Raw genomic sequence first — 47,724 nt, 5'->3', positions numbered from 1 at the left:
CGCGCAGGCGGGGACCCAAGGTGAGCTTCCGAAGTTTTTCTGGTTCGCGGTAACGCGCACTTGACCGGATCCGGCGCTCGAACTTGGGTCCCCGCCTGCGCGGGGACGACGGGTTGGCGCGCGAACCACGGGTTGGCGGGCGAACCACGGGTTGGCGCGCGAACGACGGGTTCGCGCGCCGGAACCACGTTGGCTTAACGCACCGCCGTCTGGATCGCGTGCGCCGGAATGTCGACCGCCACTTCGGCGCCATCCACCACCAGGCGGTAGCGCTGCGGCTTGTCGGTGCGGTTCATCACCACCACGGCCAGGCTGCCGTCGGCATTCCGGAAGGCGGTCGCGTCCAGCGAGCTGCGGCTGGTGGCGGCGCTCACGCGGCGCGCCTTGGGCCTGATGTAGCGGGTGAAGTGGCCCATGTAGGCATAGCTCGGGGTGAACACCAGCTTGCCGTCGTCGCTCGCGTGCAGCAGCGCGAAGCAGTAGTTGCCGACGTGGTTGGGGCCGCCGCGGCTGTCGAGCAGCATGTTCCAGTCGACCCAGCCCGCCGAGCCGGCGTTCAGGTCGGCCAGGATCTCGCTGCCGTAGCGCTCGCCGTTGGCCCAGGACTGCATCTTCGACGGATCGAAGTGTTCGATCGAGGACTCGGTCAGCAGCAGCGGCACATCCGGGAAGGTCTCGCGCACCGCAGCCAGGTTGCGGTGCATCGACTCGCCGCCGGCCCAGGTCTCGTACCAGTGGTAGCCCACGCCCCAGATGTAGGGACGGGCCTTCCTGTCGGACAGGATGTGGGCGGCGCGCTGCGGCAGCAGGTCGCGGTTGTGGTCCCAGACGATGACCTTCTTGTCCGCCATCCCCGCCGCCTTCAGGGCCGGGCCGAGGTGGTCGCCGAGGAAGCGGGTCTCGTCTTCGGCCGTGTAGATCATCGATTCCCAGGTCTGCTTGGCCATCGGCTCGTTCTGGATCGACAGGCCCCACAGCGGGATGCCGGCCTTTTCATAGGCCTTCACGAAACGGACGATGTACTGGGCCCAGGTGTCGCGGTACTCCGGCAGCAGCGTGCCGCCGTGCAGCATGTCGCCATTCGACTTCATCCACCCCGGCGCACTCCAGGGCGAGGCGAACACGCGCATGTCGGTGCCCTTCGAGCGCGCCGTCGCCAGCGCCTGGCGCAGCAGCGGCACGCGGTACTGCATGTCGTGCTCGATGCTGAACGAGGCCAGCGAACGGTCGCCATCCTTCACATAGGTGTAGCTGGCGCTGCTGAAGTCCGAGCTGTGGATGGTGGTGCGCAGCACACTGTAGCCCAGGCCCTGCTTCGGATCGAAGTAGGCGGTCATGAAGGCCTGCTGCTGGTCCGGGGTCAGCCTGGCATAGGTCTCGGCGGCGGCGTCGGTGATGGCGCCGCCGAAGCCGAACACTTCCTGGAAGCTGCGGCGGGTGTCCACGAATACCGCAGTCTCGGTTTCCAGCGGCTGGCCGGCCGGGCGCGCCGCGCCCAGCGCCTGCGGCACGAAGCGGTCGGCCGCGCCCTGGGCGGTGGTATAGACCTGCCATTGCGGCGCGGCCGGCGCGGCCAGCGCGGCGCCGGCCAGGGCCACGCCCATCACCGCCCGGCACAGGGTCGGCATCGGGTGTCGTCTCGTCATCTCTCTCTTCTCCTTGTTGTTGATCGCCATGGAACGGCGTTCCTGAAATTCAGTGCCAGGTGAAACTGGCGACGCTCGACGCCGGCAGCGTGTAGCGGAAAGCCTCTTTACCCACCTTGACGGTGAAGGTGCGCGGCGCCGCCTCGCCGTTCGCCACCAGCAGCGCGGTCGAGCCGTCCGGATTGCGGAAGGCGACGTTGGCCAGGCCTTCGGCCGCCTCGCTGGACTTGATGCGCCGCGCGCCCGGCAGGACGAAGCGGCTGGCATGGGCCAGCGCGTAATACTCGACGTTGCGGGTGACCGCGCCGGTCGTCGCATCGATGGTGACGACGCCGCGGCAATCGCCGCAGCCGCCCAGGTGCGGGCCGTCTTTCTCGTCCAGCGCCAGGTTCCAGAACAGGACCCCGCGCGCCCAGCCGCGCGTGGTGTCGATCACCAGCGACTTCGTGAAGTACTGCAGGTTCTTGGACCAGTCCGGCGACCAGCCGCCGCCCGAGCACTCGGTGAACCAGGTGTCCTTGGCCGGGAATTGGTCGTGCAGCGCGGCCTGCACATCGGACTGGCCGGCGTAACAGTGCCAGGCGACGCCGCTCACGTACCTGGCGGCCTGCCGGTCGGCCAGCACCGCGGCCGGCGACTCCGGATGGTCCCAGTTGTGGTCCCAGTCGAAGATGGCGGTGCCTGGATTGGCGCGCGCCAGCAGCGGGCCGAGATGGCCGGCGATGAAGGCCGCGCGCTTGGGCGGTTCGACCCGCATGCCGGGATAGTCGGCGGGCTCGAAGTGCGGTTCGTTCTGCAGGGTCAGGGCGGACACCGGGACGCCTTCGGCCTTCATCGCGTCGACGTAGCGGTTCAGGTAGCGCGCGAAGGCATCGAAGGCTTCGGGCTTCAGGGTGCCCGTGACCAGGCTGTCGTTGGACTTCATCCAGCCCGGCGCGCTCCACGGCGAGGCCATCACCTTCAGCTGCGGATTGATCGCCAGCGCCGCCTTCACGGTGGGCAGCACGGTGCCGCGCTGGGCATCGATCGAGAAGTGCTTCAGCTCCGGATCGCTCTGGCCGGGCGGCATGTCGTCGAAGCTGTAGTGGGTGCGCGAGAAGTCCGAGGCGCCGATGGTCAGGCGGGTGAAGGACAGGCCGAGGCCCTGCCCCGCCCCCTTGACCTCGCCGCGGCCGAACAGCTCGCGCAGCAGGGCTTCGCGCTGCGGCGCCGTCATGCGTTCCTGGATCAGGTAGGCCGAGGCATCGGTGATGGCGGCGCCGAAGCCGGCCATCTGCTGGTAGCCGACCCTGGGATCGATCTCGATCACCGGCGTGCCCGCGGTCATCTTCGCCATCGCGGTGCCGAAGCGCGCATCGGCTTCGCGCGAGAGCAGCCTGGCCTGGTCGCCGGTGGTGATCCAGGCCTGGACGGTGGCGGCCGGGGCGGCCACGGCGGCGGCGCCGGGGAAGCATGCCGCCAGCAGCGCCAGCACGGCGCCGCGGCGGCGCAACGGATGGAACATCGACATCGGGTGGGTCTCCTTTGGGTTGGCCGGGATAGAAATTGGAAACGTTGCCAATTTCCGCAGCCACTATAGCAGCAGGGATTTACCGATGTCAAAAACTAAAACCGAAGCCTATTTGCCGTCCAGCTCCACCCCGGTCGCCGCCAGGATGATCGACAGGCAGGTCGTCATGGCTTTCACCATCGGCCCCTTCTCGACATCGATCCATTCGTCCAGCGAGTGCGTGCGGCCGAACTTGTCCGGCCCCATGCGCCCGATGGTGAGGGCCGGGATGCCCAGGCTCATCGGCATGTTCGAATCGGTGGAGCTGCTCCTGGTCGCGAACTTGTAGCCGCCGGCTTCGATGGCGGCCCTGGCGGTCTGCACGAATGGCGCGTCGACCTCGATGCTGCCGGCCGGCCGGTCGCCGACCAGTTTGGCGTCGACCGTGATCCTGCCTTCCCTGGTCGAGCGGGCAAGGTTTTCGCCGTCGGCCGCGTCCTGCACGATCTTCAGCAGGCGGTCTTCCACGCGCTTGAGTTCGGCGACGGATTCGGAGCGCATGTCGACGTCCATCCAGGCGGAAGTGGGAATCGAATTGACCGAGGTGCCGCCTCCGATCAGGCCGATGCTGTAAGTCGTCTTCGGCGAGGCCGGCACCTGGGTACGGGAGAACTCGGACGCCGCCTGGCCCAGCGCGAACATGGGGTTGACCAGGCCGAACGCGCCGAAGCTGTGGCCGCCCGGGCCATTGAAGGTGATGTGGTAGCGCTTGGAGCCGACGCCGGCATTGGTGACGGTGCCCACGTCCGCCGACTCGACCGAGAAGAAGCCCTTGATCCGGTCCTTGTATTGGCCTTTGGTGAACAGGTAACGCACGCCGCGCAGGTTGCCCGGGCCCTCCTCGCCGACGGTGCCGACGAACAGGATATCGTCGCGGGTCCTGATGTGGGCGGCATTCATCGCGCGCACGAAGCCCAGCAGCACCGACAGGCTCATCGTATCGTCGCCGATGCCCGGCGCGCGCAGCTTCGTGCCTTCGCGCTTCACCTTGACGTCGGTCCCGGCGGGGAACACGGTGTCCATATGGGCCGACACCACCACGAACTTGCCGTCGCCCCGGGCGCCTTTGCGGATCCCCAGCACATTGCCCTCCTCGTCGATCTTCACGTCGGCCAGGCCCGCATCCCTGAACATCTGTTCGTAGACCTTGGCGCGCGCCGCTTCGTTCAGCGGCGGGGCCGGGATTTCGGCCAGTTTGATGCCGTCCTCGACGATGCGGCCATGTTCCCTGTCGATGGTGGCCGCGGCCGTCCTGAAAGCCGGGCTGGCCAGCAGGCGCTCGACCTCGGCGGCGGGACTGGAAGATTGGGCAATGGCGCCAGGAGCGCCGAGGACGGCACTGAGCGCGAGCGCCAGTGCGGAAAGACGTGCTGCGGCCTGCATGAAACTCTCCGGATCGGTTCTGGGTTGCAAAAATGAAAGCATTTAATGCTAGCACATGTGCAAGATCCGGCAGGCGGGTGGGACTGCCCGGCAAATGGCGACGCTAAAAAGAAAACGGACCCGACTTGGGTCCGTTCCTGGGAATTCGAGGCGAGGACAGGAATCGAACCTGTCTACGCGGCTTTGCAAGCCGCTGCATAACCTCTTTGCTACCTCGCCGAAGACAATCGTAGCGCTACGGCTGTCCTCCGCCATGCGGCAGCTCAAGCAATGAAGGGCCAGCTGAGAATGCGCTTGGCATGCAGTACCGAGCGCGTGACGAGGTAAGCGCCGGCTAAGCCGATGGGCAGCAGGCAAAGTCCATCGCCCATGACCGCCAGCCAGACGCCGGCGACGGTGGCGAAGGCCACGCCGACCATCAGCCAGAGCTCGATGCTGAGGAAGAAAGGCGCCGCCGCGCGCAGGGCCTGCAGCAGGAGCGCGCGCGCTTCCTTGATGGTCTTGATGTCGTGACCCATGATGTGTTCGCTAATGAATAAGGGAGCCAGAAATGCAAAATCGCCGGCGGGCGGCGATGTGGACAGCACGCATTCTAGCATGCGGCGCCCGGACTCAGCGGGCCCCGGCCAGTTCGGCCGCCACCAGGCGGTCCATGTCGTCCGCAGCCAGCGGCGGGCTCAGCAGATAGCCCTGGCCGCAGTCGAAGCCGAGGTTCTTGACGGCGGTCAGCTGGTCGGCCGTTTCGATGCCGTCGGCGCAGACCGTGATCTTGACGTCGCGCGCGACCCCGACCAGTGCCGACAGGATCGGCGATTCATCGTCGTGGCGCGACAGGCGGCGTACCAATTCCTGGCCCGGCTTGACTATATCGAGCGGAAATTTTTGCAGCGACGACAGGGCCGCCAGCTCGGCGCCGAAATCGTCCAGGCCCAGCCGCACTCCCCGCTTGTGCATGTCCTGCAGCGTGTGCGCGGAGAATTTCGGATCGAGCAACACGCTCTCGCGCATTTCCAGGCGCAGCAGCGAAGGCGGCAGGCCGGTCTCGTCCAGTACCCTGTTCAGCACCGACAGGAAGCGCGGATGGCGCAGCTGTTTCGACGACACGTTCAGCGTCAGCGGCACCACCAGTCCGGCGCGCACCCAGCCGGCCTGGGTCGCGCACGCCGTGCGCAGCGCCCATTCGCCAACCGGCAGCATCAGGTTGGCGTTTTCCACTTCCTGGATGAAATCGGCGGCGGTCAGCAGGCCGCGTTCAGGGTGGCGCCAGCGGATCAGCGCCTCGATGCCGGCGATGCGCCCGGTCTCCAGGTTGTATTGCGGCTGGTAGTGCAGGCAGAGTTCCTCGTCGCGCAAGGCACGCTGCAGCTCGTATTCGAAGCGCTTGGCTTCCTGGGCCGCCGTGCCGAGCGCCTGGCGGTACACCTGGTAGTTCAGGCGCCCCTGGTTCTTGGCTTCGTACAGGGCCAGGTCCGCCAGCTTCAGCAACTGGCCCGGCTCGAGCGCATCGTCCGGATACAGGGAAATCCCCATGCTGGTGCCGCTGTAGACTTCGTGGCCATCCAGCTGGTAGGGAAGGCTCAGCTCCACCACGATCTTGTCGGCCAGGACTTCGGCGGCGGCCGCCTCGGCCAGGTGGGTCTGGACGATCACGAACTCGTCGCCGCCAAGGCGCGCAGCCAGGTCGGTTTCGCGGATGTGGGCCTTGAGGCGGCGCGCGACTTCCTTCAGCAGCAGGTCGCCGGCATGGTGGCCGAGGGTGTCGTTGATCGACTTGAAACGGTCCAGGTCGAGCATATGCACCGCCACCAGGTGCCGGTCACGCTGGGCGTACTTGATCGCATCCTTGAGGCGCTCGTTGAAACTGGCGCGGTTGGCCAGGCCGGTCAGGGCGTCGTGGCTGGCCAGGTGGTAGGAATACTCGACGGCGCTGCGCAAGGCTTCCTCGGCCTTCTTTCTCGCCGTGACGTCCTCGACGATCGCGAGCAGGCGCGGCCCATCGCCGCTGGCGCGCAGCGAGATCGTGACGTTGACCCACAATTGCGAGCGGTCCTTGCGCAGGTAGCGCTGCTCCGCGACCGTCACGGCCTGCTGTCCGACCAGCAGCTTGTGGAAATTCTGGATCGCGGTTTCCTGGTCGGCCGGATGGGTGATGTCCTGGTGCGACAGGTTTTCCAGCTCGGCCATGGTATAGCCGAGCATCGCCTGCAGGGTCGCATTCGCGGCGACGAAGCGGCCATCGGCGGCGCATTCGGCGATCCCGAGCGGCGCATGCTCGAAGGTCGTCCGGTACCGTTCCTCGCTGCGGCGCAACGCTTCCTCCACATGCATGGCATCGGTAATGTCGACGAACAGCACGATGCCGTACTGCGGTTTGCCGGCACCGTCGCGCAGCATCTTGGCGGTCATGCGGATCCAGCGCGTGCTGCCGTCCTTGCGCAGCAGGCGCCGGTCGCGCTGGATTTCGATGGCGCCCGCCAGCAGTTGCTCGGTGAACTGGCGGCTGCGTTCGCGCTCGTCGGGCGGGGCCAGCTCGAGATTGCTGCGGCCGACCAGTTCCTCCGGTGCGTAGCCGGCGATTGCCGCGAAGGTGTGATTGACATAGGTCCAGTGGCCGCCCAGGTCGATGTGGCCGATCGCGATCGGCGCCTGCTCGTACAGGAGCCGAAAGCGCTGCTCGCTCTCGCGCAACTGCGCTTCCGCGTGTTTGCGGTCGCTGATGTCATGCACGATCATGCTGGCCATCGGCTCGCCGCCGTCGTCCGTGAACAGCTTCGAGGCGACGCGCGCGTCGAAGCGTTCGCCGCCGCGGCGCACCAGGCACAGCTCGGCCGCCATTTCGCCTTCCGCCGCCCGGCGCGTCAAGGCCAGCGCCAGGTCGGGATCGCTGCTGTCGAGGAGCTGGCTGACATTGCGCGCCAGCAGTTCCGCCGTCGTATAGCCGAACAGTTGGCAGGCAGCCGCGTTCACGGACAGGATGCGCCCATCCAGGGCTGTCAGAAGCATGGCGTCGGTGCAATGCTCGAACACCGCGCGATAACGGGTTTCGCTTACCGTGCCGTCGAGGATCTCGTCGTGATCGGAGGTGGCTTTTTCTTCTGGCATATCGAAGCTCGGTTCGAACATGCGCGTGCACAACGGCGCGAAGTCAGGATGCCTCATCCTGCCATGATTAACTTGACAACACAAGATTCGCACTACCGAAAGTCATTGATTCAACAGTTTACGACTAACGATGTTTCCCTTGGAGCATCATTATATGCCTGCCAGATGTTTAGCTGGCGATACACGGTCGGGAATTGGGTCAGGCGTCACGGGTACGCGGAGGAATTCTGGAGGCGAGGACGGGAGTCGAACCCGTCTAGACGGCTTTGCAGCCGTTTCTCATCCATATGAATCAACAAGTTAGGCGAGAACCACAGTTTTGCACCACATGAGTTCGCTCAGTGTCGAGAGTTGCGATGTCCGTGGATTGTCCCGGCTGCCGCGGCCCAAGCGGGTTACGCAGCGGACAACTCGAAGATCGCCTGCAGGTCGACTGCGCTGATACCCGAAGCCAGTTCCGCGTCGCCCTCCAGCACAACGTTTGCCAATTCCCCCTTGCGCCGCTGCATGTCCTGGATTTTCTCCTCGAGCGTCCCGCGTGCGATCAGTTTGTAAACAAATACTGGATTCTCCTGGCCGATGCGCCACGCGCGGTCGGTTGCCTGGTTCTCGGCGGCGGGATTCCACCATGGATCGTAATGGACGACCGTGTCCGCCGCCGTCAGGTTGAGCCCGACCCCGCCGGCCTTCAGGCTGATGAGGAATACATCGACCTGGCCGTCTTGGAATGCGGCGATCGGGGCCGCACGGTCGACCGTGTCGCCGGTCAGCACGGCAAACTCTACGGCACGGGCGCACAACGCATCGCCGATCAGTGCAAGCATGCTGGTAAATTGCGAAAACACGAGTACCTTCCGCCCTTCACTCAGCAAGGTCTCCAGCAACTCCATCAGGGCATCCAGCTTGGCCGAGCCCGCATCGCCGCCCCGCTTGAGCAGGCGCGGGTCGCAGCAGACCTGGCGCAGCTTGAGCAGCGCGTCGAGAATCACGATCTGGCTGCGCGCCAGGCCCTTGCGGTCGATCTCGTCGCGCACCTTGCGGTCCATCGCAACGCGTACGGTCTCGTACAGGTCACGCTGGGCGCCGCCGAGTTCGACGGGGAGTACGATTTCAGTCTTGGGCGGCAACTCGGTGGCGACCTTGTCCTTGGTCCGCCTCAGCATGAACGGCTTCACGCGCCGCGCCAGCAATTCCCTGCGCAGACTGTTGCCATGCTGTTCGATCGGTTTGCGGAACTCGCTTTTGAAGCGCTTTTCGTCGCCCAGAAAACCCGGCATAACGACATGAAACTGCGACCATAATTCGCCGAGATGGTTCTGCACCGGCGTACCGGTCAGGCACAAGCGGTGCCGGGCATCGAGCAGACACGCCGCCTGGGCCGACTTGGACCGGCTGTTCTTGATATATTGGGCTTCGTCGAGGATCAGCAGATGGTAACGATGCCGGCGCAGTTCAGCCTCGTCGCGCCCAAGCAAGGGGTAAGTGGTAAGTACTAGATCGGCGTCGTCGATACGATCGAAGCGCGTCGCCCGGTCTTTCCCGTGCAATACCAGCACGCGCAGACTGGGCGCGAAGCGGGCGGCCTCGGCCTGCCAATTGCCCATCAGACTGGTCGGCGCGACCACCAACGCCGGCGCATCGAGGCGTCCCGCCTCTTTTTCGACCAGAACATGGGCCAGCGTCTGGATCGTCTTGCCCAAGCCCATGTCATCGGCGAGGATGCCGCCGAACCCGTACTCGCGCAAAAACTGCATCCATGACAGTCCCTCATGCTGATACGGACGCAACCGGGCTTGCAGTCCCACCGGCACATCGACCTGACGGATCCCGTCGAAGAGGCTCAGTTTCCTGCCCAGTTCACGCAGGCGCTCGCCGCCCATCCAGCGCAGCTGCGCGGCCCGCTCCAGTTCCGCCAGGCGTGCGGCGTCGGTGACGGGCAGCCGCACAGCGCTGCCGATACGATCACTAAAGTACAGTTCGCCGAGCGTGGCGAGAATCGGCTTGACGCGTATCCAGGGCAGGATGACGCGCGTCGTATCGGGCAATTCTACGATGATGTCGCTGGCGTCGTCGCGCCAGGACGGGCCGGCGGCATAGAAGTCCTCGGGGGCTTCTCGTATCATTTTCAGGAGCAAGGGCAACAGGGCATGCCGCCGGCCGTCCACGACGATCCCGAGTTCGAGCGCGAACCAGGCGCTGGCGCCCTCCCCGTCTTCGTTCAGTTCGGCATACCAGTCCTGCACTTCCTCGACATCGTAGCGGTAGTCGCCTTCGATCTCGACCTGCCAGCCGGCCGAGCGCAGGCGCGGCAGGTCGTGGCGCACGAATGCCAGCCAGGCCGCTTCTGTCGGCAACTGCACGGCATCGGGCAACCCGGCCAGCGCGGAGCCGCTTGGAGGCGCCGCGAATCCGAGTTCTGCGAGGGTGCCTGCCGCGCCATGTTCGGCATGCGTGTCGCGTTCGATCAGCTCGACGGCATCCCCCGCCACGCGGCGCAGGACGGTCTCGCTAATGCCCTCGGTCGAAACGCCGTCATAATCGAAGTACAGCAAGGCGTAATCATGCCATTGCAGTTCGCCGAGCACGACGCTCACAAAACTGTTCAACAGCAAGTGCGCGATTGGCGCGATGTCGTTTCGCTGGCGAGTCTCCAACCTTTGCGGCGCGGGCACCATACAATCCATGCCGCGCTCGACCAGGCGCGCCGCCATGCCGGCACACTGCTCCGGACGCAGCGGCGGGGCCTGTTCCACCAGGTTCAGCAATGTAGCCGGCGGCAGCGCCGCGAGCGACTCCGGCAGGACCAGTTCGCCCAACGCGCCTTCGGTCAGATAGCAGGCCGGTTCGGTAGCCAGCACATGTTCAATGGCCGCGCCGTCATCGAATCGCCAGGTTAGCCGGACCGATTCGCCGCCGGCGGCATCGGCATGCCAGCCCAACTGCGCATGGCGCAGCGCTCCAGGGCGTACCGGAAACAATCGTCCACGCTTCAGATCGGCGCGCGTTTCCGCCCACATCAACTTGCCATCGGCGCACAATTGCGCCAGCAAACGGGCACCGAGCGCGCCTACCGGTTGGATGTCGTCGTTGTAGATATTCCCTACTCGCAGTCCGGCCAGCTGTCGGAGCAGGTCTACATCGCCGCGCTGGACAAAACCCGGCTTCGACACCAGCAGCCCGTAAAAATCGTTGTGGATAGTGGATGCGCCAACGCTGCCGTCCTTGCGCAAGCGCGACTTACACAGATGCAAACGCAGCCGGCCGCCGCCCGGCCCGGGTATGAGTACATAGTCCAGCCGGTGCGCCTGACCTGATGTCGGCGTTGCACTGGACCGTACGACCTCATGTGTTTCGACGAGTTGTTGCAGCCAGAATTCGGCACTGGCCGGCAATGCCGTCCCTGACGCATCCGGCGTGTCCCCGGTCTGCTCCAGACTGGTGAGCAAGACTGCGACGACATGCTTGCAGTTATATGTCATGGGGCAACTGCAAGTTCCCTCGAACCCGATGCCACGGCGACTGGCCACGAGATGAATCGTCTGGCGATAGACATTCACGCCGCTTCCCGCCACCCGGCCATCGATCCTGTCGCCGTCGCGGTGGACACTGATAACATGGCCCTTGCGGCTATACGCGGTACCGCGTGCCAAGGTGGTCGAATCGAATTGGCGAACGAGGCATTCCGGAGTGAAGTTCATGTGAGAAACGGAGATAGCACGGGCAAGGGCTTATTATCCTCGAGAGTCCAAAAGACTGTAACGCCGACTACCTACTTGCACCATTAGTCGAACGCGAGAAAATGTTCAACATACTGAACATTTTAAGGTGACGTCATGCGCTTGTCAGAGATCGGCCAACGGATCAGGGAACAACGACGGGCTCTCGGGCTGACGCAGGAACAGCTCGCCAAGCTGTCGGAACTGTCGCGTACGACGATCAACCAGATGGAGAACGGCACTCTGGTGGATCTCGGCTACGCCAAGCTATCCCATCTGCTAGCCGTGCTGGGCCTGGACTTGCAGGCTAAGCCCGCAACTGGCCTCGAGCATGCACTCGTGGTCGCAGCCCGGACTGCCAGCACGAGCTACAAGAAATCTCTCGCGCCCGAGACGCTGGCAGAGATGCTGACGTCCGGCGATGCGCCGGACGAGTATCGTCCGCACCTGATGACCTTGCTGGACGAGACGCCGCTGCCGGTCGTGATCAAGGCAATCCAGGAAGCAGCCCAGCGCTCGCCCGCAACGACACCAAGGAAAGTGATGCAACACATGGCCAAGTGGGCTGAGGAACTGCACAGCTACCGGGCGGTATGGTGACGACCGGTTCGGCAACTGGCCTCCACGAAACCAGGGCCGTTCAGTTGTCCCAAGGCCCGATTGCCTGGGTGATCGTGGCCAAAAGCTGCGGGTATTCGCTGCCTGCGAAAGCCCATGGCACACTGCGGTGACCGCCTTGCTTCAAAAAGATCAAGCATGGAGCCGAATTCGCCGGCCGTTGCCCAATCCAGCATCTAATCAGCGGATGAGCTGTCTGTCGATCGAACAATGATCGCGCGCGTTGACGCAAGTACCAGCCGCACTTCGGTGCTGTCGGTCCGCACCCTGAGCCACTCGCGGATGCGATGCATTTCAGCGGTCTTCGGCATCCTGCGGCATTCGGCGCTCATGATGGGGATCGTCGTCGCCCCCGGGGAACCCGGCAACACGGCCCTTCCGACCACGACGTTCCCACAACCCGGGTACTGCGCTTCGAACTCCCGCGTGACGGCCCCCGCCTGTTCGACCCAGCCACGCTGAACCGCCAGTTGCTCGCGCAATGCGGCAATGGCGCCATCCTTGTCCTGAAGCGCCTGCTGGTTGTTGCGCACGATCTCGGCGAGGATGTCCGCCTTCAGGCTGCCGATATCGATCTTTTCGTTGGTCTCCACCTGGGCCTGGTGCACGATCAGGCGAGCATGCTGCAGTCCGCTTGAACCCAGGCGGCTTTCGATCGCCTTGATCGCCTCCCCGGGCAGCGGCGCACCGATCAGCGTGACTTCGATGTCGCGCGAGCCGGGCGCGACGCGGGTCTCGATCACGTGCACCTGCGCCGCCTTGAACTCTTTCCGCACAAAGTCACGCGCGCGGCTGCTGAACAGCTCATTGTCGACCAGGCGCGCGGCAAGGAAGATGCTCGGCACGCCCGTCAGCAGCACAATGGCAAGCAAGGCGCGCTTGACGCGGCGCTCCTTGGCGCGATCGATGAATTCGCGGTGCGGAAGCCTGAGGAACTCGATGACCAGCACTGCGGCGAAGGCGATAAAGACGCAATTGATTGAAAACAGATAGAACGCACCGCCGAACACCGACCAGTTCCCGTTCGCCAGGCCGTAGCCGGCGGTGCATAAAGGCGGCATCAGGGCAGTCGCGATGGCCACGCCGGGGATGACGTTCGATTTCTCGCGCCGCGTCTGCCCGATGATACCGGCCAGGCCGCCCGCCAGGGCGATCAAGACGTCCCACAGCGACGGCGTCGTGCGCGCCAGCAGTTCGGACTGCGCCTCGGCCAGCGGTGTCACCATGAAGTACAGCGTGGATGTCAGCAGGCTGATGCCGGCAGCGATGGCCAGGTTCGCAAGCGAACGCCGTATCAGCGAAAAATCGAGGATGCCGATGCCGTAGCCCAGGCCGACGATCGGCCCCATCAGCGGCGACACCAGCATGGCGCCAATGATGACGGCATTCGAGTTGGTATTCAAACCGACCGATGCGATCACGATCGCGAGCATCAAGATCCAGGGTGTGGCGCCGCTCAACTCCACCCCTGCACGCAGGCTGCGGTCGATCTCCCCATCGTCCGCCTTGTCCTCGAGGAGGCTGAAGCGGTGCGCGATTGCCGCCCGCAGGGATAGGCGTTGCGATTGGGTGTCGGGTGCGTTCATGGACAATCTTTATTACCGAGAAATGTTCCACGGCAAATTCTTTCAAAACGCAATTCTCACCCGGATTCTGCATTCGCACAAACATTTCGCTGCCACGATCGCACCGTCGGCCTGCCCTCACGCCATCGAATCCGTGTTGGCCTTGGGATTCTGGAAGTACACGGTCTGGGTCGGATACGCGAAGGCGATGCCCTCCGTCTCGAAGCGCTCGAACAGGGCGACGTTAATGGCTTGCTGGATGTCCATGTACACCGCATATTCGGGCGTTTGTACGATGTACACGGTCTCGAAGTCGAGCGAAGATGCGCCATAGGACTTGAAGTGGGCACGATCGAAGCGCGCCAGGGGCTGGGCCTCGACGATTTCGCGCAAGATGCCTGGAATCGCCAGCAGTTGCTGCTTGCTGATGTCGTAGACGACTCCGATACCGAACACGATCCGGCGGGTCTGCATCCGTTTGAGGTTGCGGATGCGGCTCTTGAGCAGGTCGCTGTTGGAAAACACCACCTGTTCGCCGCCCAGTCCGCGGACCCGGGTCGTCTTCAGGCCGACGTATTCGACGGTCCCGGCGATATCGTCCACCGTGATGAAGTCGCCGACCACGAAGGGCTTGTCCAGCATGATCGACAGCGACGAAAAAAGGTCACCCAGGATGTTCTGGAGCGCCAGCGCGACGGCGATACCGCCGATCCCGAGGCTGGCCACCAGGGTCGTGATGTTGACGCCAAAATTGTCGAGGATCATCAGGATAATGATGATCCATAGCGCCGCCCGCACGACGAAGCCCAGTGCCGCCGTCGTGGTCGTGCTGGCCGCATCGAGCGCATTGCGCCGCGTACGGTAGTGGTGCAGCCAGCCATGGGCGCCGACGTCGCCCCAGCGCGCGACTTGCAGCAGCAGCGCCGCGATCGCCAATCGCGACAGCAGCAAGGCGCCTTTCTCCGGCAGGACCAGCCAGTGCGATCCGGCATAGGCCGCCATCGACAGCATGAACAATGGATGGGTCGCTTCCAGCATCTTGGCGGCCAGGTCGTCGAGATGGGTTGCAGTATGTTGTGCAAACGCCCCGAGCCGGCTGACGATCACGCGCTTGAGCCCAGCCAGGATGACGTAGACAGCCAGGCCGATGCCGGCAGCTATTGCCCATGCGGCAAGGTCATTATTCGATATGAGGTATTGCATGTGATCCCTTTCCAGGTAAGCGAGATTCATGCGCGGCCCGGACCGACGATGGGGCAAAAGAAATTGTGGGCGCCGGCGCCGGCGATTACCGTGGGTATGGTGCGTCGACGATGCATGCGGCATCGACGTGGGAGTGCGTGAATCTCGACTGAAGAATTACATGATATCATGCCAACTATATTTGTACAAATATCGAAATATCCTTTCATTGTTGGCATTGCACGTTATAATCCGGCCTGGGTGATCGTGCCGCTCGGGCACGACAGGATTCGCGATGGTCGGGCCGCCACGCGGCTTGATCGCGACCATATGCCCAATTCTCATCCTCCATCCCTTCCAGGTTTCCCCTGGCTTTCGAACACCTTCAAGGAATTCGCGGCATCGGGAAAGGCTGGCGGCATGGTGCTCATCCTGTGCACGCTCGTCTCGCTGGCGCTGGCCAACTCGCCGCTGGGTGGGCAATACCTCCACTTCTGGCACCGGCCCGTTGTCGGCCTGAGCATCGAAAACTGGGTCAACGACGCCCTGATGGCCGTGTTTTTCCTGCTGATCGGGCTCGAACTGGAGCGCGAACTGTACAACGGCGAGTTATCAGACCTGAAGAACGCCATGCTGCCGATCCTGGCGGCCGCAGGCGGCATCGCCTTCCCTGCGCTCATCCATTTCAGCCTGAACCACGGCACCGCCACGCAGTCCGGGCTTGGCATTCCCATGGCCACCGATATCGCCTTCGCCCTGGGCGTGCTCGCCTTGCTCGGGAGCGGCGTGCCGGCGTCGCTGAAGATCTTTCTTACCGCACTGGCGGTCATGGACGACCTTGGAGCAATTGTCGTGATCGCGCTGTTCTACACCGCGGAAGTGTCGGTTGCCTATCTCGCGGCCGCGCTGGCGGTCTTCGCAATCCTGCTCATGCTGAACCGCGTGGGCCGGGTGATGGCACTGACGCCCTATCTCGCCGGCGGCGCCCTGATGTGGTTCCTGATGCTGAAGTCAGGCGTGCACGCGACCATTGCCGGTGTGCTCCTGGCCTTTGCGATTCCCTACTCGGCCAGATGCGATGACGAGAAATCGCCGTCGCACCGCCTCGAGCACTTGCTGCACAAACCAGTCGCCTTCGTGATACTCCCGGTGTTTGCACTCGCGAATACCGGCGTGGCCATCGGTGCCGACTGGCTCGGCGACTTGCTGTCGTCGAACAGCCTCGGCATCGCTTTTGGCCTGGCTGCAGGCAAGCCAGTAGGAATCGTGCTGGCGAGCTTCGCGGCCGTCGCGCTAGGCCTGTGCCGCTTGCCGGCGGACCTCACCTGGCGCCATGTGTTCGGCGCCGGGCTGCTCGGCGGTATCGGCTTTACCATGTCGATCTTCATTACGAACCTGGCCTTCGCCGAGCAGGCAGAACTCATCAACGCATCGAAGATGGCAATCCTGATTGCTTCAGTGGGCGCAGGCGTGGCCGGATTTGTGTGGTTGAAATTTACTTCCCGTAAGGTGGCACGACAGTAAAGGCAGAGGAGCGCCTTGCGCCTTCGGCCAGGATACCAATTGCGGCGGCCGCGCAGTTCCGGCAATGTTGCGCCTGGTGCCGGCCACACGCGTTAGCGCACGCTTTGCATACCTTGGCGCACACCTGGCAAAGCGCCGCCGCATCCCCGCTGCCCCTTTCGATGAACCCGCCGGCGATGTGGAAAGCAGGTCCCACCTGCATTGCGCCCCGCATTTGACGAAAACGGTACACTGCGGTGCATCAATTGTACAAATGTATTCCTTGGCGCTTCCTACCAAATCAGCGGCACGTTCGTTGACGGCAAAGCATTTGAAGCGAGATCCGCCCATTTGAAGAAATCCAATCCATGCCGGAGGCGAACCCATGTCGGAAGAACTAGCGATTGCCTACCAGCGCATGCATGCGCTCGGCGTGCAGGCCATGCGCATGCTCCCGAACATCGTGATCGCTGTGCTGGTCTTCTTGCTCTTCTTGCTGATCGCCAGCCAGATGCGCAAAATCGTTCAGCGCATCAACACCAGGAAGTACCACCAGAATCTGGTCATCGTGCTGGGAAGGATGGTGCAGTGGGGACTGATCCTGCTGGGCGTGCTGCTGTCGGTGACCGTGGCGTTCCCCTCCTTCACCCCGGGCAACCTGATCAGCGCGCTCGGCATCACCGGCATTGCCATCGGTTTCGCCTTCAAGGATATTTTCGAGAACTTCCTGGCCGGGATACTAATTCTGGTGACCGAGCCTTTCAAGATCGGCGACCAGATCGTGTTCGGCAGTTTCGAAGGCACGCTCGAGCAGATCGAGGCGCGCGCGACCAAGATGCGCACCTATGACGGCCGCTTGGTCGTGATCCCGAATTCGGAACTGTACAAGGGTTCCTTCATCGTCAATACGGCCTATCCGACCCGGCGCCTTCAATACGACGTCGTGATTGGCAACGGTGACGACATCGCGAGCGCAAAACGAATCATGCTCGACGCCTTGCGCGGGGTGGCCGACGTGGAGCCGGATCCGGTTCCGGACGTCCTCCTGATGGCGTATGCCGACGCCGGCGTCGCGCTGAGGCTGCGCTGGTGGATCAAGCCGCCGCGCCGGTCCGATGCCCTGGCGATCCAGGACCAGGTTCTGGAAAAGGTCAAGGCGGCGCTGACGATGCACGGCATCGACCTGCCCTACCCGACGCACCAAGTGCTGTTCCACGACCAGACCGAAGAAACCGATGGCGACCGGCGCCGCCAGCGCGAGGGCTGGCCGGCGGGCCAGGACGAAGTGCCCCGCCCGGCCCGCTGCGTTGGCGACGAAACCGCCAGGGATAGGCCCCGGAGCGGGGATTGACAGGAACAAGGAGGCATCATGTTTTTCGAGAGCTGGGATGACATTTTCCGGCTAGTGTCGGTCGGCATGCTTGCCTACGTTGGCCTGGTCATCATGCTGCGCATCAGCGGCAATCGCACGCTCTCGAAGATGAATTCCTTCGACCTCGTCGTCACGGTCGCGTTCGGTTCTACCTTGTCGACGATCCTTGTCAACAAGAACGTGACTCTCGCGACAGGCCTGGCGGCGCTCGGTCTGCTGGTCGTTCTGCAGCTGCTGATCACCTGGTGTTCGGTCCGCTCGCCGCTGGCAAGCAGCATCGTCAAGACCGCCCCGACCGTGCTGCTGCTCGATGGCAAACTGCGGCGCGACGCCATGAGGAGAGTGCGCGTCACCGGCGAAGAAGTCATGGCGGCCGTGCGCCAGCAAGGCCAGGGCTCGCTCGGGGACATCGACGCGGTGATTCTCGAAAGCGACGGCAGCCTGTCCGTGATTTCCGCCAAGCGGGCGGGCGACCGCTCCGCTTATTGCGGACTGGTCCGGGCGGGCGGCGATGCAGTCGCAGACTGAAAGGATGAACAATATGTTTGCTGGAACAGCATTGAATGTCGAACAGGCCGTGAGACGTGGTACCGCCTATTGGACGCTGCTCAATCCGGTGGCCGACAAGGAATACCGCATCACGCTTATCGAAAAAGTATCCGCCCAGCACACGGGTGATCCGGTTTTCGAACGCAGCGTGGCAATCAAGAATCAGCCGGACTGACGCTCCGCCGGACGACCATGCGAGACCGCCTCCGTTTCCTCCTCAGCCGCCTGCGCGAACGGCTCTGGATCAAGCCCCTGATCGCTTGCGTGCTGTCGGTCACCGGAGTGCTGCTTGCCCACCTGGCGGACAGCATGGCAGTCGATGCATCCCTGCCAGAAGTGTCACAGGATTCAGTGATCCAGCTCCTGAAGGTAATTGCGGCCAGCATGCTCGGCATTGCCACCTTCGCGGTCGCGTCCATGGTCTCGGCCTATGCGTCGGCAGGCCAGATGGCGACTGCCCGTGCGTTTCCGTTGATCGTCGCCGACGACGTTTCGCAGAACGCCTTGTCGACCTTCGTCGGCGCCTTCATCTTCAGCATCGTCGGCCTGAGCGCCGCCATGAATGGCTACTACGGGCGCGCTGGCCGCTTCACGCTGTTCGTGCTGATGACCGTCGTGCTGGCCGTCGTGGTCCTGACCTTCGTACGTTGGGTCGACCGGATCGCGCGCCTCGGACGTATCGGCTCCATCACCGGCAAGGTGGAAAAGGCCGCAGCGGCAGCCCTCGCGCGGCGGCGCCGTGCTCCTCATCTCGGCGGAACGGCGCCTTGCGGCAAGCCCGAGGGCGAACCGGTCTACAGCAAAAACATAGGCTACCTGCAGCGGATCGATATCGCGCAACTGCAGCGGATCGCCGAAAAGCGCGGCAGCACGATCAGGGTTGCCGTGCTGCCCGGCGCCTATGTGGGTCCGACACGGCCGATCTGCTTCATCGGGCCGGCGCGCGACCAGAAAGGCGAAGCGGACAATGAAGCCTGCGATAAGGCTTTCACCATCGGCGCCCAGCGACAGTTCGACGACGACCCGCGCTTCGGCCTGCTCACGCTATCGGAAATTGCCTGCCGCGCTTTGTCGCCGGGCATTAACGATCCAGGTACGGCGATCAGCGTGCTCGGATCGTTCGAGCGCCTGCTGACCGAGATGCACCAGGCCGAGAAGACCGATCCGGCGATCTGCGACAGGGTTGCGGTGCCGCCGCTGGCGCTGGATGACCTGTTCGACGATGCATTCAACGCCATTGCCCGGGACGGCGCAGGCACCATCGAGGTTGCCATGCGCCTGCAGCGCCATCTTGGCGACCTTGGGCGCTGCGGCCCCGCCATGCGGGCGGCCGCCTGCCGCCATGCCGGCCTGGCCCTGGCGCGCGCCGAACAGGCAATGCACTTTCACCACGACCTGGTCCAGGTTCGCACCCGCCATGCCGAGTACTGGAGCGGCAGCGCCGGGAAAGCCTGACGAAAACTTCTACTTGACTCCTGGGAGCTAACGATGAGCAGCTACAAACGCTTCGCGGCAATGATCCTGTGTTCCACGGTGGTGATGTTCGGGCTGATGTACTTGAATACCTACGAACCAGCGCACGTCCACTTCAGCCAGACCCGTGCCTGGATGGCCCTCGTCATGGGCGCCGCGATGGCCGTCGTCATGCTTGCCTTCATGCTCGGTATGTACCAGGACCGGCAGCGCAACGCCTGGATTTTCATCGGCGCCGCCGTGGTGTTTGCCGTATCGCTGTGGCTGGTCCGCAGCCAGCGTACCGTCGATGACGTTTCCTACATGCGCGCCATGATCCCCCACCACTCGATCGCGATCATGACCAGCGAACGCGCCCGCATCGTCGACCCACGCGTGCGCAAGCTTGCCGACGGTATCGCCGCTACCCAGCGCAAGGAGATCGCCGAGATGGAGGCCCTGATCGCGGACATCGAGCGCAATGGTCCGCAGCGGTGAATGTCATCCGGCGCAGCGGACCACCTTCCGCACCAGCCTTTCCACGGTCAGGCCCTGCACCAGCACCGAGAACACGACGACGATATAGGTGATCGTCACCAGCACGTCACGTTCCGGTCCGGCCGGCAGGGACAGGGCAAGCGCGACCGAAATACCGCCGCGCAAACCGCCCCAGGTCAGCACCTGCCAGGCGCCGTCCGGGAGGCCCGAGCGCCTTCCCGCCAGCGCCACGGGCAAGCCCGCGGTCAGCAAGCGGGCCCCAAGCGTGACAGCGATTGCTGTCAGTCCTGCCACCAGCAGCGGCACGGAAAATGGCAGCACCAGCGCCTCGAAGCCGATCAGCACGAACAACACCGCATTGAGCATTGAATCGAGGAGCTCCCAGAACTGGTCGACGTGTTCGCGGGTCACGTCGGACATGGCCTGCCTGCGACCCATGTTGCCGATCAGGATTCCGGCCGCGACCATCGCCAGCGGTCCCGACACATGCAGGACATGCGCCAGGCTGTAGCCGCCGATGACCGTCGCTACGGTCACCAGCACTTCTTCCTGGTAGCTGTCTATGCTCTTGAGCATCCGGTAGGCGAGGTAGCCCAGCACGATGCCGTACACGATGCCGCCTCCGGCTTCCCGGACCATCAGCGCGATCGTCTCTTTCACTCCGGGAACGGCATGACGCGATGCCGTCACCGTCATGAAGGTAAAGATGACAATGCCGACGCCATCGTTGAAAAGCGATTCGCCAGAGATCACGGTTTCGAGATTGGCTGGCGCGCCGACCTTGCGCAGCAGACCGGTGACCGAAATCGGGTCGGTTGGCGCGATCAGGGCGCCGAATACCATGCAGTACACCAGCGGCAGGTGCAAGCCGGCCAGCGGCAGCAACACGTAGAGACCAAAACCGACCGCCAGGGCGGCGGCGATGGTGCCAATGATCGCCAGCAGGCCGACCTGCCAGCGGTAGCTCGCCAGGCGCGCCAGGTCGACCTGCAGCGCGCCGGCAAACAGCAGTAAGCTAAGCATGCCTTCCATCAGGATTTCCGAGAAATCGATGGCCCCGAAGAGCTCGGTGGCATAGTCCCGTGGCAGTCCCACGCCCAGGTAGTCGAGGCACATGGCGGAAGCGGACAGCATCAGTGCCGCCGCCATCACCCCTATGGTAGAAGGTAGCCTCAGGTAGCGCGCGTTGAGCCACGCAATGACGGCCGTGACCCCCAAAAATACAGGCACTGCTTCAGGCATGTTTTTCTATTCCTTTGCTGACCGCCAGTGAGACTGCGTAACGGGCGCCTGTTCGACGCCCCAATTCGGATTGGTAATCAAATAAGGAGAGTATATGGGAACCGAGGTGCCTCGCTGCCCGATGGAGTGCATGATGTGCAAGGCCCGCCTGCATGGTGTGAATCGCCACGACTTCGGTAGATAGTCGTTCATGCTCCGCAAACGCCCTTCGATAGCCTTGAACGTCCTCTGCAGCGGCCTGCCAGGCCGCTAACAATGCGTCCACAAACCAATCCCGTTAATGCGGAATTTAGTTTACCGAAGAGCAGGCACGTAAAAACGAAGCGGGCCTCCAATGAGGCCCGAATGTTTATTATTTGGAGGCGAGGACGGGAGTCGAACCCGTCTAGACGGCTTTGCAGGCCGTTTCTCATCCTTATAAATCAAACACTTAGTTGAAAACCACACTTTTGCACCACATGAGTTCGCTAATGCTAGCCTTCAAACGGACCAGTCGCCCTGCCCCTCACTCAACCGCGAAGACGCATCGATACTGTGGCAAGGCTTAGTGGACTGAAAACTCGATATGGCTGTTGCTGAAGCCGAATGTGCGCAGGCTGCCCGCCACCGTCAGGTTTACGGTGTTGGCCTGGTCGGGCAGGAAGTCGGTCATCACGGCATCGTGGATGAACTCGACCCTGGCGCTGGGCGTCTGCACCACTTCCTGGTACACCATGACGCTCTGGGCGTCAGCCGTCATGCCGACCCAGTTCAGGGACAGGCGGCGCTTGTCCTTGTCCGCCAGCCAGAACTGTTTTTTGACGTATTCGCGGAACACGGCCTGGTCCTCGGGATCGGACAGGTCGAACTGGCGCTGGTACAGGTTGGTCAGCAGCGCTTCGACGTCGTGCGTCATATAGGTGTGTACGAGCTCAAGGCTGCCGGTACGCTCGTTGTAGCTGATGTCGGTGATCCCGGCGTGGAAATTATGTGCCAGCAGCGGCCCCGGCGCCAGTGCGCAGAAGCCGACCAGGACGATCACACTCACGCACTGCTTGATAAAGCGTTTGAGACTCATTCGGCCTTCCTGCCTGCTTGGATGGACTGCTCGGCATCCTTCACGACTTCTTTGGTATCCCTCTTGTCGCTCTTCTGAACAGTTCGAAGTGCGATTGCGATCCCGGAAAAGGCGGTGACGCGGGATTTCATGTGCATACTGGGGATGGCATTTTGGTAGGGTGGGCAAAAGCGTGCCCACGCATGTTGCTCGTATCCGCGTGGGCACGGGGTGCTCACCCTACGGTTATTTTGCTACGGATTTTTCTTCTTCCTTAGTCTTCAGCTTCTCGTTGTAGTCCTTCATCATGTCGTCGCCGCTACCACGCTGCGACTTGAATAGCTCGAGACGCGACGGGGTCGCCTTGCGCGGCCAGGCGTTGTCGCTCTGGTCGACGTCGGCGGTTTCCCAGTACGGGTCCTGCACCAGGCTTGTGATCGGCTCGTCAGTAATGATCAGCTTCGTGATTTTTTTAGGGTTGTAGCGCCACACTTCGGCCGGCACGCGTTCGACGTACTTCTTGCCTGATGCCAGGGTAATTTCCAAAATCAGTGGGGTCACCAGGCCACCCTTGTTGGTGAAGTCGACGAGGTACAGGTGCTTGCCTTCCTTCAGCAGCGCCTTTTCCCAATCCTCCAGGCCTTCGACCGTTTCGTTGTACTTGTGGCGGTCCTTGTTCGTGACCGTGAATTCGTCGTGCTCGTTGTAGAAGTCCTTCAGCTCCGGGTGCGAGTCCAGGCGGCGCGGCAGCGTGCCCTTATTGCGCTGGTCGGTGATCGAGACCGGTTCCTCGTCGTGGCGTGCACGCTTCCAGGCCTTCTCGATTTCCGGGTCCTTGGTGCCGATGGTGTATTCGCTGATGCCGTCCACGCTCACGTCCACGTGGTCGGTGGTGTAGAACCAGCCACGCCAGAACCAGTCGAGGTCCGTGCCCGACGCGTCTTCCATGGTGCGGAAGAAGTCGGCTGGGGTCGGGCGCTTGAACTTCCAGCGGCGCGCGTATTCCTTGAAGGCGAAGTCGAACAGCTCACGGCCCAGTACCGTTTCGCGCAGGATGTTCAGCGCTGCGGTCGGCTTGTCGTAGGCGTTCGGACCCAACGCCGTGATCGACTCGGAGTTGGTCATGATCGGCTGCTGGATTGCGCTCTTCATGTAGTCGACGATCGCACGCGGTTCGCCGCGCGACCGCGGGTAGTTCTCTTCCCAGGCCTGTTCGGCCAGGTACTGCACGAAGCTGTTGATGCCTTCGTCCATCCAGGCCCACTGGCGCTCGTCGGAGTTGACGATCATCGGGAAGTAATTGTGGCCGACTTCGTGGATCACGATGCCGATCAGGCTGTACTTGGCGTTCTTCGAATAGGTGATCTCGCCGGTTTTTTTGTCCTTGGTCGGACGCGGCGCATTGAACGAGATCATTGGGTATTCCATACCGCCGCCGACGTCGAAATTGACCGAGATGGCGACCGGGTAGGGATAGTCGAAGGAGTACTTGCTGTACTGTTCTAGCGTGTGCATGACCGCGTGGGTCGAATATTTGCCCCACAATGGATTGCCCTCCTTCGGGTAAAAGGACATGGCCAGGGCGTCGGTACCATCCTTCTTGTAGCCCTGCGCGTCCCAGATGAACTTGCGGCTCGAGGCAAAGGCGAAGTCGCGCACGTTTTTCGCGCGGAAGCGCCAAGTGCGGGTATCCGTGGCGCGTGTCTTTTCCTTGGCTTCGGCCTCAGCCTGGCTCACGATCAGCACCGGCTGTTTTGCTGTGCGGGCCTGCTTCAGACGCTCGCGCTGGGCCGGGGTGAGCACCGCGTCCGGATTCTGCAGCTCGCCGGTCGCGGCCACAATGTGGTCGGACGGGACGGTCAGCTCGACGTCGTAGTCGCCGAATTCCAGCGTGAACTCGCCGGCGCCCAGGAACTGCTTGTGCTGCCAGCCGTGGGCGTCGTAGTAGGCGGCCATGCGCGGGAACCACTGGGCAATTGCGAACAGATCGTTCTTGTCGTCAAAGCTTTCGTAGCCAGAGCGGCCGTGCACGACTTTCTGGTTGTTGATGTTGTAGTGCCATTCGACCGCGAACGACAGCTTCGCGCCCGGCTTCATCGGCTGCGGCAGGTCGATGCGCATCATGGTGCCATTGATAACGTAGCGCAGCGGCGCGCCGCCCGCATCCTTCAGCGCGGTGATGTTGAAGCCTCCGTCGAACAAGCGCGATTCCAGCATCGTGCGCATCCCGTCGAACTTCACGCCCGTCTCCGGCGTCCCTTTTTCCCAGGCTTGGCGCGACATTACCGTTGCCGAGGTACGCCCGTTCGAGTTCGGCTTGAACAGGTTCTGGTCGAGCTGGAGCCACAGGTAGTTCAGCGTGTCCGGCGAGTTGTTGTGGTAGGTGATGGTCTCGCTGCCGGTGATTGCGTGATTGGCTTCGTCCAGCTTGGCGCGGATTTTGTAGTCGGCGCGTTGCTGCCAGTAGGCGTGACCAGGGCCCCCCGAAGCGGTGCGGGTATCGGTGGGCGTGGGCAGCAGTTCGTCAAGCTGGCGGAACTTATCGTCGAATTGCTGGGCGGAGGCGACGCCGGCGAAGGCGATCAGGGTCAGGGTAGGTAGGGCCCGCAGGAGGCCGGCAGGCAGGCGTTTCAGGTTCATGTCTCGGTTTGTATGTATATGTATCGGGTCTCGAAATGCAGAGTGGGCACGCCTTGTCCACGCATGGGGTCGGCACATGGCTAACGTCACGCGTGGGTACGGGGTGCCCACTCTATTGGGGTGCTGCTTTACTTGCTTACTACTGCTTCGCTGCCTTGGCCGGCAGCTGCTTTAACTTCCGGCTTGGCGTCCTTGGCGCCCGACCTGACGAAGACGAGTCCTGCGCGTTGGCTTCGGTCGCTCGTCATCGATCTGGAAGATCACGACGCGACTCTGTCACATTGCAAGTCCAATGTCGCCTTCAAGCACCGACGTCTTCAGCCGCGGGCGCGCTCCGCTCTTCCACAGCGCCGCTGTGTGCACGACCCGGTACCTGATGTCGCCCCCATCCGGCCTTTCACTGCGCGTGACCGGGCGTGGAATGCAGACGAATTCGGTGCGCATTTCATCGGCCGACAACCGTACCTTTGAATAACCGTGCCCGCCGAGATCGATGAATTCGAGGTGCGGCGCCAGATCGGGATTCGACAGCGACCGTGCGCGCTCGAGGTCGAAATTTTTTGCGTAGTCCAGGCATGAACGGACGCCATGCTTGAGCAGCAGGTTATGGGTCCAGTCCGGCTTTGTGCCTCCCTCCTTATCCGCAAGGAACAGCGCGCGCAAGGGCGCATTCTTTGGAAGCTTGTGCTCATAGGCCTCCATGGTGCCGGCACTGGTAAGCGACCCGCCGACGAAGCTCAAGCCGACCGGATCGAACTTGCCGGGCGGAAGTTCGGCACTTGCGTATCCGGCCCAGAAGCTGTGACGGTCCCCCGAGACGATCGCGAAGCCTGTGATGTTCGCATCGCGTACAAGCTGGTAGATTTCAGCGCGTTCCGCCCAGGCCGAGCCGTAATCATAGGCACTCAGCGCCGCATAGGTATGCGGCGGCCACGGCTCTTTGGTCAGGCCGGGAGGCAGGTTCTGCGGGTCGGCACGAGAATCGAGTGCACCCATCGAATTACCCCAAATTTTCCACGTCGCCTTCGATGTCTGCAGCTTGTCCTTGAACCATGCCTTCTGCTCCATTCCCAGGATCGTTTGCGGCGGCGCATTGCGTTGCGGATTGGGCACCTCGACACCATTGTGGCTGACGACCGCAGGAGGATTGCCACCGTTATAGGCGCGCCCACCGTCCAGGATCTGCATCATCGGCTCCGGCAACATGCCCATGTACTCCTTACCGAACAGTTTATTGAGCGAGGGATCGCCGAAGGAGTCCGCGCTCCGATAGCTATGCTGGTCGGTGATGATCAGGTCCAGGTGCCGGCCATAGCGCAGCGCCCGGTAGCCCTTGAGGCTGTTGATTGCCGCCAGATTGTTCGCTTCCATCCCTAGCCCATGCTCATCGAACTCCTTGATCGGCACGTTGCTGACGGCGGGCGGATCGAACCGTTCGAGCGGACGGCTCCCGCGCGTGACGCGCGCGGGAAGATACTCGAACCAGGCCTGATTGGCCGCCACCTTGACGCTCTGTCCAGGCTGCTCGAACGCGCCCACCTTGAGGACACCCTGCCAGCCCTGGAACGAGAATTCGTGGTTGTCCCACATGGCGACGAACGGCCAGCGCGCGCGCGCGTCCTGGAGGTCGGGATCAAGAAGATAGCCCTTGTAGATCGCGCGGTAGCCATCGACGGTTAGCGGGATGTGGAAGTTGCCGATCTTGTGACCGTCCGGGATGCGCGCCACCTCATAGATCGTGCGATCGTAGCGGGTCTTTACTTCCTCCGGGTACTGGACCATCTCGTAGATGAAATCGCCCAGGTGCAGGACGAAGCCGAGCTGTTCGGCGGCAGGCGCACGTTCGTCTTCGTAGATCATCCTGCGGTAGGCATTCAGCTTGCCCTCATTGAGATGCTGGCAGCTCACGAATGCGAAGTTCACCGGGCGCGGATCATTGGGCAAGGGTGCGGTGATCGTGCGGCCGACCCGGCTGCCGTTGCCGTCGGCATCAAGGAACCGGTACCAGTAGACGCGCGCCGGACTGAGACCGCCAAGCAGCACGCGCGCGGTCCAGTCCTCGCTGCTCGCAACCGGCACCTTGGCCTGCGCGATGACGCGGTGGAATGCCTCGTCTTCCGCTACCTCGACAGTCAAGACCTGGCGCGCTTCCCCGTCAAACGGACGCCGGGTCCAGAGAATGACACTGTGCGGGTCGGGATCGCCCGAGGCGACGCCTTGCGGATACAGATCACGCCGTTCATGCCATCGCACACGCGAAGCCCGGGCCGGGCCGACCCATGCCAGAGAAGCGCCAATTGCAGCGGCAGCTTTGAGAAAGGATCGACGGCTTGTCGTCATTGTTTTTCACTCCGTTTAGTTTTGGGACTAGCGCAGCCTCCGAATTCGGTCGCGGACATGCGTTACATCACGCGTAAATTCCGACAGTACCCGAAAGGGTTTGCGCAAATAATAACAGGCGCTGCCGCGCCCGCGAATTATACGAACCAACCGCGTTCGCCGCTGGCTCCAGACAGGCGGCTGCGCAGCGCAGCATTAATTAGCGTCTGGTAGCCGGTGCCATAGCGTTTCGCCAATGCCCGGAAATGGTCGAGAATTTCGTCGTCCAAGTAGATCGTGATTCGAGTCTTGCGTCGGGCCACCGGGTGATGGTGCGCCATGGCGGCGCTATCGTTGTCGCTATCGTTGCCGCTATTGTTGTCGCTGCTGTATGGTGCAAAATCCATCTCGTCTCCTTCGATTTATTCCAACTACGTGTGTGTAGTCGGAGATGCAGCACTATACGTTTTACTAGTGCTGCCATACGTGCGGCGCGACGAGTTGCATAAAATACGTATCCAAGCTGCAAAAAAATGCGTTGAGTTGTATACGCCCCTCAGGTAAGCCGAGGGGCATCGATCAGACAGCGTCCGAAATGGGCCCATGCGGGCCCTTCGGTCAGAACGCCTGGTTGTAACGCACGTAGATAAAGCGGTCGATCGGCAGGTTAGCGTCAACGCGCGACGCCGAGGCAGCGCCGAGGATGGTGCTGCGAGGCTGCTTGTCGAACACGTTGTTAGCGCCGACCATGATCTGGCCCTTCCACGGGGTCTTGTAGGCGACACTCAGGTCGTTGTAGACCATCGCGCCCATCTGGTTGTAGCCAGTACCCCAGTTGGCCTGGCCGGTCGGGTTGGTGCACTCGATCGGGGTGCTCACATCATGGCTGTAGCACTGGTCGCGCAGCGGGCTGAAGTAACGCGCAGTCCACGAAGCGCTCCATTTCCCCAGGGTCCAGTCCAGCGTCAGGTTCGACTTGATGCGGTAGTAAGCGGCGACGCCGCCCGCGTCATATTCGCCGACCTGGTTGACCCATTCGGCATCGTTGGTCGCCTTCGTACGCAGCTTGCTGACGAAGGTCGAGTCCGAACGCAGGCCGAACTGGCCGTACCGCGTGGCCGGGAAGCGGTAGTTCAAGGACAGATCCACGCCTGCGGTCTCCAGGCCACCGGCGTTGACGTTGCCGTGCGACAGGCTGTTGATCTGGCCAGTGACCGGATCGCGTTTGATCGCGTCGCAGTACGACTGAATGCCTTGGACGTAGCAGTAGTTGGCCGTCTGGTTCGCGCTCACACCCGTGATCAGGTTGCTGATCTTGATGTGGTACCAGTCCAGCGACCCGGACAGGCCGGGCAGGAACGACGGACTGTACACGAAGCCGAAGGTCGTGGTCTTGGCGCGCTCCGGCTGCAGCGAGTTGTTACCCAGGCCGGAGATGAACGGCACGATGCCCTGAGTGCCATCGGTGCTGGTGACAGGCGTGCCGGTCTGGTCGATCTGGCGGAAGCCCGGACGGGCACCGGCTGCGGTGCAGCGGGCATCGACGCCCGCGGTGCCGCGCTGGCCGAACTTGCTGTCGCACGGGTCCATGATGTCGTCGAACGATTGCGCGCCGCCACCGAAGGTGTCGCCGACGGCCGGGGCGCGGAAGCCCTGCGCGTAGGTGCCGCGGACCAGCAGGTCGCGGACCGGCTTCCACATGAAGCTGCCCTTGCTGTTGTTGGTGGCGCCGAAGTTGCTGTAGTCCGAGTGGCGGGTGGCCAGGTCGAAGCTCAGCAGCTGGGCCAGCGGCGCGTTCTTCAGGACCGGCATGTTGACCTCAAGGTAGGCTTCCTTGACCGTATAGCGGCCGTGGGTCGGGTTGCCGGCCAGGTTGCTCGAGTAGCCGGACTGCTCGAACTGTCCCGGCTGGTCGTCGCCCCTTACGTCGCGGCGCTCCAGGCCCGCGGCGACGCCGAGGGCGCCGGCCGGCAGCTGGTAGACTTCGCCGCTGAGGTTGGCGGTGGCGCTGTTGATGGTGCTGCCATAGGTCGCCTGGCCAGTCGACATCACGTAGTTCAGCACCTGCGCATTGGAGGCCGACGGGCCGCCGACGATGTTCCATGGCGTGCATTCCTGTAGCGAGATCGGGGCTGCCGGCGTGCCGCACTGAACCACGCCCTGGGAGTTCAGAAACGACGGGCCGAGCGCTTTCTTCAGGTTCAGCAGGTTCAGGTTGCCGCTCGAGTAGATGTAGCCGTCCTGCGCGCTGTGGTTGTAGCCGACGTCCCAGTTCCACGCCAGGCCGCGCATCGTGAAATTCCCGGACAGGGTCGAATCGACGTGGAAGGTGCGGTTCTGGTTATCGGTCACGCGCGGCACTTCGGCGGTGCGGCGGAGAAAGTACAGGTCCTGGCCGAACGGGTTGTAGTAGCTGTTTTTGTCGATGTAGACCTTGTAGCCCGGCTGGGTTTCGCTGGTTAGCGGTTGACCGGCGATCTGGGTGCTCGATTTGCGCTGCGAATACATTGCTGTCGTGGTCAGCTGCATGTCGTACGGCAGGTCAACGGTGCCCTTCGTGAACAGTGTGTCCAGCTTGTTCGGCATTTGAAACATCATGTCCAGCGCCGTGTTGTACTTGTCGTCGATGCTGGTCGACTTGTTGTGGTAGTTGGTCGGATTGCGCGGATCGGCACCGACGCCACCAGGGTGGTTCAGCACGCGTTCCCAGCCACCCGCGTCCGGGTCGTTGTTTTGCCCCCCGGTGAGGGGTTCGACCGGGCTGATGTCCCCAAACTGGCCCATGCCCCAGCCTGCGGTCGGGTGGTTGATGCCGCGCGGATAGCGGGTGATGTCGCGCTTGGACGGCCACACGACGCCCTGCTCGGTGTGCGACAGGCCGATCATCAGGCGGCCCATGTCATTGCTGGCGCCGTAGGACAGCGAGAAATCCTTGCTGCGGCCATCGCCTTTCTGATTCGCCCCGGTGTACAGGCTCAACTGGGCGCCGTCCAGCTTCTTCTTCAGGATGATGTTGACCACACCGGCAATCGCGTCGGAACCGTAAATCGAAGAGGCGCCGTCCTTCAGCACTTCGACCCGCTCGATCATCGCCGACGGCACGGTCGACAGGTCGGTGTAACCGTTGACGGTCTGGGTCCAGCGTTTGCCGTCGACGAGCACCAGCAGGCGGTTCGAGCCGAGGTTACGCAGGGTAATGTACTGGCCGCCATTTTCGATATTCGAGGTCAGCGAGCCGCCGCGGCTGAACTCGGGCGTGCCGGCCGAGGACAGCTGGGTAAGAATGTCGCCCACGGTGACCAGGCCCGTCTTCTGAATCTGTTCCTGGGTCATCACTTGGACCGGCTGCGCCGTTTCCCTGTCGACTTGGCGGATGCGCGAGCCGGTCACCTCAACGCGTTGCATCGACGCGTCCTGGCCCTCCTGCGCGTACACCGCCTGCATGCCAAATGCCATACCTCCGAGGCAGATCATGCGAATCGATCGGGACAAAACTTTCTCCATCATTTTCTTATTCTCCTGTGTTGAATGCGGCTGGGCGTGGAAACAGCCGGCCGCAAGGTGCCGTATATGCAGCAATCTTGAACGAAAGCCCCATGCTTTCTTTCAAGCCGGCAATGGGATCACCTGTGTATTTTTAGGGTCAAATAAAAAAATGTATTTTTTTGTATTTGTTGTATATTGCGTTTTTTATCCTTTTGAAGTGATCTTTAGGGAAGAATTTAGTCGATAATTAGTGTATAATAGGATACATATCCTATGCAGATACATATACCTGGCGCAGAAGGATAAGACGATTCGCGGGACAGCGGATCGCAAAGCGGTTTAGCTTCTTTGCGGGATTTTTTCGTATTAATAATCGGAGAATTTCTGGTCCTGCCGCCAACTCCGCAATCGGTCGGACGTTAGCCTGCAGTCAACTAACCGACCAGCATTGGCGCCATCACAGCCCAAGTTATACATATAATATATACAATCTGTAATAGTCATTCTTCTTTTGAATCATTAAAATCGGAGGCACTACAACAACTGGAGGAGAAAGACCGTCATGAAACGATTCACGCTGAGCGCGCTGACCCTGGCACTGACCGCCGCATTCGCCCACGCCGCCGAAGGATCGGCCAAGAACACAGCCGCACACGGCGGCCAGACGCTGGCATCCGGCATCGCCACCCAATATGTCGATCCGTCCGTGCGCGCCCAAGACGACTTCTTCGGGCACCTGAACGGCAAGTGGCTCAAGACCGTCGAGATCCCGGCCGATAAGTCGAGCTGGGGCTCGTTCATGGAATTGCGCGAGAATACCCAGCCGCAACTGCGCGCCATCATCGAGCAAGCTGCCGCCCAGCATGCCGCCATGGCCACCGACGAACAGCGCATCGGCGACTTCTACATCAGCTTCATGGACGAGGCGCGCCTTGAGCAGCTGGGCGTGACCCCGCTGAACGCTGAACTGGCGAAGATCGCCGCAATCAAGGACAAGTCCGAGCTGCCGGCGATGTTCGCGCACATGAGCAAGCTGGGCGTGAGCACCCCATACGGTTTCGGCATCCACCTGGACAACAAGGACTCCACCAGGTACGTCGCCGACATCGGCCAGGGCGGATTGGGCATGCCGGACCGCGACTACTACCTGAAGGCCGACGATGCCAAGCTGTCCGACACACGCGCCAAGTACCTGGCCCATGTCGAGAAAATGCTGGCCATGGCCGGCGACAAGGATGCAGCGGACAATGCGAAAGCGATCGTGGCGCTAGAAACCGAGATCGCGCGCGCCCAGTGGACCAAGGTGGAGCTGCGCGATCCGGTCAAGGCCTACAACAAGATCGACTTGACCAAGCTGGGCGACGTGGCCCCGGGTTGGGACTGGAACACCTGGCTGAAGGACACCGGTATCGCAGGCAAGGTGAGCTACCTGATCGTCAGCCAGCCGACCTACCTGAAAGGCTTCGCCGAAATCGCGGCGAAGACTCCGCTGGATACCTGGAAAGCCTACCTGCAGGCTCACCTGATCGACAGCTACGCCAACTACCTGAACAAGGCCTTCGTCGACGAACACTTCGCCTTCTACAGGAAGACCCTGTCGGGCGTGGCGGAGATGGAACCGCGCTGGAAACGCGGCGTCGGCGCGGTCGATGGCGCGATGGGCGAATCGGTCGGCAAGCTGTACGTCGCCGAGCACTTTCCAGCCGAGCGCAAGGCGCGCATCGAAGGGCTGGTGCACAACCTGCTGGCCGCGATGAAGCAGGACATCGGCACGCTCGACTGGATGAGCCCCGCGACCAAGAAGGAAGCACAGGTCAAGCTGTCCAAGTTCACCGTCAAGGTCGGCTACCCGAACCAATGGAAGGACTATTCCAGGCTCGTGGTCGACAAGGATGACCTGGTCGGCAACGTGGTGCGTGCGCGCGCCGTGCATTACGACCGCGAACTGAACAAGCTGGGCAAGCCGATCGACCGCGCCGAGTGGGAAATGACGCCGCAGACCGTCAACGCCTACTACGATCCGGAATACAACGAGATCGTGTTCCCGGCCGCAATCCTGCAGCCGCCGTTCTTCGACGCCAACGCGGACGACGCCGTGAACTACGGCGGCATCGGCAGCGTGATCGGCCACGAGATCAGCCACGGCTTCGACGACCAGGGCGCGCAGTACGACGGCGACGGCAACCTGCGTGACTGGTGGACCGCGGCCGACCACAAGAAATTCGACGCCAAGACCCGCGCCCTGGTTGCGCAGTACGATGCCTTCGAGGCGGTACCGGGCTACCACGTGAACGGATCGCTGACGCTGGGCGAGAACATTGGCGACAACTCGGGCCTGGCAATCGCGTATAAAGCCTACCATTTGTCGCTGCATGGGCAAAAAGCGCCGGTAATCGACGGCCTGACTGGCGACCAGCGCTTCTACATGGGCTTCGGACAGGTATGGCGTTCGAAGATGCGCGACGCGATGCAGGTCATGTTGATCAAGACCGATCCGCACTCGCCGGGCCAGTTCCGCGCCAACGGCACCGTCAAGAACCAGCCTGGCTTCTACGACGCGTTCGGCGTCAAGCCGGGCGACAGGATGTACCTGGCGCCGAAGGATCGGGTGACCATCTGGTAAACGCTGCTACCGGAAGCTGGCAAGGCCGCGTCCCCATGCGGCCTCCTCACGCCGGGCACTCTATTCGGGGCCCGGCGCGGTTGCCGCCCTTTGATTTCGCCACTCAGACGCCGACGCCTTCGCCGCCGCCGCCCTCGAATCCCAGGCGACGGTAAGCCGGTTACTTCCCTGGTGTCACGCCGCCTATTCACTGGAAGAGGCCAGGCAATGGTTGCAGGCCTGCGAGCGCAACCTGGAGGCTGCCGCCGCCTACAGCATGGGCATCTTCTCGGAAGATGGCGAACTGCTCCTGGGCGGCATCGGTATCAACCAGATCAACCGCGAGCACAACTTCGCCCAGGTCGGCTACTGGATCCGGCAGTCGCAGCAGGGCCGGGGCATCGCACCGCGCGCGCTCGGGATGATTGCCGGCTTCGGCTTCAAGGTACTCGGCCTGACGCGCCTGGAAATCATGGTCCAGGACGGCAACCACGGCAGCCGGCGTGTCGCCGAAAAGGCTGGCGCCACCTTCGACGGCCTGCTGAAGAACCGCCTGATGGTACGCGGGACGCCGTGCGCGGATGCCATGTATTCGCTCACACCCGGCGACATGATACCGACGGCGGCTTGACGGGCGGTCTGCATTTCGGGCCGCCCCGTAGCCTCTTCGTCACAAGCGCCACAGAGACGGCAGTTTGCGGATTTCCGAAACGGTCAATGCGATATAGGCGGTAGCGCTGTGCGTTCCACTGCCTCATCGTGTGGCTGCGATGCTTTTCATGTCATCGATTGGCATTCTTGAGCTGAAACTTCCAGAAGCACGCTTTGCACCTTGCCCAGGCATGGCCGGGCAGTCCATCAGCCGTTGCAACATGGTCGGCATCAGGACGCGGGTGGCAAACAACACCATGCCATCGATGAAGATGGGGAACAGGCCGGTAACGTAGTTCGGGTCAAGCAGCATCCGCAGCGCGCCGATCGCGAACGGCAGCGTGACGAAGCCGAACGTGTCGAACTTCACGCGCCGCGCCGGCAGGGGTAGCGTGGATGTAGCGTCAGATGCCGTAGGACGCGATTGCGCCGATCGGCACGTTAACGAAGACCACCCGGCGCCAGTTATATGCATGGGATGCATCGCCCGTCGTGACGAATGACGACCTCTAAAGCAAATAGCCCGTTCCAGCGCGCGCGGCAGCAATCGCGTCCACTACGCGAAAGAGGCCGTTCACCCCGCGCTTTTCACGCTTCAACCGTTTCACGGTAGCGCGGCGCGCGCACTTATTACACTGCAATCGTTCGCCAAATCATCGCAAGTGACCCGGCGAGATGGAAAGTCCGTGGATCGGCAGTCCGCATGCGGCTTCGGTCCGTTCTCAAAATCGACAAAAAGGATTTGAACCTTTGCGCCTGGAGTTCAGCAACAGCGATTTGGCGTACGACGTGAAGGTGAGTACGTCGGCTCACTGATCGCATGAACCTGTCCGCGCCGGGATCTTAACCGCTGGCTACGGAAAGTCCGCATGGGCCCCGGCGTACAAGTGCCAAATAATATTTTTAGTGCCACTGGTCGCGCTGCCATTAAATGGGGCTGTTGAATCTTTCATTCCTCCACGAGCCTTATTTCTGAGGACCTGAGTGGTCGCGCATCCGGATCGCTGCCATGCGTGGCCTATCCAAAACTACCGAAACTTTCGCCTGAGCCTTGCGAACGCCCGGGTTTGGCCAAAACCCGAAATCGAAGAGATGTATCGTGTCGCCAAACCAATAGGACAGCAACGCTGGGCCCATAATTCGGCATTTTTTCGTTTTTACGACACATGATCCCCACCCTGAAGACTGAACGCCTGCGTCTCGTACCACCTAGCCTGACCGCAGAAGATCTCTACCGTCGTTTCTATACGGACGCGGAGGCGTCCGCTTTCTACGGAGGCCCCCTTAGTTCGAGCGCTGCCTATACTCGGCTGGCGACTGACATCGGCTGCTGGTACCTGCAAGGTTTCGGAGTGTGGGTTGTGGAACGGCTACGTGACGATGCCCAGCTCGGTGTATGCGGGTTCTGGCAGGGCCTGGGATGGCCACGCGAGTTGACCTGGTGGTTGCTGCCTGACGCACGTGGGCAAGGTTTCGCGCAGGAGGCTTCGCGTGCCGCGATTGCTTATGCTTATCGGGAGTGTGGATGGCAAACGGTAGAAACATACATGGCTGATGACAATGCCCCGGCTCGCGCACTGGCCCTTCGCCTAGGCGCGTTCCAGATTGAGAGGCGAATATTCCCAGACGGGCAGCGACGAGATCTGTTCCGTTTCCCACGTCCCTAGTGCTTATCGGGCATCACGTTTGTCAATTCGGAGTCGTATTCGACATCAGGTTGGGTCATGAGAGTCCTTTTTGGGACGGCCTCGCGCGGCCAATAGCAGCGATGCACTTGGGCTTCCCAAGAGAGCTGGTCTTAGCCCCTATTTGGCAGCAATATCTCTTATAGAAATCGCTTTCCAAGACCTGGCTATACGTCGCTCAAAGTTCTCGCAATCGTCACATCGCACGGAACAGGTGCACGTACATCACACTGACACGCAGCTGTTCAGGGCGGGTGTGCAGAGTCAGCATTAACCTGCCGAGCTCGTCACGGACCGCGCTCGCGACGCAGTCCATGTTCACGATCGTGCCCCGGTGGATCTGGCAGAACTGATCCGGGTCGAGCTGGGGCAGCAGGTCCTTCAGGCTTTGGCGGATCAACGATGAGCCCTCCTGCGTCACCACGTTGACGTACCTGTCTACGGCCTGGAAGTAGGCGACCTGCTCGACCGGGATCATGCGCACCTGGTTGCCGCACGCCGCGCGGATCTTGGTCAGCGGCTTCGACACCGGCGCCGGCGCGGGAGCCGGCAGCGCGTGCATTTGCTGTACCAGCTGCGCCAGGCCGTCCGCCGGGCTGGACGGGACAAGGCGCTGGCGCAGGCGTTCGATGGTCTTGCCCAGCCGCGCCTCGTTGACGGGCTTGAGCACATAGTCCACCGCCGCCTGCTCGAACGCGTTCACCGCATAGTCGTCGTAGGCCGTCACGAACACCACCTGCGGGAACGGTCGGACGCCGTCCCAGCGTTCGGCCAGTTCCTCGGCTGCTTCCAGCCCGCTCTGTCCAGGCATATTGATGTCCAGGAACAGGATGTCGGGCCGCAGCGCCAGCGCCTGCTCGACCGCGTCCATCCCGTCCGGGCTGACCGCGGCGATCTCCAGTTCCGGCCACAGTCGCCGCAGGCAATGGACGAGCTTGGCGGCGAGGAGTTCTTCGTCTTCGGCGATGAGTGCGCGTGGGTTCATGCAAGTTCCAGTGGCAAGGTGATGCGGGCGACGGCCCCATACGGGACCGTGGGTTCGAGTGCGAGCGTGGCGCGCTCGCCGTACAGGCCGCGCAGCCGTTCGCGGGTATTGGCAAGGCCGACACCGGAGCCGGCCCTGGCAGGAGGGCGGTCCAGGCCTAGCCCGGAATCGCGGACCGTGATTTCCAGCGCGTCGCCGAACCGGTTCGCGCTCACGACGAGCTCGCCGCCGCCGATCTTCGGCTCCAGCCCGTGGACGATCGCGTTCTCCACCAGCGGCTGCAGTAGCATCGGCGGCACGCAGGCTCCAGCCAGCGCGTCTGGCAGCTGCAGGGAAAAGCGCAGCCGCTTCCCCATGCGCACCGCCATCAAGCCGAGGTAGGCGTCCAGTAGGTCGAATTCCTGTGCCAGCGTGGTTACCTCGGCGCGCGACGAAGTCAGGGTGGCGCGCAGGTAGCGGATCAACTGGTCGAGCATGTGGCAGGCGCGCTCGGCGTCCAGCGTGATCAGGCTCTCCAGGTTGGCCAAGGTGTTGAACAGCATATGGGGCTCGATCTGGGCCTGCAGTAGTTGTAGCTGGGCTTGCATTGCCTGGCGAGCGACGGCCTCCGCGCGCACCCGTTCGTGCGCGGCAGCGGCTTCGATACGCGCGGTGCGTTCCTGGCGAGAGAACAGGAACATGCCGCAGATGGTGGTGTATCCCGTGATCAGCACGTCGCGCATGATGACGTCGGCGGCCGGCATCGTCGATCCGAGGACGCGGTACGCCAGCGCCACACCGGCATAGGTGGAAACTGGCGTGGCTGCCACGACGACGACAAGGAGAATGAGCCATTGTTTCGCGCCCCAGTCCGGCTGGCGCAACAAGGCCAGGCGTACGGCATCCACGACGAGGTACGAGAGCAGCCCGATGCACAGCGCGAGGACCAGGTGCACGAACAGGGACTCGAACAGGGACTCCAGCCCATCGGTTTCGATGATTGTGATGAACACGCCGAGCATCAGGCACAGGACGGTGGCATATCGCATGTCCTTGACGAGCCTCTCGAATGGAAAGCCTTGGGCAAGGTTCGCGATCGGGGCCGGCTGGATGGCTGGCTGCATGGTTGTGGTTTCGAAATTTGTGATGCGAAGCATTGTGCCTAGTTGGCGGATGCCGCACAACCGGTCTGCGGCGAAACGATGGCTGGAGGGAGCGAAACGCTCCTTTGATAGCATAAAACCGTTAGGGCCCAAGCCCTTGTTTTTTATGACAAGCCCAACGATAGCTGGGGCGTCGCAGTATGGCCCGGCGTTCGGACATCAAAACCTTCGATCAAATATGTTGATCTGCTTGTACAGCTCGTCGATCACGCATAGCTGTCCCAGGAACAAGTGCCGTTGAGCGTGGCTTTCGCCAGCGGCGAGAAACGACGCAGTCGCTCGTAACTGTGGTTCGAGCAGCGGATTGCGATGCCGGAAACGATATCCATACCGATTGATACGCTTCCTGCGGACGACTTTGGTGTCGATCTCGATAACGACATCGACCGTGCCTGCCTGCCTGCCTGCTTTGGCTGCTCAATCGGATCGGCGAGACCAAGCTCCGGGCCCGTGTCGCCAAGTGTCAGGCGCGCTGGCCAGGCTCGAAGCCGTTCGTGTGGACTTTGTTGAAGTGGGATCAACCTGCATGGGTTGGCATTTTTGCTTGGATGTTCTTGGTGGCCGGGGGTCGAATCGAACCACGGACACAAGGATTTTCAAGGACAGTGTCGTAGCTAGACATTGCGGTACATCCCTGGCGCGCTCGGTGCGTACATGGCCGTGAGCTGGGCAAGCCGCGACGCGAACTGTGCATCGTCGCGTCGCGCCAACCATTGCGCGCACAGCATGAACCACAGATAAGCATAGCCGTCGGCAAGGAACTCGACGTCGGCCCGCGGCGGCAGGTCGCCGCTCTCCCGCGCGCGCGTAAATAGCGAACGGAGTGACTTGCGCAGCGAAGGGTCGTCGCCCTGTAACTCGCCGGAATCGGCGGTCTGCTGGACGTGGTTGAAGAATAGTTCGGCCTGTGCTGCATGGGCCTGCAACCAGGTTTGGGTCTGCTGTGCGAAATGGCTGAGGGCAGCGTGCAGCTGGCCTGGTTCCGCCTGCAAGGGCGCAACATTGATCAGCCCCGTCAGATAACTACGCGCGCTGGCGGCGATCAGCGCAGCCTTGCTGCCGAAATGACTGTACACAGTGGCACGCACCACCCCGGAATCGCGCACGATGTCGTCCATGCTGACCCCTGCTACTCCGTGCTCCTCGAACAAGCGCGACGCCGCATCGAGGATCTGTTGACGAATCTTGGTGTTTTTGCCGGGAGGCCGTGCCATTGGCATTCCTTGTTGCGACGTTGAGAAAGGGCTTGCATTGTACAATTTAATTAAGTAGACTCCAGTCTAGTTAATTTCATTCTAGGTGAAACATCGTGGACATCGCTTTGGCAATTTCTTTCTGGAGCATGAACTTTCTGTTGAGTATTACGCCCGGTCCGGCGGTCGCGAATGTGATGGGCGCAGCGTTGACATCAGGGTGGCGGCCAGCGCAGGCCAGCATTGGCGGGATTCTTCTGGGTAACTGCATTTATATTTCGATGGCCTTGCTGGGCCTGGGTGCCGTTTTTGCGGCAGTTCCAGGCAGCCTGACCGTTCTGCGCTGGATGGGAGCCGCCTACATCGGCTGGCTTGGCGTTCAGTCGCTTCGTTCGTGGCGCCATGCCAAACGCGAAGGAAATCTCGAGCCGCCCCCCCCGGCCTCTGCTACACGGCTATTCACCGACGCGCTAACGCTGCAGTTGGCTAACCCGAAGTCGGTGCTGTTTTTTGGCGCAATGCTGCCTCAGTTTGTGCATGAGGGGGGCTGGCCACCGATGGTGCAGATGACGCTACTGGGAGCGATTGCGGTACTGCTCGAATACCCGGTGCTCTGTGCCTACGCTTGGCTTGCGCGCCGCAATCAGAGCCCCGGGAGGCGCGGTGTCCTGCAGTTGGCAGCGGGATGTCTGTTATTGCTGTGTGCTCTGCGCATTGCGCTGGCCTGATCGTTTCTTGCGGTGCCACCGTCGCTGGCGCCGTTCCATCACAGGAGGATCGAAATGGAAGATATCCGGATTGGCGTCATTGGCGCCGGCACCATGGGTTTGCGCGTGCTGCAGGCACTGAGAGCGCACCCGGCATTTTCAGTGGTCGGTGTATACGATCCAGATGCAGACGCTCAGGCACGAGTACGCGCGTTGGACTCGGCGTTGCCGATTTTTGCCAGTGCTGCCGAGTTAAGCGTCCAGTCTGGGTTGGATGCTTTGTATATCGCCTCACCGCCGGCTTGGCATTTGGAACACCTACGACTGGCGCAGGATGCCAGGGTGGCTGTGCTATGTGAAAAGCCGCTCGCTGCGAATCTGGGCGATTTGGCGGCAATCGATCGGCTCGTCCTGCCCCGTTGCGCTATAAATTTCCCATTCGCATGTGTGCCAGCCGTGCGCCAATTGCAGGCAATGTTGAGCAGCGGCGCCATGGGTGAGTTTTCCGGGGCGGACGTCACTTTGCGGTTCGCGCACTGGCCACGCGCCTGGCAAAGTGGCGCCGCCGACTGGCTGGGCATGCCGGACCAAGGAGGCTTCACTCGGGAGGTGTTATCGCATTTCCTGTTCTTGGCATTACGCTTGTTCGGCCCTCTGGAATTGTCCACTTACCGGCTCGACCGTGAACCCGGAAGAACCGAAACGGGATTGAAGGCGCAACTGCGGCATGGCTGTGGGGTATTGGTCATCGACGCGGCGGTCGACGGCACTATGGAGGACAGCAATTGTTTCGAGTGGCGTGGAACCCGTGGCAAAGTGAGACTGCATGACTGGTATCGACTGGAAGCGACCGGAGTGCCGCCAATCGCGCCCGTCGACCCCACCCCCTACACATTGGACGCATTTTCCCGCGCGTTCAGGGAGCAAGTCGACACCGGGCTGGCCACGGTGTCGGAAGCCCGGCAAGTTGCCGAACTCGTCGAGGTCTTGCTTGCCTGAGCTGGCCCTGCCTGTAGAGCGCCCCGGTACCAGCACGCACTGTTCAATTTCAGGGATCACTACAATTAGCGGCTGAACTACGTGATGTCGACCGGCCAGGCGACCTACAGCAGCACCATCAACAGCGCCACCGCCAACCTCAACGGCGAAGTCTACCACCGGTCGGGCGGCACGCTCGGCGTCGTTGCGGACCGAGTGGACTGTGCCAACCGCTGGATGCCGCTGGAAGTGAACATGCTGCGCCATATCGAGCTGTTGAAGAACCCGGACGGCCTGACCGACGTCGAGCGCAAAGCATCGCCAAGCGCAAGCCCGGCTTTTTCGTGACCGCCGACGCGCTGGCGGTGCTGACGCGGCGCGCGCCATCGTCCAGGGCGGATGCTGTGAACGACCCGGCTCGCGGGCGGACAACTCAGTCCGCAAGCCGGCCCGGCTCGAGCCGCGGTCAGGGAGCGCTGATTTCCTTGACCAGACCATCCGCGTGATAGACGTGCTGCAAAGCATCGAGAATCATTCCTGCGTCGACTCCCACAGTGCGGTTGACGCGTGAATCGTACCAGTACGCGCCGCCCAACGCGTGGATATTGGTATCAAACACCAATCCGATGATCTCACCTCTACGGTTGAGCATCGGGCTGCCCGAATTGCCTCCGGCAATGTCATTCGTCGTTACGAAATTCATCGGCCGTGTTTTTTCCAGGTGCGACTTTGCTCTGTGCCACGATGCCGGCAACGCGAACGGTTCGGCACCGGTATCGCGTTCAAAAGCGCCGCCAACCGTGGTGAACGCAGCGACATGGTGATCAGGTTCATCCCAGCCTTTTACTTGGCCGTAAGAAAGACGCAGCGTGAGGGTGGCATCCGGATATGTGCTCGTTCCTTGCTTGTCAAAGCGCGCGAGCGCGATCAGTTCCGCGTTCTTCTGTACGACCGATTCCACCTGCTCCTCGTACCGTGTGCGCAAGGCGCGCGCATCGTCGTCAATCGCGAGCGCCAGCTGGATGAAGGCATCATCCGTGTGCGCAATCGCGTCGCGCCCACCCGCCCACAAGGACTGGCGCACCGCCGGGTCGCCGAGACGGGTGTGTCCAATCAAAGCTGAGCTCAACTGGTCCGGAGACATTTTTCCAAGCACGCGCTTAACCAGCGGATGGTCGACACCGAGCTTCTCGCGCAGCTTCGTCAACGAGAGCGACAGCTTCACCTGCTCGAAGGCAGGGTGTACCGGCAAGTCGGAGAACAATGCCGCCTCCATCGACGGAAGCCGCGCGTCATTGAATTCGGCCAGGCGCGCCGCGATGGGCTTCTCCCGTTCCTGCGCGGCGCGCACAAGCATGCGGGCGAACCTGAAGTACATGCTGTCGAAGCCGTCACCACGTTCGACCAGCCGATAGGGCTTGGCGATCGTACGATAAGTCGTTTGCGCGCTGGCGATCGCGCTCCACGGATCCCCCACCTTTGCCCGTAGCGCCGGCTTGGCCGCAACGTACTGGCGCAAGGCCGCCTCATCTTCCTGCTTGTTGCGCATCAGCTCAGGGTCACGCAAGGCGGCGATCTGCCCTGACAGGACCTTGTATCTGTTCTCCACGAAGAAAAAGTGCTCTTCCGTCGTGCGCTTCGCTTCGGCGCTTTCCTTGCTGTACTGTTCCAGGACACCGCGCGACTCAGCCACGCCCAGCAATGTGTCAGGCAAGATCACATCGCGCAGCGTTTCTAGCTGAGCAACGGTGAGCTGCCTCTGGGTCGAGCCTGGATGTCCGGCCACGAATACCGCGTCGCCTTCCTTGATGCCGTCTGGCGCGAACTTGAAATAATCCCGGACCGCGGCGGGCGCGCCGTTTTCGTACACCCTAACGAGTGTCATGTCCAAGTCGTAGCGCGGAAAATTGAAGTTATCGGGATCACCGCCGAAAAATGCGATTGCCTTCTCCGGTGCCCATACGAGTCGCGTGTCGGTGAAACGATGATACCGATAGAGGTGGTAGCGGCCGCCGTGATACAGGTCGACGACATCGCAGCGTGTCTTCGCCGTGTCGGCTCCAATGCAGGCGGAGACCAGCTGTGCCTTGATCGCGTTTTGCGCCTTCTGGAAGGCCTGTCCCTCCAGGCCGGTTGTCGCCTGCTTCACTTTGTCGCTGACGTCCGTGATCTGTTCAAGGCGGTCCAATTCCAGTCCCGGGCAACGCAATTCCCGTTCGCGGTGCTCTGCGAGAAAGCCGTCCTGCAAATAATTCCGCTTCGCCGTCGAGAGCTGGTCGATGCACTGTGACACGCAGTGGTGATTGGTCATCATCAGACCGTCTTTGGAAACGAACGCTGCGGTGCAGTCATCCCCATACAGTGCTGTACTGCGCATTACATGCTGGACCCAGCCAGCGTCGGGTGCGAAACCGATCTCGCTGGCCATGCGGCTGACTGGAAGATTATCAAGCGTCCACATCCCTTCGGCGGCCATCGCCATTCCAGGGATCGAAAGTAGAATCAAAAGCTGCCGAAACTGCATTGTTGTCTCCTTTGTTGGAATCAGCGGGGTAGCCGCAGGCCTAACCGATCAGCAATCCAAATGTCTGAAAATCAAATATGCATGTGTTGCGCCCTTGCGTCTTCACGAAGCTGTTCGGGCTACGCTCTGCGCTGGAAGATGGCTACCCGGCCAAGCGCGCCGGGTCGATGTTGCTTCGGTTCTCGACCAACGAATTTCTCGAGCCCGCCCTACGACCAGACGCTAAGCGGTTCAGTTTGCGACGGCCACGTTGTCGGCTGCAGTCGTTGCTGGCGTCAGGAAGACGCCCGTCGCACCCGGCATGCCGGCGCCCGCGCCGACCACCGCGACCTTGGTGAATTGCAGGTTGCGTACCCGCTCCTCGTTGACGGTGAAGCCCGAGCAGCCCGCAGCGGGCGTGCACTGGAAGCGGACCACCCCAAACGGCCACGGACCGGCGAAGCTGTCAGGACCGATCGGGTCAAGCGTGACGGGGCCGCGCGAATAGTCCAGCGTCACCCGGCCATCCCGTGCCTTGACGGTATACAGCACATGCAACTCGTCGCTGTAAAACTCGCCCTCATACGCCTTGAGCTCGCTGTCTGTCAGCCTCGCGCGTGCAATACGCGTGGCGCGCGTGGCATGCACGTTGCGATGCCAGGTGCCACCGGCGACGACGCCGTCGGCGCCGGGCGGATCGAAACTGAAGCTCGCGTTGGCCGTCTTCATGAAGAACGCGTTCCCGCGCGCTGGGTAGAATAGCGCCTTGTCGTCGCCGTTCAGCCAGCCGATCAAGCGGCCATTTTCCTTGGCGAAGGTAACCGTCGAGTCCGGACCCAGCGCGTAGGTGCCGGCCAGCGCATCCAGGTGCGACGGATCGTTCGGCACCTCGGCGCTGTCTGCATAGTCTGGCACCGGCGCCGGCAGCGGATCGAGCTGGCGGTCTAGCCAGATGTCGGCGATGCGCTGGCCCAGTCGCGTGGCGAGGACGTCCACGCTGTTGCCAAGGATGACGATTGCCAGGTGCTGGTCGGGAAAGCGTGCGAGGTAGGTGCGAAAGCCCGCGTCCACGCCGTTGTGGTCGATTTTCCTGAGACCACGGTACCTGCCCACCCAGACGCCATCACCGTAGCCGGTCTCCTTGCCATCGTTGAGCACGGCCGACTGCTGCATCTCGGCCAGAAGCTTCTTGCCGCCGACCCGCCCGGTGTCGAAGTTGTTGGCCCACAGGACCAGGTCGTCCGCCGTTGTGAACAGGCTGGTGGGGCCGACCGTCGAATACGACAAGGCGAAGCCTTCGTAACCCCCTCCCGCGGCCGGCTGGTAGGACTGCGCGCGACCCGGCACGAGCGTGCCGTACTGCTCGTGGAAGAAGCTGTGCCTCATGCCGAGCGGCTCGAAGATGCGTTCCTTGGCAAACACCGCCAGCGACTTGCCCGACGCGCGCTGGACAATCTGGCTGAGCAGCGTGAAACTCGTGTTGCAGTAGGAGAACTCGCTTCCGGGCGCAAAGTTCAGGGCGCGCTGGCGCTGCACCAATCGCATGATGTCGCCGTCGGTGATGACATCGTCCATGCGCCATCCCGCCATCGCCAGCAGGCTCCATTCGTCGCGCAAGCCGCTCGTGTGGTTCATCAGGTGGCGGATCTTGATGACCTGACCAAAGTCGGGCAGCTCGGGCAGGTATTTGCGTACGTCGTCGTCGAGCGACAGCTTGCCGTCCTGCGCCAGTAGCAGGACCGCGAATGCGGTGAACTGCTTGGACAGCGAGGCGATGTGGAAATCCGTCGTTGGAGTGATCGGCCGGCCCTGCTCGATGTCGGCCATGCCGAATGCGCGCCGGTGGACAACCTTGCCATCCTTGACGACCTCCACCGCGGCGCCCGGTACGCCGGGCTTGTTCCATTTTGCGAACAGGGCATCAACCTGCTGTTGCTTGCTTGGGGTTTGCGTCTTCGCGAGCGCCGCTTCGCTGGACCAGCCGCGGACGTGGGCCAACAGCAGCGCTGAGAGCAGCGCGAGGTGGCATGTTTTCATAGTGTAGTCTCGTGCGGATATTCAGATTATTGGCGGGCGAGAGTAGACTTCCTTCAACGCGAAGGCCGCTTCGTCCACCGTCGCGTTAGCCTAGTCCTTGTTCTTCTCGCCCCGCGTTTGCCTCGGGCTTACAGCGAGTCGTCGCCCAGCGCAAGCTTCAAGGTGTCGAATGCTGGCTTGAAAGCGTCACGCTGCGTGACCGCGAGCGCAAGCGCGCGATGCCGGCTCGGCACATAGAACGCAGCTGTTCCCCAGAAGCCGCTGTGGCCATAAACCTTTAGGCCGTTGACGTCGTATTCGAAGATGCCGAGGCGGTAGGGACTGCCGGGCGGCAAGCCTTGCTTCGAAAGCATCAGGTCCAGCGTGCCGGGGCGCTTAAAGACCTTGCCGTTGAACAGTTCGTACAGGAAACGTGCCATGTCCTGCGGCGTGGCGACCAAGCCGCCGCCGCCATACGTGTCCGCCGTCGGGTTCCAGTCGTAGGTGTCATGACCGTCCAGGATCAGATGGACGCGCGGCCCGGCCTGCGGTGCCGGCGGCTCATTGGCTTCCCACCAAGTGGCGGAGAGGCCCAGCTTGTCGAAGTCCAGCGTCCGGCGTACCGCCGTGGCCAGCGGCAGCCCGGTCAGGCGCTCGATGATGTTGCCGAGCAGGCAGTACCCACTGTCCGAGTAAAAGAATTTCACGCCAGGCGCGGCCACCGGATCGGTCCATTTTACTAACCACTCGAGCTGGCTCTGGCGCGTCCATGCGGCCGATGGCTGGGTCTCGATCTGCTGCAGGAATTCCTTGGTTTGCGCGTGGTCGGCCATGCCCGAGGTGTGCGACAGAAGATGGCGCACGGTGATGTGCGCGGTGTCGTAGCCATCCTTCTCGAGCAAAGCGATATAGGCCGGGTCGACGTAGGTGCGGATGCTCTCGTCGAGCTTGATCTTGCCGTCTTCCCACAGGCGCAGGATGGTCGCGGCGGTGTAGGTCTTGGTATTGCTGGCGAGGCGGAACGATGTGTTCGGCTTGAGCGCGGGATCGCCGCCAACGGCGGTCAGGGCCACCGGAGCGCCGGCCGGACCGGACATAATTTCGGCAAGCGCGATACCCGCTCCCGGCGCAGCGGCGACGAGTCTGGCATCCAGCGTGTCGAGCGGCGTGGCCCAAGCGGCGCCGGCGGCACAAGCGGCTATCAGGAACGTGGTCAGTCTGGTGCTTATCATTCTGTCTCCCATAATGATTGGCGGGTATCCCTCTGTTATCGTTGGAAGTGCTACTTTAGGAGACGGACATGGCACGGCACACGACCGTGCGACAGAACGCGGATTCTGACGCATGAGTTGCACCTGCCGGCACATGAGTCACCCCGGCAATGCTTGCTCGGGGCTTGGGTCTTTCCATTCGCCGCTTGGCTCGACCAGCCGGGGACGTGGGCCAACAGCAGCGCCGAGAGGCGCAAGGCAGGATGTTTTCATCGTGTGGCCTCCTGCGAATTTTCGGCTTATTCGGCGGGCGAGAGTACACAACTTAATAATAATCGGAAAGCAAAATCGAATGCATAGGCGTTCGTTGACGCATGGTGCCGAAACGCGTGCGGCCGAATCTGAGTCTGCGCCAGCACCAAATCCGAAAGGAGTGAATAACAAGCGGCCATCCCACGACGCAGGAGCCCAACATGTGCATATCTAATCGGCAGTTATGTGAATTGCCATTCCTCTAATCCGGTTGCTGCCCTGTTGGATTTAGCCGTGTCACGCCCACTTGCTCTACGATGTCCGTAAATAGCGCAGAGACATTTCACCTCGGACGGTATTAACTAGATCTGCCTCTTTGGCAATTGATAGCTTCAACGCGAACTGTTTAGGAGCAGAAAGGCAGTTCTTGCGCTCGCAATCACCCTTACAGGGCATTTGTGCCGCATTAAAGACCAAGATCGACACATTGGTAGGATCCCTGACATACAGCTATCTGAGCGCGTCGACCGATTGTTACGGCACTTCTTCGAAAGGGAATCGCGACCTGATCAAAATCAGTATCCGAGCGCTAAGAAAAAGATAGGATGGAGGCGAGGACGGGAGTCGAACCCGTCTAGACGGCTTTGCAGGCCGCTGCATAACCGCTTTGCTACCTCGCCCGAGGAGACTTGACGATGCTGACATGGCGGGTTATCGACCACATCAACACGGGAAGACTGGCTTCCCTGAATTCTGGAGCGGGAGAAGAGTCTCGAACTCTCGACCTCAACCTTGGCAAGGTTGCGCTCTACCAACTGAGCTACTCCCGCTGAGGAGTCCTGCTTAATACTGCCGTGAATCACTTGGAGCGGGAGAAGAGTCTCGAACTCTCGACCTCAACCTTGGCAAGGTTGCGCTCTACCAACTGAGCTACTCCCGCT

General features: G+C 62.1%; 35 protein-coding genes, 4 tRNA genes and 2 pseudogenes. 13 read left to right on the top strand and 28 right to left on the bottom strand.

Annotation, left to right across the window (positions count from 1 at the left end):
* Nucleotides 1–194 precede the first annotated feature (194 nt).
* The 7 genes from AC3A6M_RS04480 to AC3A6M_RS04450 all read right to left on the bottom strand — a co-directional run bounded on the left by AC3A6M_RS04480 (nucleotide 195) and on the right by AC3A6M_RS04450 (nucleotide 11,378).
* Nucleotides 195–1,646 (bottom strand): glycoside hydrolase family 30 protein, encoded by a 1,452-nt coding sequence (locus tag AC3A6M_RS04480; RefSeq protein WP_487851520.1) that lies wholly within the window; start codon nucleotides 1,644–1,646, stop codon nucleotides 195–197.
* Nucleotides 1,647–1,695: 49 nt separating this feature from the next.
* Entirely contained in the window at nucleotides 1,696–3,156 is a 1,461-nt protein-coding gene (locus AC3A6M_RS04475; RefSeq protein ID WP_487851519.1) for a glycoside hydrolase family 30 protein, read from the bottom strand.
* 108 nt (nucleotides 3,157–3,264) lie between these two features.
* Entirely contained in the window at nucleotides 3,265–4,578 is a 1,314-nt protein-coding gene (locus tag AC3A6M_RS04470; protein WP_487851518.1) for a M20/M25/M40 family metallo-hydrolase, read from the bottom strand.
* Between the two features lie 148 nt (nucleotides 4,579–4,726).
* Nucleotides 4,727–4,797, bottom strand: a tRNA-Cys gene (locus tag AC3A6M_RS04465).
* A gap of 44 nt (nucleotides 4,798–4,841) precedes the next feature.
* Nucleotides 4,842–5,096, bottom strand: coding sequence for a hypothetical protein (locus AC3A6M_RS04460; RefSeq protein ID WP_487851517.1), 255 nt, complete (start codon nucleotides 5,094–5,096; stop codon nucleotides 4,842–4,844).
* A 94-nt stretch (nucleotides 5,097–5,190) separates the two neighbouring features.
* On the bottom strand, nucleotides 5,191–7,680 hold the full coding sequence (locus AC3A6M_RS04455) for a sensor domain-containing protein (protein ID WP_487851516.1): 2,490 nt from the start codon (nucleotides 7,678–7,680) through the stop codon (nucleotides 5,191–5,193).
* Nucleotides 7,681–8,075: 395 nt separating this feature from the next.
* Nucleotides 8,076–11,378: a DEAD/DEAH box helicase gene (locus AC3A6M_RS04450; RefSeq protein WP_487851515.1), complete on the bottom strand. Its 3,303-nt coding sequence runs from the start codon at nucleotides 11,376–11,378 to the stop codon at nucleotides 8,076–8,078.
* A 135-nt stretch (nucleotides 11,379–11,513) separates the two neighbouring features.
* Here AC3A6M_RS04450 and AC3A6M_RS04445 point away from each other — a divergent pair, with 135 nt between their 5' ends.
* The gene (locus AC3A6M_RS04445; protein WP_487851514.1) at nucleotides 11,514–11,996 is read left to right on the top strand and encodes a helix-turn-helix domain-containing protein; all 483 of its coding nucleotides are present in this window, start codon (nucleotides 11,514–11,516) and stop codon (nucleotides 11,994–11,996) included.
* Nucleotides 11,997–12,190: 194 nt separating this feature from the next.
* Here the strand turns inward: AC3A6M_RS04445 and AC3A6M_RS04440 are convergent, their stop codons facing one another.
* Complete coding sequence (locus AC3A6M_RS04440; protein ID WP_487851513.1) at nucleotides 12,191–13,600, bottom strand: DUF389 domain-containing protein; 1,410 nt, start codon at nucleotides 13,598–13,600, stop codon at nucleotides 12,191–12,193.
* Between the two features lie 117 nt (nucleotides 13,601–13,717).
* The gene (locus AC3A6M_RS04435) at nucleotides 13,718–14,782 is read right to left on the bottom strand and encodes a mechanosensitive ion channel family protein (protein ID WP_487851512.1); all 1,065 of its coding nucleotides are present in this window, start codon (nucleotides 14,780–14,782) and stop codon (nucleotides 13,718–13,720) included.
* A 309-nt stretch (nucleotides 14,783–15,091) separates the two neighbouring features.
* Here AC3A6M_RS04435 and nhaA point away from each other — a divergent pair, with 309 nt between their 5' ends.
* Nucleotides 15,092–16,285, top strand: coding sequence for a Na+/H+ antiporter NhaA (gene nhaA, locus AC3A6M_RS04430; protein WP_487851735.1), 1,194 nt, complete (start codon nucleotides 15,092–15,094; stop codon nucleotides 16,283–16,285).
* Here the strand turns inward: nhaA and AC3A6M_RS04425 are convergent.
* Nucleotides 16,257–16,487, bottom strand: coding sequence for a four-helix bundle copper-binding protein (locus tag AC3A6M_RS04425; RefSeq protein ID WP_487851511.1), 231 nt, complete (start codon nucleotides 16,485–16,487; stop codon nucleotides 16,257–16,259). The two genes, nhaA and AC3A6M_RS04425, sit on opposite strands and share 29 nt — an antisense overlap.
* 162 nt (nucleotides 16,488–16,649) lie before the next feature.
* On the opposite strand from AC3A6M_RS04425, the gene AC3A6M_RS04420 reads away from it, so the two are divergent.
* Genes AC3A6M_RS04420 through AC3A6M_RS04400 form a run of 5 tightly spaced genes read left to right on the top strand, consistent with a single transcriptional unit; the run spans nucleotide 16,650 to nucleotide 20,135 of the window.
* Nucleotides 16,650–17,615, top strand: coding sequence for a mechanosensitive ion channel family protein (locus AC3A6M_RS04420; RefSeq protein ID WP_487851510.1), 966 nt, complete (start codon nucleotides 16,650–16,652; stop codon nucleotides 17,613–17,615).
* Nucleotides 17,616–17,633: 18 nt separating this feature from the next.
* Nucleotides 17,634–18,164 carry a DUF421 domain-containing protein gene (locus tag AC3A6M_RS04415; RefSeq protein ID WP_487851509.1) on the top strand — a complete coding sequence of 177 codons (531 nt, stop codon included), beginning with the start codon at nucleotides 17,634–17,636 and terminating at the stop codon, nucleotides 18,162–18,164.
* Between the two features lie 4 nt (nucleotides 18,165–18,168).
* Nucleotides 18,169–18,360, top strand: coding sequence for a hypothetical protein (locus AC3A6M_RS04410; protein WP_487851508.1), 192 nt, complete (start codon nucleotides 18,169–18,171; stop codon nucleotides 18,358–18,360).
* 17 nt (nucleotides 18,361–18,377) lie between these two features.
* Nucleotides 18,378–19,640, top strand: coding sequence for a DUF2254 domain-containing protein (locus AC3A6M_RS04405; RefSeq protein WP_487851507.1), 1,263 nt, complete (start codon nucleotides 18,378–18,380; stop codon nucleotides 19,638–19,640).
* A gap of 33 nt (nucleotides 19,641–19,673) precedes the next feature.
* The gene (locus AC3A6M_RS04400) at nucleotides 19,674–20,135 is read left to right on the top strand and encodes a DUF305 domain-containing protein (RefSeq protein ID WP_487851506.1); all 462 of its coding nucleotides are present in this window, start codon (nucleotides 19,674–19,676) and stop codon (nucleotides 20,133–20,135) included.
* A gap of 3 nt (nucleotides 20,136–20,138) precedes the next feature.
* Here AC3A6M_RS04400 and AC3A6M_RS04395 read toward each other — a convergent pair whose 3' ends face one another.
* From AC3A6M_RS04395 to AC3A6M_RS04365, 7 genes are all read right to left on the bottom strand, one after another.
* Nucleotides 20,139–21,377 (bottom strand): cation:proton antiporter, encoded by a 1,239-nt coding sequence (locus AC3A6M_RS04395; RefSeq protein WP_487851505.1) that lies wholly within the window; start codon nucleotides 21,375–21,377, stop codon nucleotides 20,139–20,141.
* Between the two features lie 544 nt (nucleotides 21,378–21,921).
* Nucleotides 21,922–22,434 carry a DUF6702 family protein gene (locus AC3A6M_RS04390; RefSeq protein ID WP_487851504.1) on the bottom strand — a complete coding sequence of 171 codons (513 nt, stop codon included), beginning with the start codon at nucleotides 22,432–22,434 and terminating at the stop codon, nucleotides 21,922–21,924.
* Nucleotides 22,431–22,565 (bottom strand): hypothetical protein, encoded by a 135-nt coding sequence (locus tag AC3A6M_RS04385; RefSeq protein ID WP_487851503.1) that lies wholly within the window; start codon nucleotides 22,563–22,565, stop codon nucleotides 22,431–22,433. The genes AC3A6M_RS04390 and AC3A6M_RS04385 overlap by 4 nt, the downstream gene beginning before the upstream one ends.
* Before the next feature lie 94 nt (nucleotides 22,566–22,659).
* Complete coding sequence (locus AC3A6M_RS04380; RefSeq protein ID WP_487851502.1) at nucleotides 22,660–25,053, bottom strand: M1 family metallopeptidase; 2,394 nt, start codon at nucleotides 25,051–25,053, stop codon at nucleotides 22,660–22,662.
* 276 nt (nucleotides 25,054–25,329) lie between these two features.
* A complete protein-coding gene (locus AC3A6M_RS04375; RefSeq protein ID WP_487851501.1) occupies nucleotides 25,330–27,393 on the bottom strand; it encodes an alkaline phosphatase D family protein in 2,064 nt (687 codons plus the stop codon).
* 137 nt (nucleotides 27,394–27,530) lie between these two features.
* Nucleotides 27,531–27,779, bottom strand: a complete 249-nt coding sequence (locus AC3A6M_RS04370; protein WP_487851500.1) for a BrnA antitoxin family protein — start codon at nucleotides 27,777–27,779, stop codon at nucleotides 27,531–27,533.
* Between the two features lie 211 nt (nucleotides 27,780–27,990).
* Nucleotides 27,991–30,777: a TonB-dependent receptor plug domain-containing protein gene (locus AC3A6M_RS04365; protein WP_487851499.1), complete on the bottom strand. Its 2,787-nt coding sequence runs from the start codon at nucleotides 30,775–30,777 to the stop codon at nucleotides 27,991–27,993.
* A 643-nt stretch (nucleotides 30,778–31,420) separates the two neighbouring features.
* Here AC3A6M_RS04365 and AC3A6M_RS04360 point away from each other — a divergent pair.
* Together AC3A6M_RS04360 and AC3A6M_RS04355 are read left to right on the top strand one after the other, a co-directional pair.
* Complete coding sequence (locus AC3A6M_RS04360) at nucleotides 31,421–33,481, top strand: M13 family metallopeptidase (protein ID WP_487851498.1); 2,061 nt, start codon at nucleotides 31,421–31,423, stop codon at nucleotides 33,479–33,481.
* Nucleotides 33,482–33,590: 109 nt separating this feature from the next.
* Nucleotides 33,591–34,091 (top strand): annotated as a pseudogene (locus AC3A6M_RS04355) (GNAT family N-acetyltransferase); the annotation flags it as partial.
* 123 nt (nucleotides 34,092–34,214) lie between these two features.
* Here the strand turns inward: AC3A6M_RS04355 and AC3A6M_RS04350 are convergent.
* Nucleotides 34,215–34,481, bottom strand: coding sequence for a hypothetical protein (locus AC3A6M_RS04350; RefSeq protein WP_487851497.1), 267 nt, complete (start codon nucleotides 34,479–34,481; stop codon nucleotides 34,215–34,217).
* 796 nt (nucleotides 34,482–35,277) lie between these two features.
* On the opposite strand from AC3A6M_RS04350, the gene AC3A6M_RS04345 reads away from it, so the two are divergent.
* Entirely contained in the window at nucleotides 35,278–35,778 is a 501-nt protein-coding gene (locus AC3A6M_RS04345; protein WP_487851496.1) for a GNAT family N-acetyltransferase, read from the top strand.
* Between the two features lie 214 nt (nucleotides 35,779–35,992).
* On the opposite strand, the gene AC3A6M_RS04340 is transcribed toward AC3A6M_RS04345, so the two are convergent.
* From AC3A6M_RS04340 to AC3A6M_RS04325, 4 genes are all read right to left on the bottom strand, one after another.
* The gene (locus AC3A6M_RS04340) at nucleotides 35,993–36,781 is read right to left on the bottom strand and encodes a LytR/AlgR family response regulator transcription factor (RefSeq protein ID WP_487851495.1); all 789 of its coding nucleotides are present in this window, start codon (nucleotides 36,779–36,781) and stop codon (nucleotides 35,993–35,995) included.
* Nucleotides 36,778–37,884, bottom strand: a complete 1,107-nt coding sequence (locus AC3A6M_RS04335) for a sensor histidine kinase (protein WP_487851494.1) — start codon at nucleotides 37,882–37,884, stop codon at nucleotides 36,778–36,780. Before AC3A6M_RS04335 ends, AC3A6M_RS04340 begins: the two co-directional genes overlap by 4 nt.
* Nucleotides 37,885–38,129: 245 nt before the next feature.
* Nucleotides 38,130–38,252, bottom strand: coding sequence for a hypothetical protein (locus tag AC3A6M_RS04330; RefSeq protein ID WP_487851493.1), 123 nt, complete (start codon nucleotides 38,250–38,252; stop codon nucleotides 38,130–38,132).
* A gap of 285 nt (nucleotides 38,253–38,537) precedes the next feature.
* Nucleotides 38,538–39,137: a TetR/AcrR family transcriptional regulator gene (locus AC3A6M_RS04325; protein WP_487851492.1), complete on the bottom strand. Its 600-nt coding sequence runs from the start codon at nucleotides 39,135–39,137 to the stop codon at nucleotides 38,538–38,540.
* 95 nt (nucleotides 39,138–39,232) lie between these two features.
* Between AC3A6M_RS04325 and AC3A6M_RS04320 the strand changes: the two genes are divergently transcribed.
* From AC3A6M_RS04320 to AC3A6M_RS04310, 3 genes and pseudogenes are all read left to right on the top strand, one after another.
* Entirely contained in the window at nucleotides 39,233–39,844 is a 612-nt protein-coding gene (locus tag AC3A6M_RS04320) for a LysE family translocator (protein ID WP_487851491.1), read from the top strand.
* Between the two features lie 54 nt (nucleotides 39,845–39,898).
* Nucleotides 39,899–40,213, top strand: a pseudogene (locus AC3A6M_RS04315) (Gfo/Idh/MocA family protein); the annotation flags it as partial.
* A gap of 693 nt (nucleotides 40,214–40,906) precedes the next feature.
* The gene (locus AC3A6M_RS04310; protein ID WP_487851490.1) at nucleotides 40,907–41,149 is read left to right on the top strand and encodes a hypothetical protein; all 243 of its coding nucleotides are present in this window, start codon (nucleotides 40,907–40,909) and stop codon (nucleotides 41,147–41,149) included.
* 118 nt (nucleotides 41,150–41,267) lie between these two features.
* Here the strand turns inward: AC3A6M_RS04310 and AC3A6M_RS04305 are convergent, their stop codons facing one another.
* The 6 genes from AC3A6M_RS04305 to AC3A6M_RS04280 form a co-directional block, all read right to left on the bottom strand.
* Nucleotides 41,268–43,325: a S46 family peptidase gene (locus AC3A6M_RS04305; protein WP_487851489.1), complete on the bottom strand. Its 2,058-nt coding sequence runs from the start codon at nucleotides 43,323–43,325 to the stop codon at nucleotides 41,268–41,270.
* A 231-nt stretch (nucleotides 43,326–43,556) separates the two neighbouring features.
* On the bottom strand, nucleotides 43,557–45,341 hold the full coding sequence (locus AC3A6M_RS04300) for a serine hydrolase domain-containing protein (RefSeq protein ID WP_487851488.1): 1,785 nt from the start codon (nucleotides 45,339–45,341) through the stop codon (nucleotides 43,557–43,559).
* 128 nt (nucleotides 45,342–45,469) lie between these two features.
* Nucleotides 45,470–46,552 carry a serine hydrolase domain-containing protein gene (locus AC3A6M_RS04295; protein ID WP_487851487.1) on the bottom strand — a complete coding sequence of 361 codons (1,083 nt, stop codon included), beginning with the start codon at nucleotides 46,550–46,552 and terminating at the stop codon, nucleotides 45,470–45,472.
* 837 nt (nucleotides 46,553–47,389) lie between these two features.
* Nucleotides 47,390–47,463: transfer RNA gene (locus tag AC3A6M_RS04290), tRNA-Cys, on the bottom strand.
* Between the two features lie 74 nt (nucleotides 47,464–47,537).
* Nucleotides 47,538–47,613, bottom strand: a tRNA-Gly gene (locus tag AC3A6M_RS04285).
* 34 nt (nucleotides 47,614–47,647) lie between these two features.
* A tRNA-Gly gene (locus AC3A6M_RS04280) sits at nucleotides 47,648–47,723 on the bottom strand.
* Between the last annotated feature and the right edge of the window lies 1 nt (nucleotide 47,724).

The organism is Telluria sp. Soil_C_11, assembly GCF_057657395.1.
This window is presented reverse-complemented; position numbering and strand designations above follow the sequence as displayed.

Coding starts and splice junctions, on each gene's coding strand:
- AC3A6M_RS04435 (WP_487851512.1), bottom strand. CDS start 14,782: ATGCAATACCTCATATCGAATAATGACCTTGCCGCATGGGCAATAGCT.
- AC3A6M_RS04370 (WP_487851500.1), bottom strand. CDS start 27,779: ATGGATTTTGCACCATACAGCAGCGACAACAATAGCGGCAACGATAGC.
- AC3A6M_RS04400 (WP_487851506.1), top strand. CDS start 19,674: ATGAGCAGCTACAAACGCTTCGCGGCAATGATCCTGTGTTCCACGGTG.
- AC3A6M_RS04420 (WP_487851510.1), top strand. CDS start 16,650: ATGTCGGAAGAACTAGCGATTGCCTACCAGCGCATGCATGCGCTCGGC.
- AC3A6M_RS04365 (WP_487851499.1), bottom strand. CDS start 30,777: ATGCAACGCGTTGAGGTGACCGGCTCGCGCATCCGCCAAGTCGACAGG.
- AC3A6M_RS04470 (WP_487851518.1), bottom strand. CDS start 4,578: ATGCAGGCCGCAGCACGTCTTTCCGCACTGGCGCTCGCGCTCAGTGCC.
- AC3A6M_RS04305 (WP_487851489.1), bottom strand. CDS start 43,325: ATGCAGTTTCGGCAGCTTTTGATTCTACTTTCGATCCCTGGAATGGCG.
- AC3A6M_RS04395 (WP_487851505.1), bottom strand. CDS start 21,377: ATGCCTGAAGCAGTGCCTGTATTTTTGGGGGTCACGGCCGTCATTGCG.
- AC3A6M_RS04425 (WP_487851511.1), bottom strand. CDS start 16,487: ATGCAGGTGGGACCTGCTTTCCACATCGCCGGCGGGTTCATCGAAAGG.
- AC3A6M_RS04295 (WP_487851487.1), bottom strand. CDS start 46,552: ATGATAAGCACCAGACTGACCACGTTCCTGATAGCCGCTTGTGCCGCC.
- AC3A6M_RS04360 (WP_487851498.1), top strand. CDS start 31,421: ATGAAACGATTCACGCTGAGCGCGCTGACCCTGGCACTGACCGCCGCA.
- AC3A6M_RS04405 (WP_487851507.1), top strand. CDS start 18,378: ATGCGAGACCGCCTCCGTTTCCTCCTCAGCCGCCTGCGCGAACGGCTC.
- AC3A6M_RS04390 (WP_487851504.1), bottom strand. CDS start 22,434: ATGAGTCTCAAACGCTTTATCAAGCAGTGCGTGAGTGTGATCGTCCTG.
- AC3A6M_RS04325 (WP_487851492.1), bottom strand. CDS start 39,137: ATGGCACGGCCTCCCGGCAAAAACACCAAGATTCGTCAACAGATCCTC.
- AC3A6M_RS04440 (WP_487851513.1), bottom strand. CDS start 13,600: ATGAACGCACCCGACACCCAATCGCAACGCCTATCCCTGCGGGCGGCA.
- AC3A6M_RS04415 (WP_487851509.1), top strand. CDS start 17,634: ATGTTTTTCGAGAGCTGGGATGACATTTTCCGGCTAGTGTCGGTCGGC.
- AC3A6M_RS04385 (WP_487851503.1), bottom strand. CDS start 22,565: ATGAAATCCCGCGTCACCGCCTTTTCCGGGATCGCAATCGCACTTCGA.
- AC3A6M_RS04475 (WP_487851519.1), bottom strand. CDS start 3,156: ATGTCGATGTTCCATCCGTTGCGCCGCCGCGGCGCCGTGCTGGCGCTG.
- AC3A6M_RS04410 (WP_487851508.1), top strand. CDS start 18,169: ATGAACAATATGTTTGCTGGAACAGCATTGAATGTCGAACAGGCCGTG.
- AC3A6M_RS04450 (WP_487851515.1), bottom strand. CDS start 11,378: ATGAACTTCACTCCGGAATGCCTCGTTCGCCAATTCGATTCGACCACC.
- AC3A6M_RS04310 (WP_487851490.1), top strand. CDS start 40,907: ATGTCGACCGGCCAGGCGACCTACAGCAGCACCATCAACAGCGCCACC.
- nhaA (WP_487851735.1), top strand. CDS start 15,092: ATGCCCAATTCTCATCCTCCATCCCTTCCAGGTTTCCCCTGGCTTTCG.
- AC3A6M_RS04480 (WP_487851520.1), bottom strand. CDS start 1,646: ATGACGAGACGACACCCGATGCCGACCCTGTGCCGGGCGGTGATGGGC.
- AC3A6M_RS04335 (WP_487851494.1), bottom strand. CDS start 37,884: ATGCAGCCAGCCATCCAGCCGGCCCCGATCGCGAACCTTGCCCAAGGC.
- AC3A6M_RS04460 (WP_487851517.1), bottom strand. CDS start 5,096: ATGGGTCACGACATCAAGACCATCAAGGAAGCGCGCGCGCTCCTGCTG.
- AC3A6M_RS04380 (WP_487851502.1), bottom strand. CDS start 25,053: ATGAACCTGAAACGCCTGCCTGCCGGCCTCCTGCGGGCCCTACCTACC.
- AC3A6M_RS04375 (WP_487851501.1), bottom strand. CDS start 27,393: ATGACGACAAGCCGTCGATCCTTTCTCAAAGCTGCCGCTGCAATTGGC.
- AC3A6M_RS04445 (WP_487851514.1), top strand. CDS start 11,514: ATGCGCTTGTCAGAGATCGGCCAACGGATCAGGGAACAACGACGGGCT.
- AC3A6M_RS04340 (WP_487851495.1), bottom strand. CDS start 36,781: ATGAACCCACGCGCACTCATCGCCGAAGACGAAGAACTCCTCGCCGCC.
- AC3A6M_RS04455 (WP_487851516.1), bottom strand. CDS start 7,680: ATGCCAGAAGAAAAAGCCACCTCCGATCACGACGAGATCCTCGACGGC.
- AC3A6M_RS04345 (WP_487851496.1), top strand. CDS start 35,278: ATGATCCCCACCCTGAAGACTGAACGCCTGCGTCTCGTACCACCTAGC.
- AC3A6M_RS04330 (WP_487851493.1), bottom strand. CDS start 38,252: ATGGATATCGTTTCCGGCATCGCAATCCGCTGCTCGAACCACAGTTAC.
- AC3A6M_RS04300 (WP_487851488.1), bottom strand. CDS start 45,341: ATGAAAACATGCCACCTCGCGCTGCTCTCAGCGCTGCTGTTGGCCCAC.